The 56105-nt window shown below is 66.5% G+C and carries 62 protein-coding genes (2 of these 62 only partly in view); 5 read left to right on the forward strand and 57 right to left on the reverse strand.

The features are described from left to right. The 4 genes in view from alr (B7R21_RS13950) to glmS are tightly spaced (at most 16 nt apart) and all read right to left on the reverse strand, a layout consistent with a single transcriptional unit that may run on beyond the window. A protein-coding gene (gene alr / locus B7R21_RS13950; protein ID WP_116283859.1) for an alanine racemase crosses the window boundary here: on the reverse strand, nt 1–1086 show its 5' portion. 690 nt of this gene lie to the left of the window's left edge; the window shows 1086 of its 1776 coding nt (coding positions 1–1086); its start codon is at nt 1084–1086; its stop codon lies beyond the left edge, outside the window. Further along, the gene (alr, locus tag B7R21_RS13955; RefSeq protein WP_116283860.1) at nt 1083–2333 is read right to left on the reverse strand and encodes an alanine racemase; all 1251 of its coding nucleotides are present in this window, start codon (nt 2331–2333) and stop codon (nt 1083–1085) included. Before alr (B7R21_RS13955) ends, alr (B7R21_RS13950) begins: the two co-directional genes overlap by 4 nt. Beyond that, complete coding sequence (locus B7R21_RS13960) at nt 2330–2689, reverse strand: holo-ACP synthase (protein ID WP_116283861.1); 360 nt, start codon at nt 2687–2689, stop codon at nt 2330–2332. The genes alr (B7R21_RS13955) and B7R21_RS13960 overlap by 4 nt, the downstream gene beginning before the upstream one ends. 16 nt (nt 2690–2705) lie before the next feature. Further along, nucleotides 2706–4553 (reverse strand): glutamine--fructose-6-phosphate transaminase (isomerizing), encoded by a 1848-nt coding sequence (gene glmS, locus B7R21_RS13965; protein WP_116283862.1) that lies wholly within the window; start codon nt 4551–4553, stop codon nt 2706–2708. A gap of 50 nt (nt 4554–4603) precedes the next feature. On the opposite strand from glmS, the gene coaA reads away from it, so the two are divergent. Continuing rightward, a complete protein-coding gene (gene coaA, locus B7R21_RS13970; RefSeq protein ID WP_116283863.1) occupies nt 4604–5557 on the forward strand; it encodes a type I pantothenate kinase in 954 nt (317 codons plus the stop codon). A 42-nt stretch (nt 5558–5599) separates the two neighbouring features. Here coaA and glmM read toward each other — a convergent pair whose 3' ends face one another. The 17 genes from glmM to B7R21_RS14055 form a co-directional block, all read right to left on the reverse strand. Then, on the reverse strand, nt 5600–6946 hold the full coding sequence (gene glmM, locus B7R21_RS13975; protein ID WP_116283864.1) for a phosphoglucosamine mutase: 1347 nt from the start codon (nt 6944–6946) through the stop codon (nt 5600–5602). 25 nt (nt 6947–6971) lie between these two features. Further along, the gene (gene rpsI / locus B7R21_RS13980) at nt 6972–7457 is read right to left on the reverse strand and encodes a 30S ribosomal protein S9 (protein ID WP_116283865.1); all 486 of its coding nucleotides are present in this window, start codon (nt 7455–7457) and stop codon (nt 6972–6974) included. Between the two features lie 44 nt (nt 7458–7501). Continuing rightward, entirely contained in the window at nt 7502–7948 is a 447-nt protein-coding gene (rplM, locus tag B7R21_RS13985) for a 50S ribosomal protein L13 (protein ID WP_116283866.1), read from the reverse strand. 162 nt (nt 7949–8110) lie between these two features. Then, nucleotides 8111–8986, reverse strand: a complete 876-nt coding sequence (gene truA / locus B7R21_RS13990; RefSeq protein ID WP_116284255.1) for a tRNA pseudouridine(38-40) synthase TruA — start codon at nt 8984–8986, stop codon at nt 8111–8113. Between the two features lie 21 nt (nt 8987–9007). Continuing rightward, a complete protein-coding gene (locus tag B7R21_RS13995; RefSeq protein WP_116283867.1) occupies nt 9008–9568 on the reverse strand; it encodes an Lrp/AsnC family transcriptional regulator in 561 nt (186 codons plus the stop codon). Between the two features lie 124 nt (nt 9569–9692). Continuing rightward, a complete protein-coding gene (gene rplQ / locus B7R21_RS14000; protein ID WP_116283868.1) occupies nt 9693–10265 on the reverse strand; it encodes a 50S ribosomal protein L17 in 573 nt (190 codons plus the stop codon). Between the two features lie 64 nt (nt 10266–10329). Beyond that, nucleotides 10330–11319: a DNA-directed RNA polymerase subunit alpha gene (locus B7R21_RS14005; protein ID WP_116283869.1), complete on the reverse strand. Its 990-nt coding sequence runs from the start codon at nt 11317–11319 to the stop codon at nt 10330–10332. A 168-nt stretch (nt 11320–11487) separates the two neighbouring features. After that, nucleotides 11488–11886 carry a 30S ribosomal protein S11 gene (rpsK, locus tag B7R21_RS14010; protein ID WP_104242515.1) on the reverse strand — a complete coding sequence of 133 codons (399 nt, stop codon included), beginning with the start codon at nt 11884–11886 and terminating at the stop codon, nt 11488–11490. 62 nt (nt 11887–11948) lie between these two features. Next, nucleotides 11949–12323, reverse strand: a complete 375-nt coding sequence (rpsM, locus tag B7R21_RS14015) for a 30S ribosomal protein S13 (protein ID WP_104242513.1) — start codon at nt 12321–12323, stop codon at nt 11949–11951. A gap of 135 nt (nt 12324–12458) precedes the next feature. Beyond that, complete coding sequence (gene rpmJ, locus B7R21_RS14020; RefSeq protein WP_104242511.1) at nt 12459–12575, reverse strand: 50S ribosomal protein L36; 117 nt, start codon at nt 12573–12575, stop codon at nt 12459–12461. Nucleotides 12576–12653: 78 nt separating this feature from the next. Further along, nucleotides 12654–12875: a translation initiation factor IF-1 gene (gene infA, locus B7R21_RS14025; RefSeq protein WP_055811571.1), complete on the reverse strand. Its 222-nt coding sequence runs from the start codon at nt 12873–12875 to the stop codon at nt 12654–12656. An 87-nt stretch (nt 12876–12962) separates the two neighbouring features. Beyond that, nucleotides 12963–14111: a mannitol-1-phosphate 5-dehydrogenase gene (locus B7R21_RS14030; RefSeq protein ID WP_116283870.1), complete on the reverse strand. Its 1149-nt coding sequence runs from the start codon at nt 14109–14111 to the stop codon at nt 12963–12965. After that, nucleotides 14111–14548, reverse strand: a complete 438-nt coding sequence (locus tag B7R21_RS14035) for a PTS sugar transporter subunit IIA (protein ID WP_116283871.1) — start codon at nt 14546–14548, stop codon at nt 14111–14113. Before B7R21_RS14035 ends, B7R21_RS14030 begins: the two co-directional genes overlap by 1 nt. Nucleotides 14549–14600: 52 nt before the next feature. Further along, nucleotides 14601–16217 carry a PTS mannitol transporter subunit IICB gene (locus B7R21_RS14040; RefSeq protein WP_116283872.1) on the reverse strand — a complete coding sequence of 539 codons (1617 nt, stop codon included), beginning with the start codon at nt 16215–16217 and terminating at the stop codon, nt 14601–14603. Between the two features lie 58 nt (nt 16218–16275). Next, nucleotides 16276–17967, reverse strand: a complete 1692-nt coding sequence (ptsP, locus tag B7R21_RS14045; protein WP_116283873.1) for a phosphoenolpyruvate--protein phosphotransferase — start codon at nt 17965–17967, stop codon at nt 16276–16278. Next, on the reverse strand, nt 17957–18226 hold the full coding sequence (locus tag B7R21_RS14050; RefSeq protein ID WP_116283874.1) for an HPr family phosphocarrier protein: 270 nt from the start codon (nt 18224–18226) through the stop codon (nt 17957–17959). The genes ptsP and B7R21_RS14050 overlap by 11 nt, the downstream gene beginning before the upstream one ends. Next, a complete protein-coding gene (locus tag B7R21_RS14055; RefSeq protein WP_116283875.1) occupies nt 18223–18627 on the reverse strand; it encodes a PTS sugar transporter subunit IIB in 405 nt (134 codons plus the stop codon). Before B7R21_RS14055 ends, B7R21_RS14050 begins: the two co-directional genes overlap by 4 nt. Nucleotides 18628–18784: 157 nt before the next feature. On the opposite strand from B7R21_RS14055, the gene B7R21_RS14060 reads away from it, so the two are divergent. Beyond that, nucleotides 18785–20689, forward strand: a complete 1905-nt coding sequence (locus B7R21_RS14060) for a BglG family transcription antiterminator (protein WP_116283876.1) — start codon at nt 18785–18787, stop codon at nt 20687–20689. Between the two features lie 52 nt (nt 20690–20741). On the opposite strand, the gene map is transcribed toward B7R21_RS14060, so the two are convergent. From map to B7R21_RS14180, 24 genes are all read right to left on the reverse strand, one after another. Continuing rightward, nucleotides 20742–21572 carry a type I methionyl aminopeptidase gene (map, locus tag B7R21_RS14065; RefSeq protein ID WP_116283877.1) on the reverse strand — a complete coding sequence of 277 codons (831 nt, stop codon included), beginning with the start codon at nt 21570–21572 and terminating at the stop codon, nt 20742–20744. A gap of 12 nt (nt 21573–21584) precedes the next feature. Beyond that, a complete protein-coding gene (locus B7R21_RS14070; protein WP_116283878.1) occupies nt 21585–22175 on the reverse strand; it encodes an adenylate kinase in 591 nt (196 codons plus the stop codon). Continuing rightward, nucleotides 22172–23494, reverse strand: coding sequence for a preprotein translocase subunit SecY (gene secY, locus B7R21_RS14075; RefSeq protein ID WP_116283879.1), 1323 nt, complete (start codon nt 23492–23494; stop codon nt 22172–22174). The genes B7R21_RS14070 and secY overlap by 4 nt, the downstream gene beginning before the upstream one ends. A 158-nt stretch (nt 23495–23652) precedes the next feature. Continuing rightward, nucleotides 23653–24237: a 50S ribosomal protein L15 gene (gene rplO / locus B7R21_RS14080; protein ID WP_116283880.1), complete on the reverse strand. Its 585-nt coding sequence runs from the start codon at nt 24235–24237 to the stop codon at nt 23653–23655. Further along, complete coding sequence (rpmD, locus tag B7R21_RS14085) at nt 24237–24422, reverse strand: 50S ribosomal protein L30 (RefSeq protein WP_104242488.1); 186 nt, start codon at nt 24420–24422, stop codon at nt 24237–24239. Before rpmD ends, rplO begins: the two co-directional genes overlap by 1 nt. After that, nucleotides 24422–25111 carry a 30S ribosomal protein S5 gene (rpsE, locus tag B7R21_RS14090; protein WP_116283881.1) on the reverse strand — a complete coding sequence of 230 codons (690 nt, stop codon included), beginning with the start codon at nt 25109–25111 and terminating at the stop codon, nt 24422–24424. The genes rpmD and rpsE overlap by 1 nt, the downstream gene beginning before the upstream one ends. Before the next feature lie 26 nt (nt 25112–25137). Continuing rightward, nucleotides 25138–25509: a 50S ribosomal protein L18 gene (rplR, locus tag B7R21_RS14095; protein WP_116283882.1), complete on the reverse strand. Its 372-nt coding sequence runs from the start codon at nt 25507–25509 to the stop codon at nt 25138–25140. A gap of 2 nt (nt 25510–25511) precedes the next feature. Then, nucleotides 25512–26048 (reverse strand): 50S ribosomal protein L6, encoded by a 537-nt coding sequence (rplF, locus tag B7R21_RS14100; protein ID WP_116283883.1) that lies wholly within the window; start codon nt 26046–26048, stop codon nt 25512–25514. Nucleotides 26049–26054: 6 nt separating this feature from the next. After that, entirely contained in the window at nt 26055–26453 is a 399-nt protein-coding gene (rpsH, locus tag B7R21_RS14105; protein ID WP_116283884.1) for a 30S ribosomal protein S8, read from the reverse strand. Between the two features lie 126 nt (nt 26454–26579). Next, entirely contained in the window at nt 26580–27170 is a 591-nt protein-coding gene (gene rplE / locus B7R21_RS14110) for a 50S ribosomal protein L5 (protein WP_116283885.1), read from the reverse strand. Continuing rightward, nucleotides 27170–27529 carry a 50S ribosomal protein L24 gene (gene rplX, locus B7R21_RS14115; RefSeq protein ID WP_116283886.1) on the reverse strand — a complete coding sequence of 120 codons (360 nt, stop codon included), beginning with the start codon at nt 27527–27529 and terminating at the stop codon, nt 27170–27172. The genes rplE and rplX overlap by 1 nt, the downstream gene beginning before the upstream one ends. A 2-nt stretch (nt 27530–27531) precedes the next feature. Beyond that, nucleotides 27532–27903 carry a 50S ribosomal protein L14 gene (rplN, locus tag B7R21_RS14120; protein ID WP_116283887.1) on the reverse strand — a complete coding sequence of 124 codons (372 nt, stop codon included), beginning with the start codon at nt 27901–27903 and terminating at the stop codon, nt 27532–27534. 33 nt (nt 27904–27936) lie between these two features. Beyond that, on the reverse strand, nt 27937–28248 hold the full coding sequence (gene rpsQ / locus B7R21_RS14125) for a 30S ribosomal protein S17 (protein WP_116283888.1): 312 nt from the start codon (nt 28246–28248) through the stop codon (nt 27937–27939). Beyond that, a complete protein-coding gene (rpmC, locus tag B7R21_RS14130; protein ID WP_116283889.1) occupies nt 28248–28616 on the reverse strand; it encodes a 50S ribosomal protein L29 in 369 nt (122 codons plus the stop codon). The genes rpsQ and rpmC overlap by 1 nt, the downstream gene beginning before the upstream one ends. Further along, nucleotides 28616–29035, reverse strand: coding sequence for a 50S ribosomal protein L16 (rplP, locus tag B7R21_RS14135; RefSeq protein WP_116283890.1), 420 nt, complete (start codon nt 29033–29035; stop codon nt 28616–28618). Before rplP ends, rpmC begins: the two co-directional genes overlap by 1 nt. Nucleotides 29036–29037: 2 nt before the next feature. Beyond that, the gene (rpsC, locus tag B7R21_RS14140) at nt 29038–29844 is read right to left on the reverse strand and encodes a 30S ribosomal protein S3 (RefSeq protein WP_116283891.1); all 807 of its coding nucleotides are present in this window, start codon (nt 29842–29844) and stop codon (nt 29038–29040) included. Further along, nucleotides 29844–30242 (reverse strand): 50S ribosomal protein L22, encoded by a 399-nt coding sequence (gene rplV / locus B7R21_RS14145; RefSeq protein WP_116283892.1) that lies wholly within the window; start codon nt 30240–30242, stop codon nt 29844–29846. The genes rpsC and rplV overlap by 1 nt, the downstream gene beginning before the upstream one ends. 24 nt (nt 30243–30266) lie before the next feature. Then, nucleotides 30267–30548 carry a 30S ribosomal protein S19 gene (rpsS, locus tag B7R21_RS14150; RefSeq protein WP_104242462.1) on the reverse strand — a complete coding sequence of 94 codons (282 nt, stop codon included), beginning with the start codon at nt 30546–30548 and terminating at the stop codon, nt 30267–30269. An 11-nt stretch (nt 30549–30559) separates the two neighbouring features. After that, complete coding sequence (rplB, locus tag B7R21_RS14155) at nt 30560–31399, reverse strand: 50S ribosomal protein L2 (RefSeq protein ID WP_116283893.1); 840 nt, start codon at nt 31397–31399, stop codon at nt 30560–30562. Nucleotides 31400–31422: 23 nt separating this feature from the next. Then, entirely contained in the window at nt 31423–31722 is a 300-nt protein-coding gene (gene rplW / locus B7R21_RS14160; protein ID WP_116283894.1) for a 50S ribosomal protein L23, read from the reverse strand. Continuing rightward, nucleotides 31719–32387, reverse strand: a complete 669-nt coding sequence (gene rplD / locus B7R21_RS14165) for a 50S ribosomal protein L4 (protein ID WP_116283895.1) — start codon at nt 32385–32387, stop codon at nt 31719–31721. Before rplD ends, rplW begins: the two co-directional genes overlap by 4 nt. A gap of 3 nt (nt 32388–32390) precedes the next feature. Continuing rightward, nucleotides 32391–33047 carry a 50S ribosomal protein L3 gene (gene rplC, locus B7R21_RS14170; protein ID WP_116283896.1) on the reverse strand — a complete coding sequence of 219 codons (657 nt, stop codon included), beginning with the start codon at nt 33045–33047 and terminating at the stop codon, nt 32391–32393. Between the two features lie 8 nt (nt 33048–33055). Then, on the reverse strand, nt 33056–33364 hold the full coding sequence (gene rpsJ, locus B7R21_RS14175; RefSeq protein ID WP_104242452.1) for a 30S ribosomal protein S10: 309 nt from the start codon (nt 33362–33364) through the stop codon (nt 33056–33058). A 306-nt stretch (nt 33365–33670) separates the two neighbouring features. Then, a complete protein-coding gene (locus tag B7R21_RS14180) occupies nt 33671–34888 on the reverse strand; it encodes an MFS transporter (RefSeq protein ID WP_253259819.1) in 1218 nt (405 codons plus the stop codon). Nucleotides 34889–34952: 64 nt separating this feature from the next. Here B7R21_RS14180 and B7R21_RS14185 point away from each other — a divergent pair, with 64 nt between their 5' ends. Continuing rightward, nucleotides 34953–35435, forward strand: coding sequence for a winged helix-turn-helix transcriptional regulator (locus B7R21_RS14185; protein WP_253259820.1), 483 nt, complete (start codon nt 34953–34955; stop codon nt 35433–35435). Nucleotides 35436–35460: 25 nt separating this feature from the next. Here B7R21_RS14185 and B7R21_RS14190 read toward each other — a convergent pair whose 3' ends face one another. From B7R21_RS14190 to B7R21_RS14240, 10 genes are all read right to left on the reverse strand, one after another. Further along, nucleotides 35461–36432: a DNA topoisomerase IB gene (locus B7R21_RS14190; protein WP_116283897.1), complete on the reverse strand. Its 972-nt coding sequence runs from the start codon at nt 36430–36432 to the stop codon at nt 35461–35463. Between the two features lie 146 nt (nt 36433–36578). Further along, entirely contained in the window at nt 36579–37535 is a 957-nt protein-coding gene (locus B7R21_RS14195; protein WP_147305897.1) for a hypothetical protein, read from the reverse strand. A 421-nt stretch (nt 37536–37956) separates the two neighbouring features. After that, complete coding sequence (gene tuf, locus B7R21_RS14205; RefSeq protein WP_116283900.1) at nt 37957–39147, reverse strand: elongation factor Tu; 1191 nt, start codon at nt 39145–39147, stop codon at nt 37957–37959. 116 nt (nt 39148–39263) lie between these two features. Continuing rightward, entirely contained in the window at nt 39264–41381 is a 2118-nt protein-coding gene (fusA, locus tag B7R21_RS14210; protein ID WP_116283901.1) for an elongation factor G, read from the reverse strand. A 103-nt stretch (nt 41382–41484) separates the two neighbouring features. After that, on the reverse strand, nt 41485–41955 hold the full coding sequence (gene rpsG / locus B7R21_RS14215; RefSeq protein ID WP_116283902.1) for a 30S ribosomal protein S7: 471 nt from the start codon (nt 41953–41955) through the stop codon (nt 41485–41487). Next, nucleotides 41955–42329 carry a 30S ribosomal protein S12 gene (rpsL, locus tag B7R21_RS14220; RefSeq protein ID WP_116283903.1) on the reverse strand — a complete coding sequence of 125 codons (375 nt, stop codon included), beginning with the start codon at nt 42327–42329 and terminating at the stop codon, nt 41955–41957. The genes rpsG and rpsL overlap by 1 nt, the downstream gene beginning before the upstream one ends. Before the next feature lie 352 nt (nt 42330–42681). Beyond that, the gene (locus B7R21_RS19755; protein WP_147305898.1) at nt 42682–43260 is read right to left on the reverse strand and encodes a hypothetical protein; all 579 of its coding nucleotides are present in this window, start codon (nt 43258–43260) and stop codon (nt 42682–42684) included. Between the two features lie 36 nt (nt 43261–43296). Then, entirely contained in the window at nt 43297–44538 is a 1242-nt protein-coding gene (locus B7R21_RS14230; RefSeq protein ID WP_116283905.1) for a hypothetical protein, read from the reverse strand. A gap of 26 nt (nt 44539–44564) precedes the next feature. Next, the gene (locus B7R21_RS14235) at nt 44565–46490 is read right to left on the reverse strand and encodes a YhgE/Pip family protein (RefSeq protein ID WP_116283906.1); all 1926 of its coding nucleotides are present in this window, start codon (nt 46488–46490) and stop codon (nt 44565–44567) included. Further along, nucleotides 46487–49741: an MMPL family transporter gene (locus tag B7R21_RS14240; RefSeq protein ID WP_216364245.1), complete on the reverse strand. Its 3255-nt coding sequence runs from the start codon at nt 49739–49741 to the stop codon at nt 46487–46489. The genes B7R21_RS14235 and B7R21_RS14240 overlap by 4 nt, the downstream gene beginning before the upstream one ends. 171 nt (nt 49742–49912) lie before the next feature. Between B7R21_RS14240 and B7R21_RS14245 the strand changes: the two genes are divergently transcribed. Both B7R21_RS14245 and B7R21_RS14250 read left to right on the forward strand, forming a co-directional pair. After that, nucleotides 49913–50815: a spermidine synthase gene (locus B7R21_RS14245; protein ID WP_147305899.1), complete on the forward strand. Its 903-nt coding sequence runs from the start codon at nt 49913–49915 to the stop codon at nt 50813–50815. Next, complete coding sequence (locus B7R21_RS14250; protein ID WP_116283908.1) at nt 50802–51992, forward strand: FAD-dependent oxidoreductase; 1191 nt, start codon at nt 50802–50804, stop codon at nt 51990–51992. Before B7R21_RS14245 ends, B7R21_RS14250 begins: the two co-directional genes overlap by 14 nt. On the opposite strand, the gene B7R21_RS14255 is transcribed toward B7R21_RS14250, so the two are convergent. Further along, nucleotides 51985–53097, reverse strand: coding sequence for a DUF475 domain-containing protein (locus B7R21_RS14255; protein WP_253259821.1), 1113 nt, complete (start codon nt 53095–53097; stop codon nt 51985–51987). The two genes, B7R21_RS14250 and B7R21_RS14255, sit on opposite strands and share 8 nt — an antisense overlap. Nucleotides 53098–53167: 70 nt before the next feature. After that, nucleotides 53168–56105 carry the 3' portion of a DNA-directed RNA polymerase subunit beta' gene (locus tag B7R21_RS14260; protein ID WP_116283910.1) on the reverse strand. It continues 962 nt past the right edge of the window, so only the last 2938 of its 3900 coding nucleotides appear in the window; the start codon falls outside the window, past its right edge; it ends in the stop codon at nt 53168–53170.

Below are 56105 nucleotides of genomic sequence, written 5' to 3' on the forward strand. Positions count from 1 at the left end.
ATCCACCACGATCTGGTCCATTGCCACCCGCCCCGCAACACGGTGCCGGAGGCCATCGATCCACACCTCGCCGTGGCCGCTGGAGGCCCGGGGAATCCCATCCGCATAGCCGAGCGGAACCAGCGCCAGCGTTGTCTCGCGATCGGTGCGATAGTCGAATCCGTACGACACTCCGTGCCCGGCCGCCACGCGCTTCACCGAGACCACCGGTGCCACCAACGTCATCACCGGCCGGAGCCCGAGCTCCACGGCCGTCTCGTCGTCGAACGGGGAGACCCCGTAGGCGGCGATACCGAAGCGCACCATGTCGAAGCGTGCCTCGGGCATCCGGATTCCCGCAGAACTCGCCGCGAGGTGCAGCTTCAACGGCGGAGCGTCGAGCCCGCGCGCGACGTCGACCGCCGCGCGGAACTGCTCGAGCGCGTCCCTGTCGTCGGCCGGTGAGGCATCTGCCAGATGCGACCAGGCCGCGAACAGCTCGAGCAGGCCCTGCTCGTGCAGCTCCCGCGCGCGGAGCACGAGCCCCGGCCAGTCCTCGACGGTCGCGCCGTTGCGGTGGAGCCCCGTGTCGATCTTGAGGTGCACCCGCGCCGGTGCCGGCAGCGCGCTGCCCTCTGCGCCCGCGTCGCCGCCCGCACCCGCACCCGCTCCGCCACCCGCGTGCGCGCTGCCACCCGCACCCGCACCGCCACCCGTGCCGCCAGTCGATCCGGACGCCATCCGAACGAGCCGCGCCCGCGCCTCCGCGATCCGCTCCAGCTGCCAGAGGGCCGACACGCCGAGGTCGATCCCCCCTGCGACCGCCCCGTCGAAGTCGGCATCGGGAGCGTGCATCCAGGCGAAGATCGGCACCGTGAACCCGGCGTCCCGGAGCTCGAGGGCTGCCGGGATGTCGAGCACCGCAAGGGCGGTCGCCCCGGCCTCGAGCGCCGCACCCGCGAGTTCGATCATCCCGTGCCCGTAGGCGTCGGCCTTGACCGCGAGCATCGTCTCGGCCGGGTACGCGAGCGCTGCCAGCGTTCGCACGTTGTGTCGGAACGCGTCGAGGTTGATCCGCGCAACGCGCTCGGGTGCTGCTGCACTCATGACGTGTACCTCCGCTCGAATCGCGGGCCGATACGGGTCACGATCTCGTAGTTGATGGTCTCGGCGGCCCTCGCCCAGTCGTCGGCCGACGGATGCCCGTCTGCCGGATCCCCGAACAGCACCACTCGGTCGCCCACCTCGACGGGTTCGTCGTGCACGTCGGCCACGAACTGGTCCATCGCGATGCGCCCCGAGACGCGGTGGAGGCCGCCCCGGATCCACACCGGTGCGCGGTTCGAGCCGAGCCGCGGGATCCCGTCGGCGTAGCCCAGCCCCACCAGCGCCAGCGTGGACTCCCCCGCGGTGCGGTACGTGTACCCATACGACACGGCGCTGTCTGCCGGAACCCGCTTCACCGAGATCACTCGCCCCTCGACCCGCATGGCAGGCCGCAGCCCGAGATCGGCCGAGGTGGCGTCGTCGAACGGCGAGAGTCCGTACATCCCGATGCCGAGTCGCACCATCGTCAAACGGGTCTCGGGCAGTCTCAGCGTCGCTGCCGTCGAGGCGAGGTGGATGACCGTGGGCTCGATCCCGGCCGCGCGAGCCTCCTCGACGGCGGCCGCCAGCAGCCGGAGCTGCGCACGATCCTCGTCATCGTTCGCGTTCGACAGGTGGCTGAAGATGCCCGTGACCGTGAGCACCCCGGCCTGCTGCAACTCGGCGGCACGACCGAACAGCGCGGCCCACTCGCTCCGCTCGGCACCGTTCCGGCCGAGACCGGTGTCGAGCTTCAGCTGCACCCGTGCCGCGGTCTGGCCCGTGCCATCCGCGCCGGGCACCGGCTCGCCCGCGCCATCCGCGACTACCCCTCGCACCGCCTCGACGGCCCGCGCCACCGCCTCCAGCTGAGCCACCGAGCTCACCCCGACGTCGATCCCGCGGAGGACCGCCTCATCGAACCGGGCGTTCGAGCCGTGCAGCCAGGCCAGAACGGGAACGTCGAGTCCGGCATCCCGGAGCGCCACCGCCTCGTCGACATCGGCCACCCCGAGCCAGGTCGCACCCGCCTCCACAGCCGCCCGCGCGACCTCGACGGCGCCGTGACCGTACCCGTTCGCCTTGACGACCGCCATGACGGCGGTGCCCGGCCCGACGAGCGTGGCGACGGTGCGCACATTGTGCCGGATCGCACCGAGGTCGACGGCGGCGAGCCGGAACGGTTGCTGCTCGGCCTCGTGCTGCGACGGGGCACGCCTGTCTGCCACCACCCCTGACGGACCCGACACCGTTTCGTCGTCACTCATCGCACACCACCCTCGCCCACCACGAATGCACAGGCTGAGTCTCCGTCGTGGCTCAACGAGAGATGCAGCGTGTCGATCCCGTGCGCCGCCACCGACTCGGCAGCGTAGCCCGCAAGCCTGAACGACGGCCGCCCGAGTTCGTCGGAGACCACCTCCACGTCGTGCCAGCGGAACCCGGTGGGGTCGCCGACCGCCTTCACCAACGCCTCCTTCGCCGCAAATCTCGCGGCCAGGGAACGCAGGGAGAGGGAGCGTTCGCTCTCAGCGAACAGGCGTTCCACTAGCGCCGGAGTGCGCGTCAGCTGGCGCTTGAATCGCGGCACATCGACGATGTCGACGCCGACACCGATGATCACGAGTCCAGGCTCCCGGCTACTCGACCGTGACCGATTTGGCGAGGTTGCGGGGCTGGTCGACGTCGAGTCCCTTGGCGGTCGCCAACTCCATCGCGAAGATCTGCAAGGGAACGACGGCCAGCAGCGGCTCGAACAGTGCACCCGCCAGCGGGATCGGAATGACCTCGTCGGCGAACGGCAGCACCGAAGCGTCGCCCTGCTCGGCGATGGCGAGGATCCGCGCACCGCGCGCCCGGATCTCCTGGATGTTCGAGACCACCTTGGCGTGCAGCGAATTCGGATCCCGCGGGCTCGGAACGACAACGAACACCGGCTGTCCCGGCTCGATCAGCGCGATCGGCCCATGCTTCAGCTCACCGGCGGCGAACCCCTCGGCGTGGATGTACGCCAGCTCCTTGAGCTTCAGGGCACCCTCGAGAGCCACCGGGTAGCCCACGTGCCGACCGAGGAACAGCACGGCGCGGGAGTCCGACATCCACTTCGCCAGCTCCTGGATGCGCTCCTTCGTGAGCAGCACCTGTTCGAGCTTCTCGGGGATGCTCGACAGCTCGTCGAGCGCCTCCTTCGTCGCCTCGGGCGAGAGTGTGCCGCGCACCTCGGCGAGGTGCAGGCCGAACAGGTAGAGCGCCGCGATCTGGGCGACGAACGCCTTCGTCGACGCCACGGCGACCTCGGGGCCGGCGTGCGTGTAGATCACGGCATCCGACTCGCGGGCGATCGTCGCACCCTGCGTGTTGCAGATCGAGAGGGTCTTCGCCCCGGCCTCGATCGCGTACTTCACGGCCATCAGCGTGTCCATCGTCTCGCCGGACTGGCTGATCGACACGACGAGCGTGGTCGGCGACAGCACCGGCTCGCTGTAGCGGAACTCGTGCGAGAGCTGCACCTCGACCGGGATGCGCGCCCACTTCTCGAGCGCGTACTTGCCGAGCATCCCGGCGTAGCTCGCGGTGCCGCAGGCGATGATCACGATGCGGTCGATGCCGACGAGCGACTCCTCGAGCCCGGCCAGGTCGGGCAGAACGACGTGGTCGTCGTGGATGCGCGTGCGGAGCGTGTTCGCCACGGCTTCGGGCTGCTCGCTGATCTCCTTCGCCATGAAGCTCGACCAGCCGCCCTTCTCCGCGGCGGAGGCATCCCACGACACCTGGAACTCTGTCGGCTGCACCTCGGTGCCGAAGAAGTCGGTGACGGTCACGGTGTCGGGGGTGATGGTCACGATCTGGTCCTGGCCGATCGCCACCGCGCGCTGGGTGTGCTCGACGAAGGCCGCGACATCCGAGCCCAGGAAGTTCTCGCCCTCGCCCAGCCCGATCACGAGCGGGGAGTTGCGGCGCGCACCGACCACGACGAGCGGCTCGTCCCTGTGCAGGGCCAACAGGGTGAACGCGCCCTCGAGGCGCACCACGACACGGCCGAGTGCAGCAGCGAGCCCGCCACCGGCCTCGTACTCCCGGCCGAGCAGCTTCGCGGCGACCTCGGTGTCGGTCTCGCTCTCGAAGGTGTAACCGTCGGCGAGCAGTTCGGCCTTCAGCTCGGCGAAGTTCTCGATGATGCCGTTGTGGATGAGGGCGAGCTTGCCGTCCCGGCTGAGATGCGGATGCGCATTGCCGTCGGTCGGCCCACCGTGGGTCGCCCAGCGGGTGTGACCGATGCCCGTTGAGCCGTCGGTGAGCGCTTCGGCGGCCAGGTCATCCACCAGCACAGCCAGCTTGCCCGCGCGCTTTCGCGTGACGAGGTCGCCTTCCTCGGTGATGATCGCCACCCCGGCGGAGTCATAACCGCGATACTCGAGTCGCCGCAGCCCTCCGAGAAGAACCTCCAGGCTCTTTGGTCGTCCGACGTAGCCCACGATTCCACACATGGATCCGATTTTACAGGGGCCATCTGTGTGTTGAGGCACAATGGACACCTATGGTTGATTCCGCGTCGATTCCCACCGTGAGCCACACCACCCCCTACGTCGAGATCGACCGGGCGGACTGGGCGGCCCTCGCCCCCGCCACCCCCCACCCCCTCCTCGAAACAGAGATCGTGCAGTTGCGCGGCCTCGGCGAGCCGCTCGACATGACCGAGGTGAGCGAGGTCTACCTGCCGCTCAGCCGTCTTCTGAACCTCTACGCTGCGGCGCGGCAGAACCTGCACCGGCAGACCGCCGACTTTCTCGGCGAGCGGGCGAGGCGGACCCCCTTCGTCATTGGCGTGGCGGGCTCGGTCGCCGTGGGCAAGTCGACCATCGCGCGCCTGCTCCGCGAGTTGCTCGCCCGTTGGGAGGACACCCCCCGCGTCGAACTCGTGACCACCGACGGGTTCCTGCTGCCGAACCACGAGCTGAACCGGCTCGGCATCATGGACCGCAAGGGCTTCCCCGAGAGCTACGACCGCCGGGCGCTCCTCCGCTTCGTCAGCGCGGTGAAGAGCGGAGCCGAAGAGGTGCGTGCCCCGTTCTACTCTCATCTGAGCTACGACATCGTGCCGAACGCACAGATCGTCGTGCGCCAGCCCGACATCCTCATCGTCGAGGGCCTCAACGTGTTGCAACCCCCCTCCCCCGGGCACCGGCTCGCGGTCAGCGACCTGTTCGACTTCACGATCTACGTGGATGCCCGCACCACCGATATCGCGCACTGGTACGAGGAGCGTTTCCTGAAACTCCAGCGCGGTGCGTTCGCGAACCCGAGCTCGTTCTTCCACCGCTACTCGAGCCTGACCGAGGAGGAGGCGCGGCGAACCGCGCACTCGATCTGGACGTCGATCAACCAGCCCAACCTCGTGCAGAACGTGCTGCCGACGAAGTCGCGGGCGACCCTCGTGCTGCAGAAGGGCGCGAACCACGCCGTGAAGCGCGTGCTCGTCCGGAAGCTCTGACCCCGGCCGGCGCAGCCGCGCACGAACCGGCGGGATGAGCGGTTAGAGGGAGAGCTGCTCGCGCACCACGGCGGCCAGCTCGCCGGCAACACGGTCTGCGGTCGCCTGGTCGGCGGCCTCCACCATCACGCGCACGAGCGGCTCGGTTCCGGATGGGCGGAGCAGCACGCGCCCGGTCTCGCCGAGAGCCTCGCCCGCTGCGAGAACGGCCGCGGCCAGCACCTCGTCGGTCGTCGACCGCTCGCGATCGACGCCCGAAACGTTGATGAGCGTCTGGGGGTAGACCGTCATCACGCTGGCGAGTTCGGCGAGCGTCTTGCCCGTGCCCGCCATGTGGCTGGCCAGTTGCAGGCCGGTCAGGATCCCGTCGCCCGTAGTGGCGTAGTCGCCGAAGATGATGTGGCCGGATTGCTCGCCGCCGAGGTTGTAGCCGTGGGCGTTGATCGCCTCGAGCACGTACCGGTCGCCGACCTTGGTCTCGAGCATCCGGATGCCCTGCTCGGCCATTGCGCGACGAAGACCGAGATTCGACATGACAGTGGCCACGAGCGTGCGTTCGACGAGCGCACCACGGGAGTCGAGGGCGGTCGCGAGGATCGCCATGATCTGGTCTCCGTCGACGACAGCACCTGTCGCGTCGACCGCCAGGCACCGGTCGGCGTCTCCGTCATGGGCGATGCCGAGGTCGGCCCCCTCGGCGATCACCGCGGCGGCGAGGCCGTCGAGATGGGTGGATCCCACCCCGTCGTTGATGTTCTCACCGTTCGGGTCGTTGCCCATCACGGTGACACGCGCCCCGGCGTCGGTGAAGACGTCGGGCGAGACACCCGCTGCAGCGCCGTGGGCGCAGTCGAGCACGACATGCAGCCCGTCGAGCCGGTGCGGGAGGGTGCCGAGCAGATGCACGACATACCGGTCTTCGGCGTCGGCGAAACGGCGGATGCGCCCAACGTCTCCGCCGAGCGGCACGAGGAACGGCTCACCGAGGGCGGCCTCGATGGCCTCCTCGATCTCGTCGTCGAGCTTCTTGCCGCCCCGCGCGAAGAATTTGATGCCGTTGTCGGGCGCCGGATTGTGCGATGCGGAGATCATGCAGCCGAAATCGGCACCGAGGTCGGCAACGAGATAGGCGGCGGCCGGCGTGGGAATCACACCGGCATCGAAGACGTCGACACCGGAACTGGCAAAGCCGGCCGCGACCGCTGCGGCGATGAAGTCACCGGAGGTACGCGGGTCCCGTGCGAGAACCGCGATCGGTCGACGACCGGCTGTACGTGCCGATGCGCCGAGCACTACAGCGGCGGCCTGGGCTACGCGAAGAGCCAGATCTGCCGTGACATCTCTGTTCGCGAGCCCACGCACACCGTCGGTGCCGAAGAGGCGAGCCAAAACGAAGTACTGAACGCCGCTGGCGTCAGCGCTTGGAGAACTGGGGAGCCTTACGGGCCTTCTTGAGACCAGCCTTCTTACGCTCCTTGACGCGCGCGTCGCGGCTCAGGAAGCCGGCCTTCTTCAGGGTCGCGCGGTTGTTCTCTTCGTCGATCTCGTTGAGGGCACGGGCGATGCCGAGGCGGAGGGCCCCGGCCTGGCCGGAGGGGCCACCACCCGAGATCTTCGCGATGACGTCGTAGCTGCCGAGCAGGTCGAGCAGCTTGAACGGGTCGTTGATGAGCTGCTGGTGCAGCTTGTTCGGGAAGAAGTCCTCGAACTCACGGCCGTTCACGACGATGGTGCCGGCACCCGGCGTGAGACGCACGCGGGCGATGGCCTGCTTGCGACGGCCGACGGCCGCTCCTCCGACGCTCAGCACGGGGCGAGCAGCCTTCGGGGTCTCTTCGGTCGGGGTCTCGGTCGAGTAGCTCTCGGGAGCCACGTCGATCTGATCTGAAATTTTCGCCACTTTGGTTACGAATCCTTTGTCTGAAGTCTGATGACCGGCGGGCGCTACTGCGCGACCTGGTCGAAGGTGTAGGGAACGGGCTGCTGGGCGGAGTGCGGGTGCTCGCTGCCGGTGTAGACCTTCAGCTTCGTCAGCTGTGCGCGGCCGAGCGAGTTCTTCGGCAGCATGCCGCGGATCGCCTTCTCGACGGCGCGGGTCGGGTTCGTCTCGAGGAGCTGGGTGTAGTTCATCGACGACAGGCCTCCCGGGTAACCGGAGTGGCGGTAGGCGATCTTCTGGGCAGCCTTGGAGCCGGTGAGGGCGACCTTCTCGGCGTTGATGATGATCACGAAGTCGCCGCCGTCGAGGTGCGGGCTGAAGGTCGGCTTGTTCTTGCCGCGCAGGATGATCGCGGCGTGGCTGGCCAGACGGCCGAGCACGACGTCGGTCGCGTCGATGATGACCCAGTTGCGAACGATCTCGCTCACTTTGGGAGAGTAGGTACGAGTCACAGTGATAGTGCTTTCTTGGTCGAAATGAGGTGTCCGTGAATCCCACTCCGTGGCCGATTCCGTTCGCACACACCGAATGACGGTTTCGTGGGCGAGAGAGCGGGCCCGTGGAGGGCTCAACTTCGGGCGGCACAGAGAACTGTTGCACACCAAGGGTCGACACTAGCCTATCTGGCGGATCATTTCCAGTCGCGCCTCAGCCAACGCCTCGCGCGAACGGTGGGCCCTCGTCTCCTCGGCCCGTCGAGCGAGGCCCGCCGCATCCGGGTACCCGACCGCCATCAGCGTCAATCCTCTGGCCGGCATCACCTTGAAGGCGCTGGTGCGCTCGAGAGCGTCTCGGAGCGAGACCACCTCCGCGAGGCTCAACCGCCCCTCGCCGACCGCCACGGAAGCGCCCACCACAGCCCGCACCATGCTGTGGCAGAAGGCATCGGCCTGCAGCGTGGCCGTCACCACCCCGTCGTCGGCGCGTCTCCACCGAAAGTCCTGGAGGGTGCGGATGGTCGTGGCGAACGCCCTCGGCTTGCAGAACGAGGCCCAGTCGTGCAGCCCGAGAAGTTCATCGGCCACCTCCTGCATGGCATCGACGTCGAGCACCTTCGTCGTCCAGGCCGTGGTGCGGCGGGTCAGCGGGCTCCGCACCGGAAGGCTGTCGGCGATGCGGTACTCGTACCGGCGCCACAGGGCGGAGAACCTCGCGTCGAAGCCCTCGCCGGCGACGGAGGTCTGCCGCACCACGATGTCGACGGGTCGACCCAGAACGCCGTTGACGCTCAGGGCTATCCGGCTGATCTCGATGTTGCCGGCCTGCTGAGGGGTCAGGTCGAGGTGCACGACCTGGCCCCTGGCGTGCACCCCGGCATCCGTTCGACCGGCGACCACCAGCGACGGCAGGACCCCGAGCCCCGAATACAGCCGCCGGAGGGCTTCCTCGAGTTCACCCTGCACGGTGCGGAGCCTGGGCTGCTTCGCCCAGCCGGCGAAGTCGGTTCCCTCATAGGCCAGGTCGAAACGCACCCGAACCGCATCAGCCACGCCGACCACGCACCCCGCCTCTCAGATTGCGGGCACTGCCCCCAGCTCGGCACCCTCGGGGTACGTCTCGAACATTCTCGACGCAAAGTCGTCGGTGTCGACAGTACCAAGACCCAGGAGAGTTTCCGTGCGCAGGATGCCCGGGAGCGCCGGTACGCGTTCGAGGATCAGTTCGCGGAGGTGCGGCTGATCGCTCACCCGGAAACGGGCGGTGAGGTCGTAGCGGCCCGTCACGATGGTGAGCTGCTCCAGCTCGGGCAGCTCACCCAGCGCTTCGATGGTGCACTGGCGGTCGGCTTCGGGTGTGAGGGTGATGTTCACCACGGCGATGACCCCGAGCCCGAGACGGGACCAGTCGATCGAGACGGAGTACTGCTTGACCACGCCGGTTCTCTCGAATCGCGACAGCCGCTCCGCCACGGCCGGCGGCGACATGCCCACCTTTCGGCTGAGCGCCCGCTGGGACTGCCGGGAATCCCTCGCCAGCTCCCTGAGCAGGGCAACGTCTTTGCCGTCGAGGCCGACCTCGGGGCCCTCCAATCCTGCCGTGATCTTCGCCGTGAACAGACTGCGCTTCTTCATTCGTACTCCACCTTTTGGCCCCTATGACAAGTGAATATGAGTATATCTTATCTTTTGGGGTCAAAAAGAACCCCGGCTGCCAGATTTCGGCAACCGGGGTTCTCCAAGCGATCAGACGAGCAGCCTACTTCGCGTCGTCGGCCTTCTCGGCCGCGTCAGCCTCAACCTCGGCGGCGGCCTCGGTGGGCTCCTCCGAAGCGACGGGCTCGCTGGCCTCGACAGCCTCGGTCTCCTCGGCGGGCACTGCGGCCTCGTCGGAATCCGTGTCGTCAGCGACGGTGTCGTCGGCAACAGGCGCCGCGGCGGTGGAGCTGCGGGTCGAGCGCACCTTCGGCGTCACGGGCTCGAGAACGAGCTCGATCTGAACCATCGAAGCGTTGTCGCCCTTGCGGAATCCGAGCTTCGTGATGCGGGTGTAGCCGCCGTCGCGCAAGGCGACGAGAGGCGCGATCTCGGTGAAGAGCTCGTGCACGACGGTCTTGTCACCGATGGTCGCGAGCACACGACGACGAGCGTGCAGGTCGCCCTTCTTCGCGAACGTGATGAGTCGCTCGGCTACCGGGCGGAGGCGCTTGGCCTTCGTCTCGGTGGTCTTGATGCTCTTGTGCGTGAACAGCTGGGCAGCCAGGTTCGCGAGCAGCAGGCGCTCGTGCGCCGGCCCTCCGCCGAGGCGGGGCCCTTTAGTGGGGGTAGGCATTTCGTTTTCTCCAGTGAGTAGGTCGTGAGTCGTCCGGCCGGGGCCGAAGCGGAATCAAGTGGGGTTAGATGTTCTCGTCGTCGTAGCCACCGTAGAAGTGGGCGCCGTCGAATCCGGGCACCGTGTCCTTCAGCGACAGGCCAAGCTCGACGAGCTTGTCCTTGACTTCATCCACTGACTTCTGACCGAAGTTGCGAATGTTCATGAGCTGGGTCTCGCTCAGCGCAACGAGCTCGCTGACGGTGTTGATTCCCTCGCGCTTCAGGCAGTTGTACGAACGCACCGACAGATCGAGGTCTTCGATCGGAACGGCGAGCTCCGAGCTCAGCACGGCGTCGACAGGAGCCGGGCCGATCTCGATGCCCTCAGCGGCAGTGTTGAGCTCGCGGGCGAGGCCGAACAGCTCTGTCAGCGTGCGGCCGGCAGACGCGATGGCGTCGCGCGGCGTGATGGCCGGCTTCGTCTCCACGTCGACGACCAGGCGGTCGAAGTCGGTGCGCTCACCGGCACGAGTCGCCTCGACGCGGTAGGTGACCTTGAGCACGGGCGAGTAGATCGAGTCGATCGGGATCTGGCCCGCTTCGCTGAACTCGCTTCGGTTCTGGGTCGACGAGACGTAGCCGCGGCCACGCTCGATGATGAGCTCGAGTTCGAACTTCGCCTTGTCGTTCAGGGTGGCGATGACGAGCTCGGGGTTGTGGATCTCCACACCGGCAGGAGCCGAGATGTCGGCCGCCGTGACCTGGCCCGATGCGTGCTTCCGCAGGTAGGCCGTGATCGGCTCGTCGTGCTCACTCGAGACGACTAGTCCCTTGATGTTCAGGATGATCTCGGTGACGTCTTCCTTCACACCGGGGATCGTGCTGAACTCGTGCAGCACGCCGTCGAGGCGGATGCTCGTGACAGCTGCACCTGGAATGGACGAGAGCAGAGTGCGACGGAGGGAGTTACCGAGGGTGTAACCGAAGCCGGGTTCCAGCGGTTCGATGACGAACCGTGAACGGAACTCCGAGATGTTCTCTTCGGTGAGCGTTGGACGCTGTGCAATGAGCACTGTTGATTCCTTTCGGCTAAGTGTCCGCTATATGACACTTGCGTTTGCGTACAGGGTGGCGAGCCCGACGTTGTTGAGTTTTCACGGTGCTCGCGCACCGCAGCTGAACGGCCTGAGCGGCGTGACCCCGTGGAGGAGTCACGCCGCTGGGGCTGTGGAAAGGAACCGCTACACGCGGCGACGCTTGGGCGGGCGGCAACCGTTGTGCGCCTGCGGCGTGACGTCGTTGATCGTTCCGACCTCGAGGCCTGCGGCCTGGAGCGAACGGATCGCCGTCTCACGACCCGAACCCGGACCCTTGACGAAGACGTCGACCTTCTTGACACCCTGCTCCTGCGCCTGGCGGGCGGCCGACTCGGCCGACAGCTGGGCTGCGAACGGAGTCGACTTGCGGGAGCCCTTGAAGCCGACGGTGCCGGACGAGGCCCAGCTCAGCACGGCACCCGACGGGTCGGTGATCGTCACGATGGTGTTGTTGAACGTCGACTTGATGTGGGCCTGGCCCACGGGGATGTTCTTCTTCTCTTTACGCCGCGGCTTGCGAGCGGCCGATTTTGGTGCTGCCATGATGTTCTCCTAAAACGTTTATGGCGATGCCGTGCTTCGGGGCCTGAACCCGGAAGTGTTGGCTATCGGGCCTTCTTCTTGCCTGCAACGGTGCGCTTCGGGCCCTTACGGGTACGAGCGTTGGTCTTGGTGCGCTGGCCGTGCACGGGCAGGCCGCGACGGTGACGGATGCCCTGGTAGCTGCCGATCTCGACCTTGCGGCGGATGTCGGCTGCAACCTCACGGCGGAGGTCACCCTCCACCTTGTACGCGCCTTCGATGTGGTCGCGCAGGGCGACCAGCTGCTCGTCGGTGAGGTCTTTGACGCGAACGTCACCCGAGATCTCGGTGTCGGCGAGGGTCTGAAGGGCCCTCGTGCGGCCGACGCCGTAGATGTAAGTCAGTGCGACCTCCACGCGCTTGTCGCGCGGAATGTCTACTCCTGCAATACGTGCCATGGTGGCATGCTCCTGTTAGTGAGTGGAGGTCTGTAGCAGTGCCTGTGCCGCGGCCTCCAACCGCGGGTGTCTCCCGACCGCTCCTCGCGGAGACGGCCGGGATTCTGGCCCTGCTATAAAACGGGGTACTGCTGCCTAGCCCTGGCGCTGCTTGTGACGCGGGTTGGACTTGCAGATGACCATGACGTTGCCGTTCCGGCGAATGACTCGGCAGTGCTCGCAGATCGGCTTGACGCTGGGGTTGACCTTCATTGTTCTGTTCCTATCGCTGTCTTCGTACCCGCCGAGAGCGGCGGGCCGTTACTTTCCAGCGTTCGTTACCTGTGACCGCTACTTGTAGCGGTAGACGATACGACCACGGGTGAGGTCGTAGGGGCTGAGCTCCACGATCACGCGGTCCTCAGGGAGGATACGGATGTAGTGCTGTCGCATCTTGCCCGAAATGTGGGCAAGAACTCTGTGTCCGTTGGTCAACTCAACGCGAAACATCGCGTTGGGAAGAGCCTCGACCACTGCGCCCTCGATCTCGATGACACCGTCTTTTTTGGCCATAACTCACTGTCTGTATAAGTATTGATTACTGGTCGTGCGTGTATTGTTTCGGTGTCGTGACACCAAAGATCGAGTCTACCACAGCTTTCAGCGGCTGGAGATGACCGATGCGAACGTCTGCACCAGGGCCGGGAACAGCGGGTGACCGTCTGCGATACCTGTGATCCGGGTCACTGCGTCTTCTGCCGAATTCGAGGCGAGGATCTGCTGCAACTCGACCGACTCGGGGTCGGCGGGCACGTCGAACTCGAGAGCAGCGCGGATGGCCGCCAGCAGGGCAGCCGGCTCGATCCCGCGCTCGGCCAACTGGGCGGCCGGCCCGATGAACCGCTCGTTGCGGCTGAGCTTGCGGAGGGGTGCGCGCCCGACGCGGTCGACGGTGTCGGGCAGGTAGGGGTTCGCGAAGCGCTGGAGGTTCTTCTCCAGATATGCCTCCTGCACGCTCGGGTCGAATTCGTGCTTGGCGACGAGGAGTGACTTCGTCTCCTCGAGCACAGCCTTCACCTTCGTGAAGATGTCGGGAACCGCGATCGCCTCAGCGACAGGAGCAATTCCCTCTGCCGCACCGAAGTACGCCGTCGCAGCATGGCCGGTGTTCACCGTGAAGAGCTTCCGCTCGATGTAGGGGGCGAGGTCGGGCACGAAGTGCGCCTCGGGGATGTTCGGCAGAGCGTCCCCGAACGGACCCGACGCGATGGCCCATTCGAAGAAGTCCTCGACGGTCACGTCGAGGCCGGCATCCGGTGCCTGTCCCGGCACGATGCGGTCGACGGCGGTGTTCGCGAAGACGGCCCGCGCCGAGACGGCAGCGAAGTCGGCGCCGAGTGCGGTCTCGATGTGCCCCCGCAGAGCATCCGTCGCGTTGATCGCGTTCTCGCAGGCCATCACCTGCAGCGGAGCATCCGATGCCGAGCGGGCCTGGATCGCCCGCCCGATCAGGGGTGCCACGAAACGGAGGATGTTCGGACCGACAGCGGTCGTCACGATGTCGGCCGACGCGATCTCAGCGACCACACCAGCCTCGTCGGCCGAGCTGTTCAGTGCCCGGAAGTTGTCGACCGTCCATGTGCGGGGCGACAGCCCCACCTCGAAGACGTCGTAGGTCGGCGCCGCCGCGAGTGCGTCGATGAGAGAGGCGTTGACATCGGCGAAGACGACCTCGTAGCCGGCGTTGTGCAGGATCAGGCCGACGAATCCGCGACCGATGTTGCCTGCACCGAAGTGAACGGCCTTCATCAGTCCTCGTTCACCTGGGAGAGAAGCGCGAACACGGCTTCGTCGCTCGGGGCCTTCAGCAACTTCTCGACCTCGTCTTCATCACTGAAGATGAGGGCGATCTTCGAGAGGATGTCGAGGTGCCCTCCGTCTTTGCCGGCGATGCCGACGACGAAGCGCACCTCTTCACCATTCCAGTCGATGGGCTTCGAGTACCGCACGAACGAGAGCGCAGAGTCGAGGATCGCATCCTTGCCCTCGTTCGTGCCGTGCGGGATCGCGAGGTAGTTGCCCATGTAGGTGGAGACGGACGTCTCACGTTCGAGCATCGACGCCAGGTAGTCGTTCGTGACCGCGCCGGCCGCGAGCAGGAGGTCGTTCGCCTCGGCGATCGCGTCCTCCTTGGTCTCGGCCGTTCCGTGGATCTTGATCGAGTTCAGCGTCAATACGTCGCTCATGAGAATTCCGTCTCCTTGTCATGCGTTGTGCGGGTGGGGCGAGGCTTTTCGCTTACGCCTTCTCGGTGTTGTGCTGGCGTTCGAGCAGCCCGACGATCTCGTCGTACTTCGGGCTCGACATGAAGTTGTCGACCGAGACGTGCTCGGCACTCGGGGACTGCTGCTTCGCCCGGGCGGTCAGGTCCTGGTGGGTGATGACCAGGTCGATGTCGTCGGTCAGGTTCGAGATCGCCTTGTTGACCACAGTAACGTCCGTGATGCCGGCTTTCTTGATCTTGTTGCGAAGCACCGACGCCCCCATTGCGCTCGAGCCCATTCCCGCGTCGCAGGCGAACACGATGTTGTGCACGGCGGGAATCGACTGCGCCTCCTGGGCGCGGGACACCTCTTCGGCGGACTCGGGGTCGCGGGTCGACAGATCGGCCAGGCCACCCGCCTCATTCGCGAGTCCGTCTGCCTGCAGGTGGCCGAGCACCGAGCTCTGCTTGCCCTTGTTGGCCTGCGTCTGCGCGATGGCGGCGCTCAGGTCTCCGGCGTTCTCTGCAGCGAGGTCACGCTTGCGGGTGGCCCGCAGGATGATCGCGGTGACGAAGAACGACACGGCAGCCGATGCGATGACCGACAGGATCACGCCGACGTAGGAGTCAGGCGCGGTCTGGATCAGGATCGCGATGATCGACCCGGGTGAGGCCGGAGCGCGGAGTCCCGTCTGGAACAGCACGTTCACGAACACGCCGGTCATGCCACCGAGGATCGCGGCGATGATCGTCATCGGCTTCATGAGCACGTACGGGAAGTAGATCTCGTGGATGCCGCCGAAGAACTGGATGATGATCGCGCCGGGGGCGCTGGCCTTGGCAAGACCCACACCGAAGATCGCGAAGGCGATCAGGATGCCGACGCCGGGGCCGGGGTTCGCCTCGATCAGGAAGAGGATGCTCTTACCCGACTCCGAGACCTGCTGCACACCGAGAGGTGTGAACACACCGTGGTTGATCGCGTTGTTCAGGAAGAGCACCTTGCCGGGCTCGACCAGGATCGACGCCAGCGGCAGCAGCCCGAGGCTGACCAGCCAGTTCACGGCCGATTCGAGCGCAGCGCTCAGGGCGGTGATCAGCGGTGCGATGAGGAAGAATCCCGCAATCGCGAGGATCGCACCGAGGATGCCGGCCGAGAAGTTGTCGACGAGCATCTCGAAGCCGGGCCTGATCTTGTTGGCCCAGATCTTGTCGACCTGCTTCATGATGTAGGCCGCAAGCGGACCCATCACCATGGCGCCGATGAACATCGGTACCGGGCTGCCGACGATGACACCCATTGTCGCGATGACGGCGACGACACCGCCTCGGGTGTTGTAGATCATCCGGCCACCGGTGTTGGCGATGAGCAGGGGCAGCAGGTACGTGATCATGGGCGCGACGAGACCGACGTTCTCGGTGCCGTCAGCGTTCGGGAATCCGCCGATGATCGGAACGAGGATGCCGAACTGGGCGAGCCAGCCGGTCTTGATGAACAGGGCCGTGATGAGGCCCCAGGCGATGAAGGCGGCGATGTTGGGCATCACCATTCCGGAGAGGAACGTTCCGAATCGCTGGACGGCGACGCGGGTTCCTCCCTTCTGTGCGGCGCCGGCGGGGGCGCCGGTCTGGGTTTGTGACGTCGTCGTCATGACCTGTCTCCTTTGTGTGCGGGGGTTTTGTGGGGGTGGGTGCTGGGGGTGCCGAGTGTCATACGGATCGTTCTGATGGTGCTGTGGTGGCCTCGAGCACAGCGGCGCGGGCCTCGAACGCCGAGTTCGCCGCCAGGGCGAGAGCGGCGAACTCCTGTGCCTGCTCGAGCGTGTAGAGCGCGAGCTCCGCACGCACGTCTGCAAGCGCAGCGGGTGACATCGAGAGCGACGTCACCCCGAGTCCCGTCAGAACGACGGCGAGCAGCGGGTCTGCCGCCGCCTCACCGCAGACGCCGACCGGCTTGCCGAGCGTCTGGCCGGCACGGCCGACCTCGCCGACGAGGCGGAGCACAGCCGGATGCCACGGATCCTGGAACGCCGCAACCGAACCCAGAAGACGGTCGGCTGCGAGCGTGTACTGGGTGAGGTCGTTGGTGCCGATGCTCGCGAAGTCCGCATCGGCGAGGATGCGGTCGGCGAGAAGAGCTGCCGAGGGCACCTCGACCATGACGCCGAGCGTGTTCAGCCCGAGTTCGCGGCCGAGAGCCGTGAAGTACCGCGTCTCCTCGACAGTCGAGACCATCGGGGCCATCACCCAGAGGTCAGCCTCTGTCACGGCCGCGGCATTGGCGAGCGCTGTGAGCTGGTCGCGGAGGATCTGCTCGTTCGCACGGAGGGCCCGCAGGCCCCGCAGACCGAGGGCCGGGTTCTCCTCGTCGGAGTCGTTCAGGAAGCTGAGCGGCTTGTCCGCTCCCGCGTCGAGCGCCCGCACGACGACCTTCTTACCGGGGAATGCCGCCAGAAGCTTGGTGTACTGCTCCTGCTGCGCCTCGACGCTCGGAGCCGAGGTCGAGTCGAGGAACAGGAACTCGGTACGGAAGAGCCCCACGCCCTCCGCACCCTTTGCCACCGCGTCGGCTGCGGCATCCGCGGAGCCGAGGTTCGCCAGCAGCGGCACGGTGGTTCCGTCGGCGAGCCTGCCGGCGCCGGTCGGCGCGACGGGACGGGCCTTCCGCTCAGCGAGGGTCTGCTCGGCGCGGGTCACTTCGTCATCGCTCGGGGAGGCCGTGATCGAACCCGTGCTCGCGTCGACGATGACGGTCTGGCCGTCGGTGAGCTCCAGCGCGCCGGCAGCGCCGACGACGGCCACGATCGCCTTGTCCCGGGCGAGGATGGCGGTGTGTGACGTTGGCCCCCCTTCGCTGGTGACCAGTGCGAGCACCTTGTCGAGGTCGAGCAGAGCTGTGTCGGCGGGAGCCAGGTCGCTCGCCACGAGCACGAAGGCGAAGTCGGGGTCGGGGATGCCCGGCGCGGGCACACCGCGGAGATTCGCGACGACCCGCTGCGAGACGTCATTGAGGTCGGTTGCGCGCTCGGCCATATAGCCGCCCATGCTCACCAGCAGATCGCGGAAACTCGCAAACGCTTCGAAGACGGCGCGCTCGGCGGTCAATCCGCCCTGCACTCGTGCCTCGACATCGTCGGCCAGAGTGGGGTCCTCCGCCATGAACGCCTGCGCCTCGAGAACGTCGTGCGCGGTGCCGCCTGCGCGCTCACCGCGAGCCCGGATGTCTGCGGCCGTCGCCTGGAGGGCAGCGGATGCGCGATCCAGCTCGGCGGCCGGAGTGAGCGTCGACGGGGTGGCCTCCGGCTCGGGCAGGGGTGCGGGCATCCGGACGACAGGGCCGATGGCCAGTCCCCGGCCGATGCCCGCACCGTGGAGCAGGGTGGTGGCGGAACTACTCGGCATCGAGGTCGCGCCCCAGCATCGCGGCGAGGTCGTCGAGGATCGCATCGGCGTTCGCGTCGTCGGAGGAGATGGTCACCGTGTCGCCCGACTCGATGCCGAGCGAGATGACGCCGAGGATGCTCGCAGCATTCACTGCCTTGCCGTCGCCCTTGGCGATGTTCACCTTCACGCCGGACTTGGCGACAGCCTGCGTGAAGAGCGAGGCGGGGCGAGCATGCAGCCCGTGCGACGAGGCGATCTGAGCAGTGCGTTCGGTCATGAGATGTTCTCCGTGGTTGTCGGGGTGGATGGTCGAGACGGGGCAGGCAGGAAGGCGGCGGCCGGGACGGGGGCGGCCGAGAGGACAGAGCCAGAGGCACGGAGGGTTTCGATCGCGAGGTCCAGTGCGGCCTCTTCACCACCGGCGCCGAAGACGTCCTCGGGCAGCAGTGCGGCTGGCACGTGGTAACCGGCAGCGATCTCTGTGAGAACCGACAGCTCGTCCGCTAGGTGCGGCCCGACCAGGAGCACGTCGATCCCGGGCATCCGGGAGTCGATCGCGGACTGGCTCACGGCCTTGACGGTGGCCTCGAATCCCCGGGCCTTCGCCGCCTGGCGCATGCGGTGGGCGAGGAAGGTACTGGAGGCGCCTGCACCGCAGACGACAAGGATGTTCTTCACGGTTCTCGCCTCCTTGCGCGATCGTGCGGGCCGCATCCAACAGGCCCCGAAACAGGTACTCAGGCAAGTCTGCTGAAAACGAGCCGTGTGTTCCAGCAGAAAACTTTCCGCCCCCCGCGGAAAGCGCCGTGAGATTCGGCCTGTAGAGTTTCAGGCCATGAGCGACAGACGTCAACGGTTGCTCGACTTCCTCGCCGAGAACGACGGCTGGACGACGTCGAGCCAGCTCGCCGACCGTCTGGGAGTGACCACCCGCAGCGTCCGGAGCTATGTCACGGCGGCGAAGGCCGCGGCAGAACCGCTCGACATCATCTCGTCGTCGGCCGAGGGCTACCGGCTGAACCGTGACGCCTACGCGAACTGGCTGGGCCGCCCGGACTCACCGCGCGACCGGCTGCACCACGTCGTGCGGCGCCTGAACGAGTCGACGGACGGGGTCGACGTCTACGAGCTCGCCGCCAGCCTCTTCGTGAGCGAGTCGACCATCGAAGCCGATCTCCGGAAGGCCAGGCCGCTCCTCGAAGAGGCCGGTCTCACGCTGGCTCGCCAGGGCAGCATCGTCTCGGTCCAGGGCGGCGAGGAGAACCGGCGGCGCCTCGTGAGCCGCATGTTCCGGGACGAGAGCGCCCGCGGCTTCATCGAGGTCGAGCGCATCCAGAAGGAGTTCGGATCGGCCAACCTCACGGCCTTCAAGACAGATCTGCTGGCACTGCTCGACTCCGGCGGCTACTTCGTCAACGAATTCGGACTCGACAGCGTGCTGCTGCATGTGGCGATCGCGGTCGACCGCACCCAGAAGGACCTGGTGCTGGGGGCCGCGGATGTCGACCCCGGGGCATCCGTGCCGCCCGCCGAACTCGGGGCGGGCATCCATCGCCTCATGCGCACCCACTTCACGGTGACACTGTCGAACGCCGACCTCGACCACCTCGTGCTGCTTCTGACGACACGGGTGATCACGCCCGGGCACGACCTGCCCGTGGAGGAGCAGACGGACACACTCGGCCTCACCGACGACGTCGAGTTCGTGCGGAGGATCGCCCGGAAGGCCGGTGAGCAGTATCTCGTCGACCTCGACGGTGACGAGTTCGCCGTGCGTCTCGCCCTGCACGTGCGGAACCTCGTGGCGCGGGCGCGGGTGAGTTCGTACTCGCGCAACCCGATGACGCGCTCGATCAAGACCTCGTACCCGATGACCTATGAACTCGCCGTCTTCATCGCCAGCGAGATCCAGCGCAAAGAGTCCATCACGATCAACGACGACGAGATCGCGTACATCGCCCTGCATGTCGGATCCCACCTCGAACGCCAGGCCCGGCGCGAAGAGATGGTCACCTGCACCCTGATCTTCCCGAACTATTACGACATCCACCTGATGATGCTGCGGCGGCTCGAAGAAGCGCTCGGCGAAGATGTACGGGTCGAGAAGATCATCACCCGCACCGATGTGGACCGTTCGGAGATCACCACAGACCTCACCATCACGACGGTGCCGGCGCTCGCCCTCGGCGACAACGCGGTGCTGGTGCAGACGTTCCTGACCGACGACGACATCGACACGGTGCGCCGAGCGGTACGCCGGGTGCGCCGGCACCAACGACGCCGGCAGTTGAAGGACGACCTGCTGCTCTACTTCAGCGAAGACCTCTTCGTGCGGAACCTCGCGGCGGTCGATGAGGTCGACATGATCACCCAGTTGGGCGACCGGATGCTCGCGCAGGGCATCATCGACCAGCCCTACATCGACGGGGCGATCGAACGTGAGCGGATGTCGTCGACCGCCTTCACCGACTCCGTCGCCGTTCCGCATTCGATGCTGATGAGCGCGAACCGCACCGCGATCGCAATCGCTGTGAACGACCGGGCCATGGACTGGGGCGAGAACCGGGTGAACGTGATCGCGCTCATCGCCTTCTCCTCGAGCGGGCGCAACTCGTTCCAGAGCATCTTCGACCAGTTCGTCGAGGTCTTCTCCGAGCGGGACGACGTGCTGCAGCTGATTCGCGGGTCGACGGACTTCGCCGCGTTCATCGAGGAACTCGTGCACCTGATGGACAAGTGAGTGTCGGCGGAGAGCGCCTTGAACAGGCGCTCTCTCTCAGCCGGGCACGCAGCTAAGGGACAGGCACCGGGGTGATACCGAGCGGCGCGAGGTCGGCCGCTCCCCCGTCGGCCGCCGTGAGCACCCAGATGCCACCGGCGTGCACCGCCACGGAATGCTCCCAGTGGGACGACATGCTGCCGTCAGCCGTCGCGACCGTCCAGTCGTCGTCCCGCGTGAACGTGTCGATACCGCCGGCCGTCACCATCGGCTCGATGGCCACGACCAGGCCGGGCTTCACCTCGGGGCCACGAGCGCGCACCCGGTAGTTGAAGACGGGCGGCTCCTCGTGCATGCTGCGGCCGATGCCGTGCCCGATGTAGTCCGTCAGGATGCCGAACTGACCCTGGGACTCGATGTAGTCCTCGATGGCCTCGCCCACCTCGTTCAGGTGGCGGGCTGTCGCGAGCCGCGCGATGCCGTGCCAGAGCGACGCCCGCGTGACATCGCTGAGGCGCTGCCGCTCTGCGACGACATCCGGGCGCGTCGCATCGGGGAGTACGACGGTCACGGCGGAGTCTCCGCTCCAACCGCCCACGTCGGCACCGGAGTCGATCGACACGATGTCGCCGGGCTGCAGCACCCTCTCCCCCGGGATGCCGTGCACGACATCGTCGTTGACCGAAGCGCAGACGGTGTGCCGGTAACCGGGCACCATCTGGAAGTTCGATCGACCGCCGAGGGCACGGATCGCCGCATCGGCAGCACGATCGAGTTCGATCGTCGTCACCCCCGGGCGGATGATCGCGCGCACCGCATCGAGCGAGGCGAGCGTCACAAGCCCCGGCTCGACCATCAGCCGGAGTTCGGCCGGGGTCTTGTAGATCGACTTGCGGAACGCCACAGGCGGTCTCGCCTAGTTGAGCGTGAGCACGATGCCGCGCTCGAGCAGAGCGTCGGTGATCCGCGTGGTGACAGCATCGACAGAACCGAGGCCGTCGACAGTCACCACGAGGTCGCGGCTCTGGTAGAGGTCTATCAGAGGCGCGGTCTGCTCCTCGTACACATCGAGGCGATGACGGATGACCTCTTCGGTGTCGTCGCTCCGGCCCTGGTCGAGCGCCCGCTTCGAAAGCCGGGTGACGATCTCGTCGGAGTCGGCGACCAGCAGCACGACCACGTCGAGCGAGTGCCCGCCGGCAGCGAGGATGTCGTCGAGTTCGTCGACCTGCGCGGTGGTCCGCGGGTAGCCGTCGAGCAGGAAACCGCCCGCGACGTCTGCCTCGTGGAGCCTCGAGCGCACTAGGTCGTTGGTCAGGCTGTCGGGAACGTACTTCCCGGCATCCATGAACTCCTTCGCCTTCAGACCCAGCTCGGTCTCCTCCGCCACATTCGCGCGGAAGATGTCACCGGTCGAGATCGCGGGTACACCGCACGCCTCCGAGAGTCGGACTGCCTGGGTGCCCTTGCCCGCACCGGGCGGTCCGATCAGGAGGAGACGTGTCATCGCAGGAGTCCTTCGTAGTGCCGCTGCTGGAGCTGGGAGTCGATCTGCTTCACCGTCTCGAGCCCGACACCGACGATGATCAGGATCGAAGCGCCACCGAACGGGAAGTTCTGGTTGGCTCCGATCAACGAGAACGCGGCAAGGGGTATGAGTGCGATCAGCCCCAGGTAGACAGAACCGGGGAGCGTGATGCGGGTCAGCACATAGTCGAGGTATTCGGCCGTGGGCCTGCCCGCGCGGATACCGGGGATGAACCCGCCGTACTTCTTCATGTTGTCGGCGACCTCTTCGGGGTTGAAGGTGATCGCGACGTAGAAGTACGTGAAGCCCACGATGAGCAGGAAGTACAGCAGCATGTAGAGCGGGTGATCGCCCTTGGTCAGGTAGTTCGTGACCCAGGTCACCCACGCAGCGGGCTCCTGGCCCGCCTTCGGCTGGTTGAACTGAGCGATGAGGGCCGGCAGGTACAGCAGCGATGACGCGAAGATGACGGGTACGACGCCGGCCATGTTGACCTTGATCGGGATGTAGGTGTTGTTGCCGCCGTACGTGCGCCTGCCGACCATCCGTTTCGCATACTGCACGGGAATGCGGCGCTGCGACTGTTCGACGAACACCACTCCCGCCATGGTCGCGATGCCGATGACGAGGACTACGGCGAGGATCTCGACTCCCTGCTGCTGCCAGATCGACTGCAGCGAACCCGGGAAGCGGGCGGCGATCGAGGTGAAGATGAGGAGCGACATGCCGTTGCCGATGCCGCGCTCGGTGACGAGTTCACCCATCCACATGATGAGGCCGGTACCGGCGGTCATGGTGATGACCATCAGCATGATGGCGTACCAGGAGCTGTCCGTGATCAGGTTGCTGCACTGTGTCGTCGTGCTGTTGCCGAACAGGGCGCCGCTTCGCGCCACGGTGATCAGCGTCGTCGACTGGAGCACGCCGAGCGCGATCGTCAGGTAGCGCGTGTACTGCGTGAGCTTCGACTGACCGGACTGGCCCTCCTTGTAGAGGGTCTCGAAGTGCGGGATAACCACGCGGAGAAGCTGCACGATGATCGATGCCGTGATGTAGGGCATGATGCCGAGCGCGAAGATCGACAGCTGAAGCAGCGCCCCACCACTGAACAGGTTGACCAGTTCGTAGAGACCCGACGTGCTCTGGTTCGCGGCAAGACAGGCCTGCACGTTTCCGAAGTCCACGAAGGGTGCAGGAATGAAGGACCCCAGCCGGAACAGCGCGATGATGCCCAGCGTGAAGAGAATTTTCCGGCGGAGATCCGGAGTACGGAAGATCCTGCCGACGGCTCTGAACAAAAAAAGGCCTCCTGCTAGGTGGATACGAGACTTCTGCGGGCAGAATCCTCAACAGGAAAGAATTCCCACACAGACTCTACTCGATACTCCTCGGGCCGAGAGGCCAAAAGGGGCGGCTGCCCGAAGGTAGCCGCCCCCGCGACGAGCGTGGTGCAGTGTTACTTGACGGAACCGCCGGCTGCAACGATCTTCTGCTCTGCCGAGCTCGAGACCTTGTCGACCGTGACGTTCAGCTTGACTGCGATGTCGCCGTTGCCGAGAACCTTGACCATCTCGTTGTCGCGAACCGCACCCTTGGTGACGAGGTCGGCGATCGTGACGTCTCCACCCGAGGGGTAGAGCTCAGCGAGACGGTCGAGGTTGACGACCTGGTAGTACACCTTGAACGGGTTCTTGAACCCACGCAGCTTCGGCGTGCGCATGTGCTGCGGCATCTGGCCACCCTCGAACCCGAGACGCACCTTGTAGCGTGCCTTCGTGCCCTTGGTGCCACGGCCCGCGGTCTTACCCTTGGAGCCTTCACCACGACCGACACGCTGGCGGGCCTTCTTGGCACCCGCTGCGGGACGGAGGTGATGCACCTTCAGCACCTGCTCGCGAGCCTCGGCGGGAGCTGCGACGACCGTGGTGGTCTTCGCAGCGGCGTCGGTCGCGGCCGGAGCCTTCTTGACGGCGGCCTTCTTGGGGGCCGCTGCCTTCTTGGGAGCCGCTGCTGCAGCGGACTCGGTTGCTTCTTCAGCCATTAGTCAATCTCCTCGACTTTCACCAGGTGAGCGACGTGGCGAACGTAGCCGCGGTTCTGCGAGTTGTCCTCACGCACAACGAACTGGCCGATGCGGTGGAGGCCCAGGCTACGCAGAGTGTCGCGCTGGTCTTGCTTTTCGCTGATCTTGGATTTGATCTGCGTGATCTTCAGGCTCGTAGCCATCAGGCACCTGCCTTTGCGAGAGCGGCGGCCGCGTCGGCGTCTGCCTGGGCACGGAGCAGGCGTGGGGGCACGACCTGCTCGAGCGTCAGGCCACGACGTGCTGCCACGGCGCGGGGCTCTTCGAGCTGCTTGAGCGCCTCGACGGTCGCGTGGACGATGTTGATGGTGTTCGACGAACCGAGCGACTTGCTCAGCACATCGTGGATGCCAGCGCACTCCAGCACGGCGCGAACCGGGCCACCGGCGATGACGCCGGTACCGGCAGCAGCGGGGCGGAGCAGGACGACGCCTGCAGCAGCCTCACCCTGGACGGGGTGCGGGATCGTGTTGGCGACACGGGGGACGCGGAAGAAGTTCTTCTTCGCCTCCTCGACACCCTTCGAGATCGCGGTGGGCACCTCGCGGGCCTTGCCGTAGCCGACGCCGACCAGACCGTTGCCGTCACCGACGACGACGAGAGCGGTGAAGCTGAAGCGACGACCACCCTTCACCACCTTGGAGACGCGGTTGATGGTGACAACACGCTCGAGGAACTGGCTCTTGTCGGAATCGCGCGATCCGCGGTCCTTGTTCGGATTGCGCTCACGGCCGCCACGACGAGCCTCGCGGGGCTCGTTCTGGGCGGCAGCAGTGGTCTCGGTTGCGGGAGCCTCAGTCGCTGAGGCTTCAGTGCTCGTAGCGTCTGCCACGGTAGCTTCCTTTGCTTTTTCGTCGGTCACAGGTCCAGACCACCCTCTCGGGCGCCGTCGGCGACAGCCGCGACACGTCCGGCGTAGCGGTTGCCGCCACGGTCGAAGACGACCGCTTCGATGCCGGCAGCCTTGGCACGCTCGGCGACCAGTTCGCCGACCTTGCGGGCCTTCGCGGACTTGTCACCGTCGAAGACGCGCAGATCCGCTTCGAGTGTCGAAGCCGATGCGAGGGTGAAACCCTTGCTGTCGTCGACGACCTGCACGAACACGTGGCGGGCCGAACGGGTGACGACCAGGCGCGGACGCACCTCGGTGCCCTCGATCTTCTTGCGCAGGCGGTCGTGGCGACGGCCGCGTGCTGCGGCCTTGCTCTTGCCTCTAGTTCCAGTAGCCATGATTACTTACCGCTCTTTCCGGCCTTGCGACGAACGACTTCGCCGGCGTAGCGCACACCCTTGCCCTTGTAGGGCTCTGGCTTCCGCAACTTACGAATGTTGGCAGCTACTTCGCCGACAGCCTGCTTGTCGATACCGCTGACAGTGAGCTTGTTGACACCCTCCACCGTGAAGCTGATGCCCGCGGGCGGCTCGACGGTGATGGAGTGGGAGTAACCGAGAGCGAACTCGACGTTCGCGCCCTTGGCGGCAACGCGGTAACCGGTTCCGACGACCTCGAGGCCCTTGGAGTAACCCTCGGTGACACCGATGATCTGGTTGGCGATGAGCGTGCGGGTCAGACCGTGCAGCGAACGCGACTCGCGCTCGTCGTCGGGACGGGTGACCAGGATCTGGCCGTCTTCGACCTTCGCCTCGATCGGAGCCTTGACGGTGAGCGTGAGCTCACCCTTCGGTCCCTTGACCTGAACGAGCTGGCCGTCGATGGAGATGTCGACCCCCGCGGGGATCGGAATGGGGAGTCTGCCGATACGTGACATCAGTGATCACCACACGTAGGCGAGGACTTCCCCACCCACGCCCTTCTTGGAAGCCTGTCGGTCGGTCAGCAGACCGGACGACGTTGAGAGGATTGCGACGCCGAGTCCACCGAGAACCGTGGGGATCTCCGTCGACTTTGCGTAGACCCGGAGGCCGGGCTTCGAAACGCGCTTGATGCCCGCGATCGAACGCTCACGGTTCGGGCCGAACTTGAGGGCGAGGGTCAGCGTCTGGCCGACCTCTGCGTCTTTGACATCCCACGAGGCGATGTAACCCTCGCTCTTGAGGATGTCGGCGATGTGCGACTTGAGCTTCGAGTGCGGCATCGACACGGTGTCGTGGAATGCCGAGTTGGCGTTCCGCAGTCTGGTCAGCATGTCTGCGACCGGATCTGTCATTGTCATGGAAGTGGTGCCCTTCTGGCCTGGTTTCGACATCCTGTGCAAGGATGCCGACCTGTGGTCTTGGCCGGCTCAGCCGAGTTGCTGAGCCGGGTACTGCTGGTGTCGCGGTGGTGCAGGAGCAGAGAACTAGGCGTTCTCGGCGGTCTTGAACGGGAAGCCGAGCGCCTTGAGCAGCGCGCGACCCTCGTCGTCGGTCTTCGCGGTGGTGACGACGGTGATGTCGAACCCACGCACGCGATCGATCCTGTCCTGGTCGATCTCGTGGAACATCGACTGCTCGGTGAGACCGAAGGTGTAGTTGCCCGATCCGTCGAACTGGCGGTCGGAGAGACCACGGAAGTCGCGGATACGAGGAAGCGCCAGCGAGATCAGGCGGTCGAGGAACTCCCAGGCGCGGTCGCCACGAAGCGTGACGTGTGCACCGATGGGCTGGCCCTCGCGCAGCTTGAACTGGGCGATCGACTTGCGGGCCTTGGTGACCTGCGGCTTCTGGCCGGTGATCGCGGTGAGGTCCTTGACGGCCCCATCGATGATCTTGCCGTCGCGGGCTGCCTCACCGACACCGGTGTTCACAACGACCTTGATGAGGCCGGGAACCTGGTGGATGTTCGTGAAACCGAAGTCCTTCTTGAGCTGGGACATGATCTCGGTCTGGTACTTCTGCTTCAGGCGCGGCTGGATTTTGCCAGCGGGCGCTGCAGTTGCAGTGTCAGTCATTACAGGTCCTTACCTGATTTCTTGGCGTAACGAATGCGGACATTCTTGGTCACGCCGTCTTTGGTGACCTGCTCGACGCGGAAGCCGACGCGGGTCGGCTTCTTGGTCTCAGGATCGATGAGCGCCACATTCGACACGTGGATCGGGGCCTCGACGGTCTCGATGCCACCGGTCTTGGTGCCGCGCTGGGTCTGGCCGACGCGAACGTGCTTCTTCACGAAGTTGATGCCTTCGACGATGACGCGGTTCTTGTCGACCTGCACCTCGATGACACGACCCTGCTTGCCGCGGTCTCCGCCGCGAGCCTGGCTCTTGCCGGTGATGAGCTGGACGACGTCGCCCTTTTTGATGTTCGCCATGATTAAATGACCTCCGGTGCCAGCGAGATGATCTTCATGAAGCTCTTGTCGCGAAGCTCGCGGCCGACCGGGCCGAAGACACGGGAGCCGCGAGGCTCCTTGTCGTTGGCGCGGAGGATGACCGCTGCGTTCTCGTCGAACTTGATGTAGGAACCGTCGACGCGACGGGTCTCTTTCTTGGTGCGCACGATGACGGCTTTGACGACGTCTCCACGCTTGACGGTGCCGCCCGGGATCGCGTCCTTGACGGTGGCGACGATGATGTCACCGAGGCCGGCGTAACGGCGTCCTGAACCACCGAGTACACGGATGGTCAGCAGCTCTTTGGCGCCGGTGTTGTCGGCGACCTTGAGCCGGGATTCCTGCTGAATCACTTCTACTCCTTACGTAAGTAAGCGCGGGGGCGCTTACTTGGCCTTTTCGAGGATCTCGACCAGGCGCCAGCGCTTGGTGGCGCTCAGCGGACGGGTCTCGGAGATGAGCACCAGGTCGCCGATGCCAGCGCTGTTGGCCTCATCGTGCACCTTCACCTTGGAGGTGCGGCGGATGACCTTGCCGTACAGGGGGTGCTTCACGCGGTCTTCGACCTCGACGACGATGGTCTTCTGCATCTTGTCGCTCGTGACGTAGCCACGACGGGTCTTGCGGTAGCCGCGCTCCTGGACGGGCGCGGCAACAGTCTCGACGGGTGCAGCTGAAGCTGCCTCAGTCTTAGCCATTACTTGGCCTCCTCGGTTGACTCGGTTTCGATTGTCTTGGTGTCGACCTTCGCGTCGGCATCAGCTGCGTCCTCTGCAGGAGCGGCCTTCGCTTTGCGGGTCTTCTTGGGTGCAGCCTCGACCGCAGCGACCTCGACCGGAGCGGGCGTCGCACGGATGCCGAGCTCACGCTCACGCACGATCGTGTAGATGCGGGCGATGTCACGCTTGACGGCGCGGAGGCGGCCGTGGCTCTCGAGCTGGCCGGTGGCCGACTGGAATCGCAGGTTGAACAGCTCTTCCTTGGCCTTACGCAGCTCTTCGGCCAGGCGTGAATCTTCGAATGTGTCGAGCTCGACGGGGGTGAGCTCCTTGGAACCGATCGCCATTATGCGTCTCCCTCCTCGCGCTTGATGATGCGTGCCTTCAGAGGCAGTTTGTGGATGGCACGGGTGAGTGCCTCACGAGCGATGGTGTCACTGACACCACTGAGCTCGAAGAGCACGCGACCCGGCTTGACGTTCGCGATCCACCACTCGGGCGAACCCTTACCGGAACCCATGCGGGTCTCAGCCGGCTTCTTCGTGAGCGGGCGGTCGGGGTAGATGTTGATCCACACCTTCCCACCGCGCTTGATGTGACGGGTCATCGCGATACGAGCGGACTCGATCTGGCGGTTCGTCACATAGGCGGGCGTGAGGGCCTGGATGCCCCACTCGCCGAACGACACCTCGGTGCCACCGGTCGCCTGGCCGCTACGGCCGGGGTGGTGCTGCTTGCGGTGCTTGACTCTGCGTGGAATCAACATGGTTATGCCTCAACTCCTGCTGCTGCGACGGGCGCAGCGTCAGCCTTGGGTGAATCTGCGCGAGGGGCGGCCGAGCGCGGGGGACGACGGTCGTCGCCACCGCGGCGGTCGTCACGACGCTCGGGGCGCGATGACTTCTGGTTGGCCTGCTCGCGGGCGAGCTCCTTGTTGGTGATGTCGCCCTTGTAGATCCAGACCTTCACACCGATGCGACCGAACGTCGTACGAGCCTCGTAGAAGCCGTAGTCGATGTTGGCGCGGAGCGTGTGCAGCGGCACACGGCCTTCGCGGTAGAACTCCGAACGGCTCATCTCGGCGCCGCCGAGACGGCCGGAGACCTGGATACGCACACCCTTGACGCTCGGGAGGCGCTGTGCACCCTGCAGGCCCTTGCGCATTGCGCGGCGGAAGGCCACACGTGCGCTGAGCTGCTCGGCGATGCCCTGGGCGACCAGCTGTGCTTCGGCTTCGGGGTTCTTCACCTCGAGGATGTTCAGCTGGATCTGCTTCTTGGTGAGCTTCTCGAGGTCGGAGCGGATCCGCTCTGCCTCGGCGCCGCGGCGACCGATCACGATGCCCGGACGGGCGGTGTGGATGTCGACACGGACGCGGTCACGGGTGCGCTCGATCTCGATGCGGGCGACGCCTGCACGGTCGAGGCTCTTCGTGAGCAGGTTCCGGATCTTCACGTCTTCGGCGACGAAGTCGCTGTAACGCTGTCCTACCTTGGTGCTGTCAGAGAACCAACGCGACACGTGGTCGGTCGTGATGCCCAGACGGAAACCGTAGGGGTTTACTTTCTGGCCCATTACTTCTTCCCTGCCTTCTTGGAACCCTGAGCGGATGCTGCGACCTCATCGGGCGTCGAGAGGACGACCGTGATGTGGCTCGAGCGCTTCAGGATCTGGAATGCGCGTCCCTGTGCACGAGGCTGGAAACGCTTGAGGGTCGTGCCCTCGTCGACGAAAGCCGCCGAGACGAACAGATCCTGCTCGTCGAGGTAGCTGTTGTCCTTGTCGGCCTTGACCTTCGCGTTCGCGATCGCAGACTCGACGAGCTTGTAGACAGGCTCGCTTGCGCCCTGCGGGGCGAACTTCAGGATGGCCAGGGCTTCCATGGCCTGCTTGCCGCGAATCAGGTTGACGACGCGACGAGCTTTCATGGGGGTGACGCGGATGTGACGCACGCGTGCGATCGACTCCACCATTTCTCTCCTCCTTCCGTCACCGCGTTAGCGGCGACGACCCTTCTTGTCGTCCTTCACGTGGCCGCGGAAGGTACGTGTCGGCGAGAACTCGCCGAGCTTGTGACCGACCATGGTCTCCGTGATGAACACGGGGATGTGCTTCCGACCGTCGTGGACGGCGATCGTGTGACCCAGCATTGCCGGGATGATCATCGACCGGCGTGACCAGGTCTTGATGACGTTCTTGGATCCAGCTTCGTTCTGTACGACGACCTTGCGGAGCAGGTGGTCGTCAACGAAGGGCCCCTTCTTGAGACTGCGTGGCATCTTCTCGACTCCTACTTACGCTTCTTGCCGACGTTGCGGCGACGAACGATGAGCTTGTCGCTCTCTTTGTTGATGTGGCGGGTGCGGCCCTCTTTCTGGCCCCACGGGCTGACCGGGTGACGTCCACCGGAGGTCTTGCCCTCACCACCACCGTGCGGGTGGTCGACCGGGTTCATCGCGACACCACGAACCGTGGGCCGGACGCCGAGCCAGCGCTTGCGGCCGGCCTTGCCCCAGTTGATGTTCGACTGCTCGGCGTTGCCGACCTCGCCGATCGTTGCGCGGCAGCGAGCATCCACGTTGCGGATCTCACCGGAGGGCAGACGGAGCTGCGCGTAGGGGCCGTCCTTCGCCACGAGGCGAACGGAGGCACCGGCGGATCGCGCCATCTTGGCGCCCCCGCCCGGCTTCAGCTCGATCGCGTGGATGACGGTACCCACGGGGATGTTCTTCAGCGGCAGGTTGTTGCCGGGCTTGATGTCAGCCCCGGCGCCCGACTCGATGATGTCGCCCTGGCTCAGCTTGTTCGGGGCGATGATGTAGCGCTTGGTGCCGTCGACGAAGTGCAGGAGCGCGATGCGAGCCGTGCGGTTCGGGTCGTACTCGATCTCGGCGACACGGGCGTTCACGCCGTCTTTGTCATTGCGCTTGAAGTCGATGACGCGGTACTGGCGCTTGTGGCCACCACCGATGTGACGGGTCGTGATGCGGCCGGCGTTGTTACGACCACCGGTCTTGGGGAGCGGGCGGAGCAGCGACTTCTCCGGCGTGGTGCGGGTGATCTCAGCAAAATCTGAGACCGACGAGCCACGACGACCGGGGGTGGTCGGCTTGTACTTGCGAATAGCCATGTTTTTATCCTCTGGATTCCGACTCAGCCAACAGCCGTGAAGATGTCGATGGTTCCGGACTTCAGGGTGACAATGGCACGCTTGGTGTCTTTGCGCTTTCCCAGGCCGAACTTGGTGCGACGGGTCTTGCCGATCTTGTTCATCGTGTTCACCGAGGCGACCTGGACGTTGAAGATCTTCTCGACCGCGAGCTTGATCTCGGTCTTGTTCGACGTGGGCGCCACGATGAACGTGTACTTGCCCTCATCGATCAGTCCGTAGCTCTTCTCAGAGACGACCGGCGAGATGATGATGTCGCGGGGATCCTTGTTGTTGCCGCTCATGCTGCAACCTCCTCAGTCTTGCTCTTCGTCTTCGAGGCGATGAAGCCGTCGATGGCGCCCTTGGTGAAGACGATGTCGTCGCTCACCAGAACGTCGTAGGCGTTCAGCTGGTCATAGGTCAGCACGTGCACCTCGGGGAGGTTCCGCACGCTCTTCACGGCGATGTCGTCGCCGCGCTCGATGACGACGAGGACGTGCTTGGACGTCGCGATCTTCGTCAGGAGCTCGATGGCCGTCTTCGTGGACGGCACCGGGCCGAGCGTGAGGGAGTCGACGACGTGCACGCGGCTGCCACGGGCACGGTCGGAGAGAGAACCGAGCAGTGCTGCCGCGATCATCTTCTTCGGGGTGCGCTGGTCGTAGCTGCGCGGGGTCGGGCCGTGCACGATGCCACCACCGGTCATCTGGGGGGCGCGGATCGAGCCCTGGCGGGCGCGACCGGTTCCCTTCTGCTTGAACGGCTTGCGGCCGGCACCGGAGACTTCGCCCCGGCCCTTGACCTTGTGGGTGCCCTGGCGCGCAGCAGCGAGCTGAGCCACGACGACCTGGTGGATGAGCGGCACATTGGTGGCCACGTCGAAGAGCTCTGCGGGGAGCTCGACGGTGCCGGCCTTGTTGCCCTTGGCGTCGATGATGTCGACAGTGGTGATGTTCGCGTCAGTCATGGACTACGCCCCCTTCACTGCGGTACGGACGAATACGAGACGGCCACGGCCGCCGGGAACGGCGCCCTTGACGAGGATGAGGTTCTTCTCGGCGTCGACCGAGTGCACCACGAGGTTCAGCACAGTGACACGCTCGCCACCCATGCGCCCTGCCATGCGCATGCCCTTGAAGACACGGCTGGGGGTCGAGGAGGCTCCGATGGAACCGGGCTTGCGGTGGTTGCGGTGCGAACCGTGGGAGGAGGAGACACCCTTGAAGTTGTGACGCTTCATGACACCGGCGAAACCCTTGCCCTTGCTGGTGCCGACGACGTCGACCTTCTTGCCGGCCTCGAACACGCCGTCGACAGTGAGTTCCTGTCCGATCGTGTACTCGGCGGCGTCAGCGGTGCGGATCTCGGTGACGTGACGGCGAGGCGTGACGCCCGCCTTGTCGAAGTGACCGGTCTCGGGCTTGTTCACCTTGCGGGGATCGATCTGGCCCGCGGCGATCTGAACGGCTTGGTAGCCGTCGACCTCGGGGGTGCGGATCTGGGTGACGACGTTCGGGGTGACCTGAACGACGGTGACGGGGATGAGACGGTTGTTCTCGTCCCACACCTGGGTCATGCCGAGCTTGATGCCGAGCAGACCTTTGGAAGTCTTGGTTGTGTTTGCCATCAGTCGTCCTACAGCTTGATCTCGATGTTGACATCGGCCGGGAGATCGAGGCGCATCAGCGAGTCGACAGCCTTGGGCGTCGGGTCGATGATGTCGATGAGGCGCTTGTGTGTGCGCTTCTCGAAGTGCTCGAAGCTGTCCTTGTACTTGTGGGGCGAACGGATGACTGCGATCACGTTCTTCTCCGTCGGCAACGGCACGGGGCCGACGACGGTTGCTCCTGCGCGAGTGACTGTGTCGACGATCTTGCGCGCCGAGCTGTCGATGACCTCGTGGTCATACGACTTAAGTCGAATGCGGATCTTCTGTCCCGCCATGTTTGACTCATCTCTCTTGTCTTGCGTCTTACGCTCGGGAGATTGTCCCTCGTCGCATTGGACGCGATTATCACTCTTGTTCTGTCAAGACCCGCCCGGACGCACAGCGGAGAGCTGGGTTCTGAGGGGGTGTTTCAAGCCGTGTCCTGCTACCCGCGGCCTAGCCCTACAAGATCGAGGATCCATAGCTATGCACTGCCTGGTAGTGATGCGGGCACACTTCCACCCGTATTACTGAACTATGAGAGTCTGCCACATGGAATGGCCTCGTGCAACCCGGGCGTGTCGCGTCGGCGTGTCGCGTCGTTACTGGGCGAGCGGCACCTGGGACCGTGCTCGCACCCGCCAGTCGACGCCCGCCAGAATCGCGGTGAGAAGTGCCAGGATCCCGACCAGCGGGGCGATGACGTCCACGGAGACGGCCAGGCCGAGCGCCGTGGCGAGAACACCCGCTCCGATGGCCGTCCCGGCTTGGAAGAGGTAGGAGAACAGGTAGAGCGCCGAGAGCGTCGCCCCCCGGTGCCGGGGCTCGGTCGCCCGACTGATCAGGCCGAGCCCGCCCATGAAGACGAGCGAGTAGCCGACGCCGCCGACGATGCACCAGAGCAGGAACAGGGCGATCGACCCCGTCGACGCGCACAGTTCGAGAAGGGCCAGTCCACCCAAGGAGACCACAGCCCCCACGATCACCGCCAGATGCGAGTGGATGCGCTGCAGCACGATTGCCGTGATGCCGATCATGATCGACGAGATCGCCAGGAGCGCACCGATCACCAGCAGGTTCGTGGTGCCGGTGAGTTCCCGGGCGATCGACGCTCCGAGGGAGAGGAAGACGGCTCCCACCGAGTAGGCGACAGACACGGCGAGGGTCGCGACCACGAAGACGCGGAGAGCAGGCCTCGGCACGTGCAGCGCCTGCGGGCGCCAGGGGGTGACCCGGGCATCCGGAGCCTGCTGGGGCATCATGAAGACGGCGACGAACACCACGCCGCTGAGGAACACCAGAACCCCATAGCTGAGCTGTTCGGGTAGGGGCGCATACTGCGCCAGCGACCCGGACACGAGGAGGGCGAGCGTGAGACCGAGTGCGGTGGAGGCCGTTGTGAGCGAACTGGCCAGGCGGGGGTTCGATGAGGTGTTGTTCTCCACGAGCGAGGCGCTGGCGGCCCCGATGGCAAGCCCCGCCCCGGCACCCTGGAGGGCACGGCCGATGTACAGCCACGCGACATCCGGAGCCGCTGTGAAAACCAGTCCCGACACGAGGATCAGCCCGACACCCGCGAGCATGGCACGACGCCGGCCGATCGTGTCCGAGATGCTGCCGAACACGAGCAGCACGACCAACAGCACGACGGGGTAGGTCGCGAAGATCGTCGTGATCACCGTCGACGACAGCTCCCATTCGGCGGCGTAGGTCGGGTAGAGCACCGACGGGGCCCCACTCGCCCAGAGGCACAGGGCCAGCACCGAGGCGGACGCCCAGAAGGAGCCACGCTTCGAGAGCCGGGAGATTCGTGGGGTCATCCGCTCACCCTACTCCGCTCAGTTGGAATAGCGAATCTAGGCGGGGAGGATCTATCCTGATGGAGTGAGCACTCCCCCGAAGACCCCGGCGCGACCCGCGAAGGAACACGCCTGCTCGATCCACCGCAGCCTCGACATCGTCGGGGAGAAATGGTCGCTGCTGATCATTCGGAACGCCTTCCGTGGCCAGACGAAGTTCTCGGAGTTCCGCGACGCGCTCGGCGTGCCGAGCGACATCCTCACCGCCCGCCTGGCGACCCTGGTGGAAGCCGAAGTGCTCGAGCGACGCGCGTATCGTGAGCCGGGGGCGCGCGAGCGCTCGAGCTACCACCTCACCGAGCGCGGCCGCGCGCTGAAGACGGTTCTCGTCGCGCTCCAGGAATGGGGGGACTCCTACACCCCCTGGCCGGGTGGACGTGTCTCCCTGGTGCAGCGGGCAGGTACCGGCGACCACGTCGGGCTGGCCTTCGTCGACGAAAAGGGTGCGGCCGTCTCTCCCGACGAGGTCGCCCTCGTTCCGGGCCCCGCCGCCGGCACGACATGGTGAACCACCACCGTGCGCCGGCGTCCCGCTATTCGTAGAGCAGGGCGCGGAGTTCGGACTCGGCAGACGCCAGCCGGGCGGGGTCGATGGTGAGGCCCTCGGTGTACTTGTCGACGAGGCGCGGGTCGACGTAACTGTTCTTCGCGATGGTCGGGGTGTTGCTGAGCACTGCAGCCGCATCGCGCATGCTCTGGGCGAGCGCACGCTTCCGCCTGTACTCGGTGGGTTGCGGGCCGGCCTTCGCGAGACTGACCGCGGCGGCGAGCGTGCCGTGGAGGGTACGGAAGTCCTTGGCAGTGAAGTCTCCCCCGGTCTGCTCCTTCACGTAGGCGTTGATGTCGAGGGCGCCGAGCGGATGCCAGCGACCCCGATCATCCCGGTACGCCAACAGGTGAGCGTTCGGGCCGCGACGCTTCAGCCCGCCGACGATGCGCGCCAGTTCGGCGTCACGGATGTCGGACTCCCAGGCCTGCCCGCTCTTGGCCGGGAACGCGAGGTGCACGACGTCGCCCCGCACCGCGACGTGCGCGCAGAGGAGCGTGGAGAGGCCGTAGCTCCCGTGCTGCTCGGCGTAGCGCTCACTGCCGACCCGCAGCGAGCCCTGATCGAGCAGCCGGAAGGCCGTGGCGGACGCACGCTCCCGGTCTGGATGCTCGTGCCGGAGATCCATCGTGACCTTCCGCCGGGCGGGCGGCAGCGACTCGGCGAGGCTGAGCGCCCTGTCGAACTTGATGCGGTCATTCTGCTCACGCCAGGTCGGGTGGTAGATGTACTGTCGGCGGCCCGCGGCGTCGATACCCGTGGCCTGGATGTGGCCGTTCGCATGCGGGGCGATCCAGACGTCGGTCCACGCGGGTGGAATAGCGAGGTGCTCGATGCGGGCGCGGAGCTCCGAGTCGCGGAGCGTGGCGCCGTCGACATCCTGGTACGTGAAGCCCGTGCCGGCCCGCAGCCGTCGCAGCCCCCTGCCGCTCGAATCGCTCCGCCGCAACCTGACCATCCCCCGACCCTACCGCCGACCGCCCGCGCCCGCGCCTCTCGCTCTCGCCCTCGACGCCGGCGCCTCCCGGCCCCGCGCCCGTGAGCGCGACTCCATCTGCCGAGGGGGCGCCGCCAGGCAGTTGCGCTCAGCAGAGCCAGCCGCTCTCACCGGGCTGGTCGGAGCCGTGGTACTCCGGCACCGGAAAGGAGGGACGCGAGTCGCTCTGAATGCTCGAGTTCGGGCCAGCCCCAGCGCACAAAACGGTAACCCCGGTCTCGAAGGTGATCCTCACGGCGTTTCTCGCGGTAGACCGCCTCTCCAGGCGTCAGGCTCCCCAGGTATTCGGGCTTGAGGTACTTGCCCTTGCCGTCGAACTCGCCGATCAGCCGCAGTTCCGGCCACTCGAAGTCTGTGTAGTACCGCCCGCCGAGCGGATTCGGATGCTCGGTCTGCAGTCGAGCGGGCACGAAGCCGAGTTCGGCAATCCGGAGCCTGCTCCATGACTCGCCGGGGTTCGCCGCGCCACCATCGGAGAATTCGACCACCCAGCGAGCTCTTGCGGTGCCCCGCTTCGTCGTGACGCGTCCGAGCTGGTGGCACAAGTCGGCCTTCGTGGTGCTGCCTGCTTCGTTCGGACGACGGCGGAGAGCGCTGTCGACGGCCGCGAGAGACTGCATGGCCGAAGCTGTCCGCGCCAGGTCGATCAAGGTTCTTGCTGGGCTGGTGAGCGTCAGTCCGCGGTGGCTGCTGAGATCCTCGGGTGGCACGAGGTCGCGATGCACGCGCACACCGGGACCGTTGTGCGCGCTTGGGCCGGTCATGGTGGTGAGATGCACTTCGGTCGGGAAGGCACCGATCCGGGGGTATCCCCAGACCGCCGCCGCGGACTCCCCTGAGACGATCATCGGGTTTCGACGCACGAGAAGCGCGGCGTGAAGACGAGCCAGGTGACGGGATTCGGAGTCCCATCGCTTCCACTCCCCGAGCGGCGCGTAGACGCCGGGCTGAAGACGGAGGAGGTCAGGTCGGCGGGAGTAGGGGCGCACATGCGCGTCGACGTGCGGACGGTCGCAGCCAAACAGGAGGGCTGCGCGGATGCTGAGGCTTTCGGCGAGGTTCATCGCTCCAGCGTCGGCTGTCACTGAACCCCGAACACCCGCCGGCCACGATCTGTGGACAACGCCGCGCCCGGGCGCCCTGTGCACGACGCTGTCTGCGGCGGCGAGCCAGCGACGCGTGGCGGTGAGAGCGTCCTTACACGCTGAGAGCGAGGCGCAGGGCGATCGCGCTCAGCAGAACGGCTCGCACTCACGAGAAAGCCAGGGGTGGCGAGGCGGGCGCCCGCGAGGAGGAGGGGTTGGTGGAGGGTTTGACGCAACCGGAGATCACCCGCAGACGCTGGGCCTTGACGAGAGCTGGGCCTTGACGAGAGAACTGAGCCTTGACGAGAGAGCTGAGCCTTGACGCAAGAAGGGCCGCACCCCCTGAGGAGTGCGGCCCTTCTTGCGGTGTCGCCCGGAGGGCGAACCAGTGGTGCTGGGACTACTTGGTGACCTTGGTCACCGTTCCGGCGCCGACGGTGCGGCCACCCTCACGGATGGCGAAGCCGAGGCCCTCCTCCATCGCGATGGGCTGGATGAGCTCAACGCTGATGTCGGTGGTGTCGCCGGGCATGACCATCTCGGTGCCCTCGGGCAGCGTGATGACGCCGGTGACGTCGGTGGTGCGGAAGTAGAACTGCGGGCGGTAGTTCGTGTAGAACGGGTTGTGACGGCCACCCTCATCCTTGGAGAGGATGTAAGCGGTGCCCTCGAAGCCGGTGTGCGGAGTAACCGAACCGGGCTTGACGACAACCTGGCCGCGCTCGACGTCTTCGCGCTTGGTGCCACGAAGGAGCAGACCACAGTTCTCGCCGGCCCAGGCCTCGTCGAGCTGCTTGTGGAACATCTCGATACCCGTGACCGTGGTCTTCTGCGTCGGGCGGATACCGACGATCTCGACCTCGGAGTTGATGGCGAGGGTTCCGCGCTCTGCGCGGCCCGTGACGACGGTTCCACGACCGGTGATCGTGAAGACGTCCTCGATGGGCATGAGGAACGGCTTGTCCTTGTCGCGGATCGGGTCGGGGATGGAAGCGTCGACCGCGTCCATCAGCTCTTCGATCGACTTGGTCCACTCGGGGTCGCCCTCGAGCGCCTTGAGTGCGGACACACGGATGACCGGGGCGTTGTCGCCGTCGAAGTTCTGGCTCGAGAGGAGCTCACGAACCTCGAGCTCGACGAGCTCAAGGATCTCTTCGTCGTCGACAGCATCGGACTTGTTCAGCGCGACCAGCAGGTAGGGCACGCCCACCTGGCGGGCGAGCAGAACGTGCTCGCGGGTCTGAGCCATGGGGCCGTCAGTGGCGGCCACGACGAGGATCGCGCCATCCATCTGAGCCGCACCGGTGATCATGTTCTTGATGTAGTCAGCGTGACCCGGGGCGTCGACGTGGGCGTAGTGACGCTTCTCGGTCTCGTACTCGATGTGCGAGATGTTGATCGTGATACCACGCTGCTTCTCTTCGGGCGCAGAGTCGATCTGGTCGAAGTTGAAGGTCTTGTTGTACGCCGGGTACTTGTCAGCCAGAACCTTGGAAATGGCCGCGGTGAGCGTGGTCTTTCCGTGGTCGACGTGACCGATTGTTCCGACGTTTACGTGCGGCTTAGTCCGCTCGAACTTGGCCTTGGCCACTGGGTCCTCCTCAGGACTTTCATGCTGAGCGGCCGATCGAGAGTGTCGACCGGCTGCTCAGCGGGGTGTTGATTAGTTATATTACTAGGCCCGGGAGGGGCCGGCAGGCGAGTGTGTTACTCGCCCTTGTTCTTCTGGATGATCTCGTCGGCAACTGCCTTCGGAACCTCCGCGTAGCTGTCGAACGTCATCGAGTACACGGCGCGGCCCGAGGTCTTCGACCTCAGGTCACCGACGTAACCGAACATTTCGCTCAGCGGGACGTTAGCACGGATGACCTTCACGCCGGTGGCATCCTCCATGGACTGGATCTGGCCACGACGGGAGTTGAGGTCGCCGATGACGTCGCCCATGTACTCCTCGGGCGTGCGCACCTCGACGGCCATCAGCGGCTCGAGGAGAACGGGGCTCGCCTTGCGAGCCGCCTCCTTGAACGCCATGGTGCCGGCGATCTTGAACGCCATCTCCGAGGAGTCGACATCGTGCGATGCACCGTCGAGCAGAATGCCCTTGACACCGACCATCGGGTAACCGGCGAGCACGCCGACAGCCATGGCTGCCTGCATTCCCTGGTCGACCGAGGGGATGTACTCGCGCGGCACGCGGCCACCCGACACCTTGTTCTCGAACTCGTAGACCTTGTCGGCCGTCACTTCAAGAGGCTCGATCGAGATCTGGATCTTGGCGAACTGACCCGATCCACCCGTCTGCTTCTTGTGCGTGTAGTCGTGCTTGTCGACCGTGCGGCGAATCGTCTCACGATAGGCCACCTGGGGCTTGCCCACGTTGGCCTCGACGTTGAACTCACGACGCATGCGGTCGACCAGGATGTCGAGGTGGAGCTCGCCCATTCCCTTGATGACGGTCTGGCCGGTGTCCTGGTTCTGCTCGGTGCGGAAGGTCGGATCCTCTTCGGCCAGCTTCTGGATGGCCAGGCCCAACTTCTCCTGGTCAGCCTTCGTCTTCGGCTCGATCGCGACCTCGATGACGGGCTCGGGGAAGGTCATCGACTCCAGCACGACCGGGTGCGCCGGGTCGGCCAGGGTGTCACCGGTGGTGGTGTCCTTCAGGCCGATGACGGCGTAGATGTGACCGGCCGTCACGGAGGGGACCGGGTTCTCCTTGTTGGCGTGCATCTGGAAGATCTTGCCGATGCGCTCCTTCTTGCCCTTGGTCGCATTGATGATCTGCGCACCCGAGTCGACGTGACCCGAGTAGACGCGGATGTAGGTCAGGCGACCGAAGAAGGGGTGGACCGCGACCTTGAACGCCAGAGCGGCGAACGGGTCGGTGGAGTTCGCGCCGCGGGAGATGATGATCTCCTCGTCGCGCACGTCGTGTCCTTCGACACTCGGCACGTCGAGCGGGCTCGGCAGGTAGTCGACGACGGCATCCAGCATCGGCTGGACGCCACGGTTCTTGAACGCGGAACCGCAGAGGACCGGGTAGATCTCGCTGTTGACCGTGAGCTTGCGGATGGCAGCCTTGATCTCGGCGACAGAGAAGTCGATGTCACCGGAGAGGTAACGCTCGAGCAGCTCGTCGCTGGTCTCGGCAACGACCTCGATGAGCTTCTCGCGGTACTCCGCTGCCTGCTCGGCCAGGTCGGCCGGGATCTCCTCGATCTCGTACTTCGCACCGAGCTCGACGTCACCCTTGGAGTCGCCACGCCAGGTCAGCGCGCGCATCTCGACGAGGTCGACGACACCCTCGAAGCTCGACTCAGCACCGATGGGGAGCTGGATGACGAGCGGGCGGGCGCCGAGGCGCTTGACGATGGTGTCGACGGTGAAGTAGAAGTCGGCGCCCAGCTTGTCCATCTTGTTGACGAAGCAGATGCGGGGCACGTCGTACTTGTCGGCCTGGCGCCACACGGTCTCCGACTGGGGCTCGACGCCCTCCTTGCCGTCGAAGACGGCGACGGCACCGTCGAGCACGCGGAGCGAACGCTCCACCTCGACCGTGAAGTCCACGTGGCCGGGGGTGTCGATGATGTTGATCTGGTTGTTGTTCCAGAAGCACGTGGTGGCAGCGGACGTGATCGTGATGCCACGTTCCTGCTCCTGCGCCATCCAGTCCATGGTGGCTGCACCGTCGTGCACTTCGCCGATCTTGTGGGTGATACCCGTGTAGAACAGGATGCGCTCGGTAGTGGTGGTCTTGCCGGCATCGATGTGGGCCATGATGCCGATGTTGCGGACCTTGTTCAGGTCGGTAAGCACGTCCTGTGCCACGGATTTCCTCCGATTGGATTGCTGCGGGATAAAGCTGAATCGAGCTTTACAGGTGAGTGGTTCGCCAGGCGCCGCCGGGCGAACCACTCACCGATGGAACTGGTTACCAGCGGTAGTGCGCGAAGGCCTTGTTCGACTCGGCCATCTTGTGGGTGTCCTCACGGCGCTTGACTGCCGCTCCGAGACCGTTCGACGCATCGAGGATCTCGTTGGTGAGGCGCTCGGTCATCGTCTTCTCACGACGACCCTTCGCGTAGGTGGTGAGCCAACGAAGTGCCAGCGTGTTCGCACGGTGAGGCTTGACCTCGACGGGAACCTGGTAGGTCGAGCCACCGACACGACGGCTCTTGACCTCGATGGTCGGACGCACGTTGTCGAGCGCCTTCTTGAGGGTCACGACAGCGTCGGCACCGTTCTTGGTGGATACGCCCTCGAGTGCGTCATAGACGATGCGCTCGGCAAGGCCCTTCTTGCCGTCGAGGAGGATCTTGTTGACGAGCTGGCTGACGATCGGTGCGCCGTAGACGGGGTCTGCGACGACGGGGCGCTTGGGAGCGGGTCCTTTTCGAGGCATTACTTCTTCTCCATCTTCGCGCCGTAACGGCTGCGAGCCTGCTTGCGGTTCTTGACAGCCTGGGTGTCGAGGGCGCCGCGGACGATCTTGTAACGGACGCCGGGGAGGTCTTTCACACGACCCCCGCGAACGAGCACCATCGAGTGCTCCTGGAGGTTGTGGCCTTCACCGGGAATGTAGGCGGTGACCTCGGTGCCGTTGGAGAGCTTGACACGGGCGACCTTGCGGAGAGCCGAGTTCGGCTTCTTCGGGGTGGTGGTGTACACACGGGTGCATACGCCGCGCTGCTGCGGGTTTGACTTGAGAGCAGGCGCTTTGGTCTTGGTGACCTTGCGCGAGCGGCCCTTACGGACCAACTGCTGAATGGTAGGCACTACATGACTCCTTGTGTTTACTGCACGGTGACAGCTGCTACTGATGATTAGCATTCGAACGCGTCAAGGCCTGGGCCCTGTCAGTCGAGTTCATTTGGACCTACCTGCAAACGCGCGGGACCTGGGTCTCAGGCGCCTGTCGGGGGTAGGTATGCCGTGGGGGCCGAGTCACGGGGCCGGCGGAACCGGCACCTTCGATCGAGCCCTGCTTTGTATGATGCATGTCTGGCCCGGAACCGCCCTCCGCTGGAGGGAACCAGAGACGGGCACGGCACGAGAGCACGACAAAGCGCACACCTCGGAAATATTACCCGCTGTGACGGCCGGGGTCAAATGGCGGCAGGGCCCTGCACTACCCGCGATAGCCGGTGTTCTGCACCGTGAACGTCTTGCTGCGCTGCCCACCCGGGCCGACCAGGGTGATTGTGTAGGTGTGGCTCCGCGCGGGGCACGCGAAGGGGATGGAGATCGACCCGCCCGGGCTCACCTCGGAGTACGGCTCGGCACGGGCATCCGTCGTGTCGACGCCCACGAAGGCCGTCTCGGCACCATTGCCCGACCAACTCAGCTGCACGTCGGGCGACGCAGCCGTCGAGCCGGCAGGGCCCTCGCCCGGCACCGGGCAGGTGACGCTCGACGTGGCCGACCCCGACGTGAAGGCGGGCCCTGCCGCATCTCCGGCACCCGACCCACCCGCGGCTGGGTCAGGTGCCGGGTCGCCCGGTGCTGGGGCGGTCGAAGTCGGGGCAGCCGTTGCCGGGGCGGTCGTTCGGGGCGAAGGCGACCCACTCGGCGACGGAACCGGTGAGGTGGATGCTGGCGCCGACGCACGCGACGTGGTACCCTGGGGCGCGCCCAGAGCAAAACCGATGCCGATCGCGGCGGCAACCACCACGATGACTCCGAGCACGATGAGTGGGATCTTCTTCACTCTCTGAGCTTAGCTCATTAAATGAAGAAGACTCGGCTAGGCTGTCGGAGCGTACTGCGGCTCCCCCGTCGGGTACTGCGCCACCGGCGTCTCGGAGAGCTTTGCGTCGTACTCCTGTTGGGCGAGTGCGTTCTTCGCCTTCAGTTTGCGACCGTGCGAGGCGATCCAGGCCCCTGCCCAGATCGGCACCTCGCGGGCGACCAACGCACCGGCGAGAGTGAGCGGATCCATCACGAGCGACTTCACGAAGCTGGTGATGTCCGAGCCCGAGAGAGTCCACGCCTGTACGGCGAGGAGTGCTCCGAGGATCGTGGCGCCGTACACGACGACACCGATCAGGAAGCCTCCGAGCACGTAGGCCCACCAGCCGGCACGGTTCACGATCACCACGGTGAGGATGAGGGCGAGGGCGAAGAAGATCACCGGAACGTAGAACGCCGGGCTCGCCGCGAACTGGCCCACCACGGAGACGAGTCGCGAGCCGGGAACCGAGAACGAGAGGATCGCGGCTGCCGCTGCAGCGTAGACGACAGCGAAGACGAGGGCTGCGAGGAGAGAGACGAGGATGCCGAAGCCGCGGTTGCTGCGGCGCTTCGGGGGCGTCAGGATCGGGACGGCGATCGCCGTGGGCGCCGCGAAGGCCGCTGCGGGGTAGACACCGTTCGGGCTGACGGCAGCCGTCCCGGCGGGGGCACCCTGTGCGGGCCCTCCTGTGGTCTGCGACAGCGGTGCCGCCCCGGACATCGCGCTGTCGGAGGGGGATGAGGGGGATGAGGCGGATGAGGCGCTCTGCGAGGTGGATGCGGGCGTGACGGGGGGCGCGAAGGCGGCGGGTGGCGGGATGAACGCCGCCGCCGGGTACGCGACGGCACCGGTGTCGGCGGCCGACGCTGCGGACTCCGCGGGCATCTGGTCGCTGGCTGCGGTCGACGCAGGCGACTGACCACCCGGCGCCTCCCAGCGGGGCACTGTGTCGGGCACGGCGGGCGGGTCGACGACCTCCGCGCCGTCCGTTCGGGGTTCGGCGATCGGCGCGGGAGTCGTGGCCGGCACGAAGGCCGGCTGAGCGTCGGACTCCGGGACCGCTTCGATCGAGGCATCCGCAGCATCCGAGCCGCCCGATGCGCCGTCGGCGGGGTACGCGGCTTCTGCGTAGACGCTGTCTGCGGCGGGCTCCCCGGCGAAGGCCGGGCCCGGCGCACCCGGCTCTGCGGGCGGCGGCCCGGCGTTCTCGACCCGGTTCGGGGCGTCGTCTTCGGTGCGGTCGTCTGTGCTCATGCGCACACTTTACTCACAGTCCCGCCTCAGCTGAGGGAGGTCACGCTGCGCCGCCGGGAAATCGCGACCAGGGTGAACGCCAGGCCTAGCCCGGTTACGACGACGAGCGTCACGACGACTCCCCCGATGGCCGCTCCGCCGTCGGATCCCGCACCGGTGAGGAGCCCCTGCATCCCGCGCACGGCGGCGGAGAGCGGCAGGATCGACGAGAGCGTCTGGAACCAGCCCGGGCTGAGGGCTGCGGGCACCAGTACCCCCGCAGCGGCGACCTGGAGCACGAGGAAGGCGAGCGAGAGCATCCGGCCCACCCGTCCGAACAGGGCGATGAGTCCCTGGTGCACGACGACGAAGGCGACGGAGAGACCCAGCACGAAGAGGGAGCTCCCGAGAGGGTTCGCCGAGGAGACGCCGATCAGCTGCAGCCCGACGATCACGGCGAGCGCCTGTACGACGGCCAGCCCGAGCGCCGGCAGCAGCGACTGCCTCAGGATGCGCCATCCACCCGCCGACGACGACAGGGCCTGCGCCGTGAACGGTGTCAGGAGCAGGTAGAGCGCGAACGCCCCCAACCAGAGCGCGACGGGGATCATCACCGTCGCGGTGGCGACCTGGGCGCTCGGCAGGGCCTGGCTGTCGGTCACGGTCGTCACCACCGGGGTGGCCACCACCGTGGCGAATGTCGCCTGCTGGTCGGCCGTGTAGCTCGGCACCGCCGCCGCCGCGGTGCCGAGGCCGGACGACAGTGCGCTGACCCCCGAGGCCACGCCGGCCGTGCCCTGGACGAGCTGCGGCGCGTACCCGTTCAGCTGTTGGAGCCCGCCGGTCAGTCCCGACGCGCCCGTGGCTGCCCCGGCGATTCCGGTCACGAGGGTCGGCATGCTGTCGGCGAGTGCGGTCGTGCCCTTCGAGATCAGGGCGTTGCCATCTTTCAACAGCGCCCCGGCCACCGCACCGGCATCGAGGGAGAGCCCCACGTCGAGGCTCGAGAGGGCGACGTCGTCGGACAACTTCTTGATGGCGGCGACCCTCGACGCCACCTCGGCCGTCGTGAGCTTCGGCAGGTCGGTCGACAGGTCGGCGATCTCGACGTTCAGCTCCAGCTGCCGCGCCTCGATGCTGTCCTGCTTCTTCGCCGTGTCGGTGATCCCGTCGGAGAGCAGCGCGCTGCCGTCACGGGCGACTCCGGAGAGTTCGGCCAGTCCGCGGGTGGCGCCCGGCAGGGGTGCGAGCGACGTCGACGCCTTCTCGAGGCCCGAGCTGAGAGTCTCGGCGCCTCCGGTGAGTTTGCCGATCCCGTCGGCCATTCCCGCGCCGAGCGTCGACACCTGGCCGGCGACGGTCACGAGCTCCCCACTCTTCTCCGCGGTGGTCGTCAGCTGGTCGTGGATGCTCGTGAACCCGCCGAGCAGTCCCTTCACGTAGCTCTGGGTCACGCTCGCGGAGAGCGCCTCGTTGACGTTCGTCGCGAGTGCCGAGGCGAGCAGGGCGGCCACGTAGCTCTGGGCACCATTGGTCTTCACCTCGAGGGAGGCGGCAGCCGGGCTGGTGGTGCCCGTCGAGACGTAGAGCTCGGAGAAGTTGCTCGGTATGGTGACGACCGCCGAATAGGCGCCCGAGTCGAGGCCCGCTGTGGCGTCGTCGGCGTTGGTGAGCTTCCAGCTGAATCCGCTGCCGGCCTGGCCGCTGATGAGCTGCGCGGTCAGGAGCTTCCCGGCGGGAACCGTCGTCTCGACACCGTTCACCAGGGTCTTGGTCGTGGCGTCGAGGTTCACGATGGCGGCCGGCAGGTTGGGAGCGCCCGTCGCTCCCTCTGCCGTGTTCGAGAAGGCAGAGACGGCGACCCCCGCCACGAGCAGCGGTGTAGCGACGGCCAGCACCAGGGCGATCATCCGGGTGACGGATGATCGTGGGGCACGGTCGGCGGATTTCAGGAGTGTCGACAGCATGCTCATACGAGGGCTCCCTGTTCGGTCGGGATCGGTGCGGCAGCGAGATGCAGGATGACGAGGGGGCGGCCCGCGAGGGAGAGGGGTACGGCGGGGGTCTCGGCGTGCCCGCCCCGGTGAGCGTCGACGACCTGCTCGGGGAACCCGGCAGCGGAGCCCTGGACGGCGCACACCAGCGTCACGCCATGACCCGCCTGGACGGCGACCGCGGCGAGGAGCTCGGCGACGAGCGGCGCGGGGAGCGGACGCAGGTCGATGGCGATCAACTCGGCCGAGGACGCCAGAGCGAGTGCCACGTCGATGCACCAGCGTGCCGGCACGCCGAGAGCCCTCATCGGGGTGGACTGGTCGGAGGCCACGGGTGTGGCACCGGCATCCGGCGATCCCGCCACCACGTCTTCGAGCACCCGGAGGTGGGCGCCGACCCGCTCGAGCTGCCTGTGCCGTTCGCCCCGGGGGGCATCGAGCCTCACCTCGCCGAGAAGGTACTCGCCGACCGTCAGCGCAGACCCGTCGGCGTCGACGTCGGCCACCAGCCGGGTGCGCCGGCGGAGGGCGGAAGCCTCGAACGGCTGCGGATGACCCAGCACACTGAGGTGACCGGCGAAGCGAGGGAGCCTGCCCGTCAGAGCGGCCAGCACGGCGGCCCCGGCCACATCGGCACCGAGATGGGAATCCGCACCCGGCTCCTCGAGCACCAGCGCGATCCCGCCGGACGGGGTGACGAGGTCGAACGGCTGCTGGCCTGCGAGCGTGAGGGATCCGGCCGCGACCGCGTCGGTGATCGCGGGGCGCGCCACGGGTGGGGCGAGCTGCGCCGCGCGGGCGGCCTTCCGGGCAGCTTTCGCCTCGGCTGCGGCGACTTTTGCGAGCATCCGCTTCTCGGCGGCGGCAGCTGAGCGGGTGACGGGGGCCGGGGCTTCGCCATCGGTGGAAGGGCTCTGCGCCTCGACCTCGGAGGCAGGGCTCTGCGCTTCGACCTCAGGGGCAGCATCCGGAGCGCCGTGCGCGAGCGCGGCCGACTCGGCATCCCCCGGCCGCCAGTCGCGGGCCGCGATCAGCTCGTGCACCTTCTCACCCTCGATGTCGACGTTCGGCAGGTGCCGCCCGAGCCACGCCGGCAGGTACCAGGCGCGGGTTCCGAGCATGGCCATGACCGCGGGGATGAGGGTCATGCGAACGAGGAATGCGTCGATGAGCACGCCGACGGCCAGCGCGAAGGCAAGCGGCTGCACTGCGGCACCCGATCCCGGAACGAACGAGGCGAAGACGCTGAACATGATGAGGGCCGCCGCGGTCACCACTCGGGCTGCTGCGCTGAAACCGTCGAGAACGGATTCCCGCCCCTCGCCGGTGCGCGAGAACTCCTCGCGCATACGGGAGACGAGGAACACGTGGTAATCCATCGCCAGCCCGAACAGCACGGCCATCACGAGGATCGGCATGAAGCTGATCACCGGCCCGACCTTCTGCACACCGAGGAGGTCTGCGAGCACCCCGTCGTTGAAGACGAGCGTCACGACGCCGAGCGAGGCGGCGACAGAGAGCAGAAAGCCGAGGGTCGCACTGATCGGCACTGCCAGCGACCGGAAGACCATCGTCAGCAGCACGAGGCAGAGCCCGACCACGACGAGGGCGAAGATCGGCAGGGCGTCGCCCAGCTGCTGGGAGATGTCGATCGCCACCGCGGTCTGGCCGGTGACCATGTACGTGAATCCGTTTGCTGCCTCGAATGCAGGAGCGTCGTTGCGGAGGGTCTGGACGAGCTGTTTCGTGGCATCGGAATCGGGACCACTCGACGGCGTCAGCGAGACGATCGCCATGTCGAGGGCGCTGTTCGGGATGACCGGGCTCACCGAGTCGACGTCGGCGATGCCGGTGAACTGCTTGCCGAGGGCATCGAGCGCAGCCTGGAGGTTCTGCGCCTCGACCGATCCGATGTCCGCGGTGATCAGCAGCGGGCCGTTGAAGCCGGGGCCGTAGCCTCTGTCGAGCAGATCATAGGCGACACGGGCCTGGGAGCCGGGGGCCTGGTAGCCCGCATCGGGCACGGTGAGGGCGAGGTGGAGCGCCGGGAAGGCCAGTGCCAGCAACGCCAACGGAACGACGATCGCCGTGATCAGCGGTCGACGCGTGACGAGCCGCACCCACCGCCTGCCGAGGGTCGGCTTCGTGCCCGGCGCGGGGTTCTGCATCTCCCGTTCGCGCTTCGCGGTTCGGGAATCGGGCCTCGGAACGAGCTTCGTGTTGAGGAGTCCGAGGATGGCCGGCAGCAGGGTGAGCGCCGCGGCGACGGCGAGCAGCACGCCGAACGCCGCGCCGAGACCCATGATCGACAGGAACGGGATGTTCACCACCGACAGGCCGATCAGGGCGATGATCACGGTGATGCCAGCGAAGACCACAGCGCTGCCCGCGGTGGAGTTCGCGATGGCGACGGACTCCCGGGCGGGCACGCCGGCCGCGAGTTGGGAGCGGTGCCGCGAGACGATGAAGAGGGAGTAGTCGATGCCGACCGCCAAGCCGAGCATCTGGGCGAGGATCGGCGCAGACGAGGAGATCGTGACGAAGTCCGAGACGATCGTGATCGACGAGGTCGAGATGACCACTCCGAAGATCGCGGTGATCAGGGGCATGCCGGCCGCGAGGAGCGAGCCGATGGTGATGGCCAGGATGATCAGGGCGACGACGAGGCTGCCCGCCTCCTGCGACGGGTCCGACGCGGGCTCTGGCGCCTTGACCCCTGCGTAGGCGACGGTCAGGCCGTTCTCTGCGATGCTGTCGCCCATCGCTTCGAGGGCCTCGGTGTCGGCGTCGGTGAGATCGGTGGCCGGCACCGAGTAGGCGATCGAGATGTAGGCCATCGAGTTGTCGGGGGCGATCTGCGCTGCGGCGGCGGCCGCCACGGCGGGGGGCCCCGACGTGTCGAACGGATCGGTGACGCTCGACTGGCCGGGCAACGTCTTCATCTTCGCCGCCACACCGGAGATCTGAGATTCGAAGCTCCGGATGCTCTGCCCGGAGGGTGCGACGAAGATGACCTTGGAGCTGCCGCCGTTGGCTGCGGGGAACCGGCTGCCGAGCAGGTCGATGGCCGTCTGCGACTGCGTTCCCGGGATCTCGACCGCAGCCGATCCCTTGCCGGGGAAGGCGAGCGCACCGCCCACGGCGGCCATCACGATCAGCAGCCACACAGCCATGACGAGGAAGTGTCTCCGGGCTGCGAACGCGCCGATCCGATACAGCAGTACAGCCATCATGGCCCCCGTCAGATGGCACCCAGCGAGGGTCATACCAGGCGATGACTTCGGAAGTCGGGGTGCTCAACGCTCAAGATAGCGGACAGCCAAGTGGGGAAGCAAAAACAGGTGGGGAGGTTCACCCGAAGGTGGGGGGCGCGCCCGGTTGCACACCTTAGGCTGGTGCGGATGAATCCCCCGGTGCACCGTCGCCTCCGCCTGAGCGGGCTGGCCGCAGAACTCCGCGCCGACGATCTCGGTGGCGCGGGTCTCACCCTCTGCATCGGTGATGAGCAGCAGTCGCACGTCTACACGGGCGACCCCCTGGAGCTGCGGTTCGACTACCTCCGCCGCATCGCGAACCTCGCCGGCCTGCTCGCACCGGCGGGCGTTCCGCTCCGGGTGCTGCACCTCGGTGGAGGCGCCCTGACACTGGCCCGCCATCTCGCCCTGGCCCGGCCGGGTTCGCCGCAGACCGTGATCGAATACGAGTCCGACCTGTTCGACTTCGTGACGGAGGCGGCGCCACTGCCGCCCGGCACCGAGCTCCGCGTGATCATCGACGACGCCCGCGCGGGGCTCGACCGGGCATCCGGGGCCGACGGCTACGACCTCATCGTCGCCGACGTCTACCTCGGCTCGACCACACCGGCCCACCTGACGAGTGTGGAGTTCTACCGCGAGGTCACGGCGCTTCTCAGCACCGGCGGGGTCCTCGCCGTCAACGTGGCCGACGATGCGGGCCTGCCCGTCGCCCGGGCGAGCGCCGCGACGCTCGCAGAGGTGTTTCCGACTGTGCTGGTCACCGGCGCAGCGGGACTCACCGACCAGCTCGACGAGGGCAACGCCGTGCTGTTCGCCTCCCGGTGGCGTGGCCTCGCCTCGCTGCAGGCCGGGCTCCAGGCAGCGGGCCCGCACCCGAGCGGACTGGTGGGGGCCGACCGCCTGACCTCCTTCATCGGTGCTGCGCGCCCGGTGCGGGATGCCGTCGTGTCGGGTTCCGGCGCGGGGTATCTCCGCGATCGGGTAGCCGCGGAGGCTCCGAGCGTCCGCGCGCGGGCAGCCGGGGAGGCTCCGGATGCCCGTGGCTGAGCCGCACTCCCCCGGCGCCGCCAGCGGCTTCCCTCTGCCGGCCATCCCCGCGCACGCCCGGGTGGTGGTGGTCGGTGCTGGGCAGGCCGGGCTGTCGGTGGCCCACCACCTGGCGCACAGAGGCCTGGCGCCCGGCCAGGATCTGGTCGTGCTCGACCGTTCCCCCGCCGCCGGGGGCGCGTGGCAGTTCCGCTGGGAGTCGCTGCGGCTCGGCACCGCCCACCGCGTCAACGATCTTCCCGGCATGCGGGAGCTCGGGCTGAGCTTCGAGACCGCCGACCAGGGCCGCGCGGCGCGCGATGTGGTGGGTGAGTACTACGCGGAGTACGAGCGGCACTTCGGGCTCGCGGTCTTCCGGCCGGTGGCGGTGACGTCGGTACGGGAGGCCGCGCGGGCGTCGGATGCCCGGGCGGCGCCGCTTCGCGTCGACTACCGTCGCGGGGCGGGCGACGGCGCGACCCGGGGCACCGTCATCGCCGATCTACTGGTCAACGCGACCGGCACGTGGGGCGCACCGATCCGCCCGTACATCACCGGCATCGAGACGTTCCGCGGTCGTCAACTGAGCACCCCCGAGTACCGCTCGGCCGCCGAGTTCGGGGGCCGGCGGGTGGTCGTCGTCGGTGGCGGCACCTCCGCCGTGGGTTTCGTGCTCGAGCTGGAGGGGATCGCGGCATCCGTCACCTGGGTCACCCGTCGCCCGGTCTCGTTCGCGGGCGAGGAGCCGGGTGAGGCGAGCGCGAGCATGGAGGGCCGGCTCGCCGCGGTCGCGCAGCAGAACGATGCGGCCCGGGAGGGCCGCGTGCTGCCGAGCATCATCAGCGGAACCGGCCTGCCCGCCACGGCCCGCAATCTGGACGCGGCCCGGCGGGGCGTTCTGGTGGCGCGGCCCCTGTTCACCGGCATCGAACCGGGCGGCGTGCGTTTCGCCGACGGCAGCTTCGAGCCGGCCGACGCCATCATCTGGGCCACGGGCTTCCGGTCGGAGCTCGGCCATCTCGACCCTCTGGGCCTCCGGGAGCCGGGCGGCGGTGTGGCCGCGACCCAGGGCAGGGCCGAGCGCGACCCCCGGGTGTTCCTTGCGGGATACGGGCCGCAGGCGTCGACGATCGGCGCGAACCGTGCGGGCCGGCTGGTGGCGCTGCAGGTGCTGGAGGTGTTGGCAGCGCTCAGCTGACCGTCGCCGGCTCGGCCGCGTCGCTTACTCCGATACGCCGGTTGCGCACGATGCTCGACAGGAATCCCGCGCCGATGAACACGATGCCCACGAGCCCGGTGACCACGTCGGGAATGTCTGCCCGGATCGAGACCAGCAGGATCACCGCCAGGGCCCCGACCGCCCAGAGCGCCCCGTGTTCGAGATAGACGAACTGGCTGAGGGTGCCCTGGCGCACCAGGAAGATCGTGAGCGACCGGATGAACATCGCCCCGACACCGAGCCCGATGGCGATCACGATCGGGTCTGACGTGATGGCGAAGGCGCCGATGACGCCGTCGAACGAGAAACTCGCATCCAGAACCTCGAGATAGAGGAAGAGGAAGAACGCCGCGCGCCCCACGACGACCTTGACCTGCCGGCCGGGCTTGACGGGGTCGACGTCCTCGCCGCCGCCCTCCTCGGCCGACTGCTCGAACACCTGTCCGAGGGCGGTGACCAGCAGGAACGATCCGATACCGATCACGCCGCTCAGCAACACCGTGCCCGGGTCTTCGGCCACGAACTGCGAGACCAGCACGAGCACGATGATCGAGACGATCACGCTCGCTCCCGGAACCCGTCCGACGGTCTGCAGCACCTTCTCGACCGGCTTGATCCAGAGAACTTCGCGTTCGTCGAACATGAAGTCGAGGAACAGCATCAACAGGAACATGCCGCCGAAACCGGCGATCGCCGGATGAGCTGCGTTCAGGATGAAGCCGTACGTGCCCGGAACGGCCGGGTCACCCTTCTCGAATGCCAACTGCACGGCCTGCACCGGCCCGAGCCCCGCCGTCACCGCGACGACGAGGAACGGAAAGACCAGCCTCATGCCGAAGACGGCGATGATGACACCGACGGTGAGGAAGATGCGCTGCCACGCCGCGTTCATGCGCTCGAGGATCGTGGCGTTGACCACCGCGTTGTCGAACGAGAGCGAGATCTCGAGCACGCTCAGCACCACCACCAGCACCAGGGCTGCGGGGCCGCCGTAGAGGAAGCCGAGCGCGAGGCCCACCAGGAGCACGGCGAACGACCAACCGAAGTTCTTCAGCACGTGCATCCATTCCGAGTCATCAGGCAAGTCTAGGTGCGGAACGGAGAAGGGCCCCCTCACCGAGGTGAGAGGGCCCTTCCGATCCTGCAGCTACCGCCTAGTTGTAGGTACCGGGCGTGTAGTCGTCGCTCGAGAAGCTGTCGAAGTCGACGAACGACAGGTCAGCCTCCGAGAACACCGCGTCATCGGTGAAGATGCGGTTCGGGTAGCGCTCGGCCTTGGCCTCCTCGGTTGCCTCAACGGTGACGTTGCGGTACTTCTGGAGTCCGGTTCCAGCCGGGATGAGCTTTCCGATGATGACGTTCTCCTTGAGCCCGACGAGCGGGTCGCTCTTGCCCTCCATGGCGGCCTGCGTGAGAACACGCGTGGTCTCCTGGAAGGAAGCGGCAGAGAGCCAGGACTCGGTCGCGAGGGAGGCCTTGGTGATACCCATGACCTCCTGGCGGGCCGAAGCGGTCTTGCGACCCTCGGTCAGCGCCTCACGGTTGAGGATGTTGTAGCGCTGGCGGTCGACGAGCTCACCGGGGAGCAGGTCGGTGTCACCGTGGTCGACGACAGTCACCTTGCGGAGCATCTGGCGAACGATGACCTCGATGTGCTTGTCGTGGATCGGCACACCCTGCGAGCGGTAGACACCCTGCACACCACCGACGAGGTGCTCCTGCACGGCGCGGACGCCGCGAACCCGGAGAACCTCCTTCGGGTCGATCGCACCGATGTGCAGCTGCGTTCCGAGCTCCACGTGGTCGCCGTCCTCGATGAGGAGGCTGGCACGCTTCAGCACCGGGTAGGCGATGGCCTCGTCGCCGTTGTCGGGCGTGAGGATCAGCTTGCGGCTGCGGTCGGTGTCTTCGATGGTGATGCGGCCAGCAGCTTCTGCGATGGGCGACGCACCCTTGGGGGTACGTGCTTCGAAGAGCTCCTGCACGCGGGGCAGACCCTGCGTGATGTCGTCAGCCGATGCGGAACCACCCGTGTGGAAGGTACGCATGGTCAGCTGGGTGCCGGGCTCACCGATCGACTGTGCGGCGATGATGCCGACGGCCTCTCCGATGTCCACCAGCAGTCCGGTGGCGAGCGAGCGGCCGTAGCAGGCAGCACACACACCGACGGCCGACTCGCAGGTCAGAACCGAGCGCACCTTGATGTTCTCGACACCGGCCTCGACCAGCTTGTCGATCAGCACGTCGCCGATGTCCTCGCCGGCTTCGGCTACGACCGTACCCTTGGCGTCGACTGCGTCGGCGGCCAGGCTCCGGGCGAACACCGAGTTCTCGACGTTCGAGTCCTTGATGAGCACACCATTGGCGTCGTGCGCCGCGATGGCCAGGTCGAGGCCCTTGGTGGTGCCGCAGTCGTCTTCACGAATGATGACATCCTGCGAGACATCCACCAGACGACGGGTGAGGTACCCGGAGTCGGCGGTACGCAGAGCCGTGTCGGCGAGTCCCTTGCGAGCACCGTGCGTCGCGATGAAGTACTCAGCAACACTGAGGCCCTCACGGTACGACGAGATGATCGGGCGAGGGATGATCTCACCCTTCGGGTTGTTCACCAGTCCTCGCATACCCGCGATGTTGCGGATCTGCAGCCAGTTACCACGAGCACCCGACGTCACCATGCGGTTGATGGTGTTGTTCGCCGGGAAGTTCGCCTGCATGGCCTCGGCGACGTCTTCAGTCGCCTTGGTCCAGATCTGAATCAGTTCCTGGCGACGCTCGGCGTCGGTGGTCAGACCCTTCTCGTACTGCGTCTGCACCTTGGCGGCGAGCTTCTCGTAGGTCGCAACGATCTCGCGCTTGTTCGGCGGGGTCAGAACGTCGGAGAGAGCGACGGTGACGCCTGAGCGGGTGGCCCAGTAGAAACCGGCATCCTTGATGCGGTCGAGCGCTGCAGCAACCTCGACCTTCGGGTACCGCTCGGCGAGGTCGTTGACGATGGCCGAGATCTGGCCCTTGTCTGCGACGGCTTCGACGTACGGGTAATCGGTCGGCAGCGTCTCGTTGAAGAGCGCGCGACCGAGGGATGTCTCGACCAGCGTGACACCGGGGGCGTGGTTGCCCTCGGCCAACACAGCGTTCTCGGGAGCTTCACCCTCGGCGAAGGTGATGTTCTCGAGGCGGATGCGCACCTTGGCATTGAGGTCGAGGGTGCCCTGGTCCTTCGCCAGGATGGCCTCGGCAACGCTCGAGAACGCACGGCCCTCACCGACGACGCCCTCGCGGAGAGTCGTCAGGTGGTGCAGGCCGATGATCATGTCCTGTGTGGGCAGGGTCACCGGGCGGCCGTCGGACGGCTTCAGGATGTTGTTCGACGCGAGCATCAGGATGCGCGCCTCGGCCTGGGCCTCCACCGACAGCGGAAGGTGCACGGCCATCTGGTCACCGTCGAAGTCCGCGTTGAACGCGGTGCAGACGAGCGGGTGCAGCTGGATCGCCTTGCCCTCGACGAGCTGGGGCTCGAAAGCCTGGATGCCCAGTCGGTGCAGCGTGGGTGCACGGTTCAGCATGACCGGACGCTCGCGGATGATCTCCTCGAGCACATCCCACACCTGGGGGCGGCTCCGCTCGACCATACGCTTCGCGGCCTTGATGTTCTGGGCGTGGCTCAGATCGATCAGGCGCTTGATCACGAACGGCTTGAACAGCTCCAGGGCCATCTGCTTGGGCAAACCGCACTGGTGAAGCTTCAGCTGGGGACCACCGATGATGACCGAACGGCCCGAGTAGTCCACGCGCTTGCCGAGCAGGTTCTGGCGGAACCGACCCTGCTTTCCCTTGAGCATGTCGCTCAGGGACTTCAGAGCGCGGTTGCCGGTACCCGTGACCGGGCGACCACGGCGGCCGTTGTCGAACAGTGCGTCGACGGCCTCCTGCAGCATCCGCTTCTCGTTGTTGACGATGATCTCGGGGGCACCGAGGTCAAGGAGGCGACGAAGACGGTTGTTGCGGTTGATCACGCGACGGTAGAGGTCGTTGAGGTCGCTTGTCGCGAAGCGGCCACCATCCAGCTGCACCATCGGGCGGAGTTCCGGC

The sequence above is a fragment of the Subtercola boreus genome (genome assembly GCF_003399625.1).
Taxonomy (GTDB): domain Bacteria; phylum Actinomycetota; class Actinomycetes; order Actinomycetales; family Microbacteriaceae; genus Subtercola; species Subtercola boreus_C.

Coding starts and splice junctions, on each gene's coding strand:
- alr (WP_116283860.1), bottom strand. CDS start 2,333: ATGAGTGACGACGAAACGGTGTCGGGTCCGTCAGGGGTGGTGGCAGAC.
- glmS (WP_116283862.1), bottom strand. CDS start 4,553: ATGTGTGGAATCGTGGGCTACGTCGGACGACCAAAGAGCCTGGAGGTT.
- coaA (WP_116283863.1), top strand. CDS start 4,604: ATGGTTGATTCCGCGTCGATTCCCACCGTGAGCCACACCACCCCCTAC.
- B7R21_RS13995 (WP_116283867.1), bottom strand. CDS start 9,568: ATGAAGAAGCGCAGTCTGTTCACGGCGAAGATCACGGCAGGATTGGAG.
- rplQ (WP_116283868.1), bottom strand. CDS start 10,265: ATGCCTACCCCCACTAAAGGGCCCCGCCTCGGCGGAGGGCCGGCGCAC.
- rpsK (WP_104242515.1), bottom strand. CDS start 11,886: ATGGCAGCACCAAAATCGGCCGCTCGCAAGCCGCGGCGTAAAGAGAAG.
- rpsM (WP_104242513.1), bottom strand. CDS start 12,323: ATGGCACGTATTGCAGGAGTAGACATTCCGCGCGACAAGCGCGTGGAG.
- rpmJ (WP_104242511.1), bottom strand. CDS start 12,575: ATGAAGGTCAACCCCAGCGTCAAGCCGATCTGCGAGCACTGCCGAGTC.
- infA (WP_055811571.1), bottom strand. CDS start 12,875: ATGGCCAAAAAAGACGGTGTCATCGAGATCGAGGGCGCAGTGGTCGAG.
- B7R21_RS14030 (WP_116283870.1), bottom strand. CDS start 14,111: ATGAAGGCCGTTCACTTCGGTGCAGGCAACATCGGTCGCGGATTCGTC.
- B7R21_RS14035 (WP_116283871.1), bottom strand. CDS start 14,548: ATGAGCGACGTATTGACGCTGAACTCGATCAAGATCCACGGAACGGCC.
- B7R21_RS14040 (WP_116283872.1), bottom strand. CDS start 16,217: ATGACGACGACGTCACAAACCCAGACCGGCGCCCCCGCCGGCGCCGCA.
- ptsP (WP_116283873.1), bottom strand. CDS start 17,967: ATGCCGAGTAGTTCCGCCACCACCCTGCTCCACGGTGCGGGCATCGGC.
- B7R21_RS14050 (WP_116283874.1), bottom strand. CDS start 18,226: ATGACCGAACGCACTGCTCAGATCGCCTCGTCGCACGGGCTGCATGCT.
- B7R21_RS14060 (WP_116283876.1), top strand. CDS start 18,785: ATGAGCGACAGACGTCAACGGTTGCTCGACTTCCTCGCCGAGAACGAC.
- B7R21_RS14070 (WP_116283878.1), bottom strand. CDS start 22,175: ATGACACGTCTCCTCCTGATCGGACCGCCCGGTGCGGGCAAGGGCACC.
- rplO (WP_116283880.1), bottom strand. CDS start 24,237: ATGGCTGAAGAAGCAACCGAGTCCGCTGCAGCAGCGGCTCCCAAGAAG.
- rpmD (WP_104242488.1), bottom strand. CDS start 24,422: ATGGCTACGAGCCTGAAGATCACGCAGATCAAATCCAAGATCAGCGAA.
- rplR (WP_116283882.1), bottom strand. CDS start 25,509: ATGGCTACTGGAACTAGAGGCAAGAGCAAGGCCGCAGCACGCGGCCGT.
- rplF (WP_116283883.1), bottom strand. CDS start 26,048: ATGTCACGTATCGGCAGACTCCCCATTCCGATCCCCGCGGGGGTCGAC.
- rpsH (WP_116283884.1), bottom strand. CDS start 26,453: ATGACAATGACAGATCCGGTCGCAGACATGCTGACCAGACTGCGGAAC.
- rplE (WP_116283885.1), bottom strand. CDS start 27,170: ATGACTGACACTGCAACTGCAGCGCCCGCTGGCAAAATCCAGCCGCGC.
- rplX (WP_116283886.1), bottom strand. CDS start 27,529: ATGGCGAACATCAAAAAGGGCGACGTCGTCCAGCTCATCACCGGCAAG.
- rpsQ (WP_116283888.1), bottom strand. CDS start 28,248: ATGGCTAAGACTGAGGCAGCTTCAGCTGCACCCGTCGAGACTGTTGCC.
- rpmC (WP_116283889.1), bottom strand. CDS start 28,616: ATGGCGATCGGTTCCAAGGAGCTCACCCCCGTCGAGCTCGACACATTC.
- rplP (WP_116283890.1), bottom strand. CDS start 29,035: ATGTTGATTCCACGCAGAGTCAAGCACCGCAAGCAGCACCACCCCGGC.
- rpsC (WP_116283891.1), bottom strand. CDS start 29,844: ATGGGCCAGAAAGTAAACCCCTACGGTTTCCGTCTGGGCATCACGACC.
- rplV (WP_116283892.1), bottom strand. CDS start 30,242: ATGGTGGAGTCGATCGCACGCGTGCGTCACATCCGCGTCACCCCCATG.
- rpsS (WP_104242462.1), bottom strand. CDS start 30,548: ATGCCACGCAGTCTCAAGAAGGGGCCCTTCGTTGACGACCACCTGCTC.
- rplB (WP_116283893.1), bottom strand. CDS start 31,399: ATGGCTATTCGCAAGTACAAGCCGACCACCCCCGGTCGTCGTGGCTCG.
- rplW (WP_116283894.1), bottom strand. CDS start 31,722: ATGAGCGGCAACAACAAGGATCCCCGCGACATCATCATCTCGCCGGTC.
- rplD (WP_116283895.1), bottom strand. CDS start 32,387: ATGACTGACGCGAACATCACCACTGTCGACATCATCGACGCCAAGGGC.
- rplC (WP_116283896.1), bottom strand. CDS start 33,047: ATGGCAAACACAACCAAGACTTCCAAAGGTCTGCTCGGCATCAAGCTC.
- rpsJ (WP_104242452.1), bottom strand. CDS start 33,364: ATGGCGGGACAGAAGATCCGCATTCGACTTAAGTCGTATGACCACGAG.
- B7R21_RS14180 (WP_253259819.1), bottom strand. CDS start 34,888: ATGACCCCACGAATCTCCCGGCTCTCGAAGCGTGGCTCCTTCTGGGCG.
- B7R21_RS14190 (WP_116283897.1), bottom strand. CDS start 36,432: ATGGTCAGGTTGCGGCGGAGCGATTCGAGCGGCAGGGGGCTGCGACGG.
- B7R21_RS14195 (WP_147305897.1), bottom strand. CDS start 37,535: ATGAACCTCGCCGAAAGCCTCAGCATCCGCGCAGCCCTCCTGTTTGGC.
- rpsG (WP_116283902.1), bottom strand. CDS start 41,955: ATGCCTCGAAAAGGACCCGCTCCCAAGCGCCCCGTCGTCGCAGACCCC.
- B7R21_RS14230 (WP_116283905.1), bottom strand. CDS start 44,538: ATGAGCACAGACGACCGCACCGAAGACGACGCCCCGAACCGGGTCGAG.
- B7R21_RS14235 (WP_116283906.1), bottom strand. CDS start 46,490: ATGAGCATGCTGTCGACACTCCTGAAATCCGCCGACCGTGCCCCACGA.
- B7R21_RS14240 (WP_216364245.1), bottom strand. CDS start 49,741: ATGGCTGTACTGCTGTATCGGATCGGCGCGTTCGCAGCCCGGAGACAC.
- B7R21_RS14245 (WP_147305899.1), top strand. CDS start 49,913: ATGAATCCCCCGGTGCACCGTCGCCTCCGCCTGAGCGGGCTGGCCGCA.
- B7R21_RS14250 (WP_116283908.1), top strand. CDS start 50,802: ATGCCCGTGGCTGAGCCGCACTCCCCCGGCGCCGCCAGCGGCTTCCCT.